Origin of the sequence: Leptospira licerasiae serovar Varillal str. VAR 010 (genome assembly GCF_000244755.1) — a bacterium.
GTDB classification, from domain to species: Bacteria; Spirochaetota; Leptospiria; order Leptospirales; family Leptospiraceae; genus Leptospira_B; species Leptospira_B licerasiae.
This window is the reverse complement of sequence record NZ_AHOO02000006.1, coordinates 1-57671: the sequence shown is the minus strand read 5'-3', so window position 1 is coordinate 57671 and position 57671 is coordinate 1. Positions and strand designations below refer to the sequence as shown.

At 41.6% G+C, this 57671-nt stretch carries 54 protein-coding genes and 1 tRNA gene (1 of these 55 running past the window's edge); 41 read left to right on the top strand and 14 right to left on the bottom strand.

Annotated elements, in window-relative coordinates; translation table 11 throughout:
- The 11 genes in view from gspD to gspN are tightly spaced (at most 23 nt apart) and all read left to right on the top strand, a layout consistent with a single transcriptional unit that may run on beyond the window.
- A protein-coding gene (gene gspD / locus LEP1GSC185_RS08530; protein WP_008591540.1) for a type II secretion system secretin GspD crosses the window boundary here: on the top strand, nucleotides 1-687 show its end. The gene continues 1104 nt to the left of window position 1, outside the view; the window shows 687 of its 1791 coding nt (coding positions 1105-1791); the start codon falls outside the window, past its left edge; its stop codon occupies nucleotides 685-687.
- Between the two features lie 4 nt (nucleotides 688-691).
- Nucleotides 692-2365, top strand: coding sequence for a type II secretion system ATPase GspE (gene gspE / locus LEP1GSC185_RS08525; protein WP_008591183.1), 1674 nt, complete (start codon nucleotides 692-694; stop codon nucleotides 2363-2365).
- A gap of 11 nt (nucleotides 2366-2376) precedes the next feature.
- Nucleotides 2377-3603 carry a type II secretion system F family protein gene (locus LEP1GSC185_RS08520; RefSeq protein WP_008589734.1) on the top strand — a complete coding sequence of 409 codons (1227 nt, stop codon included), beginning with the start codon at nucleotides 2377-2379 and terminating at the stop codon, nucleotides 3601-3603.
- 23 nt (nucleotides 3604-3626) lie between these two features.
- Nucleotides 3627-4109 carry a type II secretion system protein GspG gene (locus LEP1GSC185_RS08515; protein ID WP_008589536.1) on the top strand — a complete coding sequence of 161 codons (483 nt, stop codon included), beginning with the start codon at nucleotides 3627-3629 and terminating at the stop codon, nucleotides 4107-4109.
- Between the two features lie 4 nt (nucleotides 4110-4113).
- On the top strand, nucleotides 4114-4683 hold the full coding sequence (locus tag LEP1GSC185_RS08510) for a type II secretion system protein (RefSeq protein WP_008590661.1): 570 nt from the start codon (nucleotides 4114-4116) through the stop codon (nucleotides 4681-4683).
- Nucleotides 4664-5212: a cleavage protein gene (locus LEP1GSC185_RS08505; RefSeq protein ID WP_008591664.1), complete on the top strand. Its 549-nt coding sequence runs from the start codon at nucleotides 4664-4666 to the stop codon at nucleotides 5210-5212. The genes LEP1GSC185_RS08510 and LEP1GSC185_RS08505 overlap by 20 nt, the downstream gene beginning before the upstream one ends.
- Before the next feature lies 1 nt (nucleotide 5213).
- Nucleotides 5214-5909 carry a type II secretion system protein GspJ gene (locus LEP1GSC185_RS08500; protein ID WP_008590599.1) on the top strand — a complete coding sequence of 232 codons (696 nt, stop codon included), beginning with the start codon at nucleotides 5214-5216 and terminating at the stop codon, nucleotides 5907-5909.
- The gene (locus LEP1GSC185_RS08495; protein ID WP_008589426.1) at nucleotides 5906-7036 is read left to right on the top strand and encodes a type II secretion system minor pseudopilin; all 1131 of its coding nucleotides are present in this window, start codon (nucleotides 5906-5908) and stop codon (nucleotides 7034-7036) included. The genes LEP1GSC185_RS08500 and LEP1GSC185_RS08495 overlap by 4 nt, the downstream gene beginning before the upstream one ends.
- Nucleotides 7036-8652: a cell division FtsA domain-containing protein gene (locus LEP1GSC185_RS08490; protein ID WP_008589394.1), complete on the top strand. Its 1617-nt coding sequence runs from the start codon at nucleotides 7036-7038 to the stop codon at nucleotides 8650-8652. The genes LEP1GSC185_RS08495 and LEP1GSC185_RS08490 overlap by 1 nt, the downstream gene beginning before the upstream one ends.
- 12 nt (nucleotides 8653-8664) lie before the next feature.
- Nucleotides 8665-9195, top strand: coding sequence for a hypothetical protein (locus LEP1GSC185_RS08485; protein WP_008591094.1), 531 nt, complete (start codon nucleotides 8665-8667; stop codon nucleotides 9193-9195).
- Nucleotide 9196: 1 nt separating this feature from the next.
- Nucleotides 9197-10147, top strand: a complete 951-nt coding sequence (gene gspN, locus LEP1GSC185_RS08480; protein WP_008589925.1) for a type II secretion system protein GspN — start codon at nucleotides 9197-9199, stop codon at nucleotides 10145-10147.
- A gap of 96 nt (nucleotides 10148-10243) precedes the next feature.
- On the opposite strand, the gene LEP1GSC185_RS08475 is transcribed toward gspN, so the two are convergent.
- Nucleotides 10244-13837 (bottom strand): vitamin B12-dependent ribonucleotide reductase, encoded by a 3594-nt coding sequence (locus LEP1GSC185_RS08475; protein WP_008591404.1) that lies wholly within the window; start codon nucleotides 13835-13837, stop codon nucleotides 10244-10246.
- Nucleotides 13838-14053: 216 nt separating this feature from the next.
- Here LEP1GSC185_RS08475 and LEP1GSC185_RS08470 point away from each other — a divergent pair.
- A tRNA-Asn gene (locus LEP1GSC185_RS08470) sits at nucleotides 14054-14129 on the top strand.
- Between the two features lie 405 nt (nucleotides 14130-14534).
- On the opposite strand, the gene LEP1GSC185_RS20155 is transcribed toward LEP1GSC185_RS08470, so the two are convergent.
- Nucleotides 14535-14867: a hypothetical protein gene (locus LEP1GSC185_RS20155; RefSeq protein ID WP_232298401.1), complete on the bottom strand. Its 333-nt coding sequence runs from the start codon at nucleotides 14865-14867 to the stop codon at nucleotides 14535-14537.
- Nucleotides 14868-14946: 79 nt separating this feature from the next.
- Here LEP1GSC185_RS20155 and LEP1GSC185_RS20150 point away from each other — a divergent pair, with 79 nt between their 5' ends.
- Both LEP1GSC185_RS20150 and LEP1GSC185_RS08460 read left to right on the top strand, forming a co-directional pair.
- On the top strand, nucleotides 14947-15219 hold the full coding sequence (locus tag LEP1GSC185_RS20150) for a hypothetical protein (RefSeq protein ID WP_232298400.1): 273 nt from the start codon (nucleotides 14947-14949) through the stop codon (nucleotides 15217-15219).
- A 14-nt stretch (nucleotides 15220-15233) separates the two neighbouring features.
- The gene (locus LEP1GSC185_RS08460) at nucleotides 15234-17453 is read left to right on the top strand and encodes a membrane dipeptidase (protein WP_008589874.1); all 2220 of its coding nucleotides are present in this window, start codon (nucleotides 15234-15236) and stop codon (nucleotides 17451-17453) included.
- A 109-nt stretch (nucleotides 17454-17562) separates the two neighbouring features.
- Here LEP1GSC185_RS08460 and LEP1GSC185_RS08455 read toward each other — a convergent pair whose 3' ends face one another.
- A complete protein-coding gene (locus LEP1GSC185_RS08455) occupies nucleotides 17563-18270 on the bottom strand; it encodes a LytR/AlgR family response regulator transcription factor (RefSeq protein WP_008591001.1) in 708 nt (235 codons plus the stop codon).
- 33 nt (nucleotides 18271-18303) lie between these two features.
- On the bottom strand, nucleotides 18304-19689 hold the full coding sequence (locus tag LEP1GSC185_RS08450; protein ID WP_232298399.1) for a sensor histidine kinase: 1386 nt from the start codon (nucleotides 19687-19689) through the stop codon (nucleotides 18304-18306).
- A 331-nt stretch (nucleotides 19690-20020) separates the two neighbouring features.
- Between LEP1GSC185_RS08450 and LEP1GSC185_RS08445 the strand changes: the two genes are divergently transcribed.
- The 5 genes from LEP1GSC185_RS08445 (at nucleotide 20021) to LEP1GSC185_RS08425 (ending at nucleotide 24394) form a co-directional block, all read left to right on the top strand.
- Nucleotides 20021-20566: a hypothetical protein gene (locus tag LEP1GSC185_RS08445; RefSeq protein ID WP_008589891.1), complete on the top strand. Its 546-nt coding sequence runs from the start codon at nucleotides 20021-20023 to the stop codon at nucleotides 20564-20566.
- Nucleotides 20567-20582: 16 nt separating this feature from the next.
- Complete coding sequence (locus LEP1GSC185_RS08440) at nucleotides 20583-22802, top strand: membrane dipeptidase (RefSeq protein WP_008590054.1); 2220 nt, start codon at nucleotides 20583-20585, stop codon at nucleotides 22800-22802.
- A gap of 119 nt (nucleotides 22803-22921) precedes the next feature.
- On the top strand, nucleotides 22922-23401 hold the full coding sequence (locus LEP1GSC185_RS08435) for a hypothetical protein (RefSeq protein ID WP_008591508.1): 480 nt from the start codon (nucleotides 22922-22924) through the stop codon (nucleotides 23399-23401).
- Nucleotides 23402-23514: 113 nt separating this feature from the next.
- Nucleotides 23515-23883, top strand: coding sequence for a DUF5684 domain-containing protein (locus tag LEP1GSC185_RS08430; protein WP_008591470.1), 369 nt, complete (start codon nucleotides 23515-23517; stop codon nucleotides 23881-23883).
- Nucleotides 23855-24394 (top strand): DUF2752 domain-containing protein, encoded by a 540-nt coding sequence (locus LEP1GSC185_RS08425; RefSeq protein ID WP_008596629.1) that lies wholly within the window; start codon nucleotides 23855-23857, stop codon nucleotides 24392-24394. Before LEP1GSC185_RS08430 ends, LEP1GSC185_RS08425 begins: the two co-directional genes overlap by 29 nt.
- Here LEP1GSC185_RS08425 and LEP1GSC185_RS08420 read toward each other — a convergent pair.
- Genes LEP1GSC185_RS08420 through LEP1GSC185_RS08405 form a run of 4 tightly spaced genes read right to left on the bottom strand, consistent with a single transcriptional unit; the run spans nucleotide 24391 to nucleotide 27487 of the window.
- Complete coding sequence (locus tag LEP1GSC185_RS08420; protein WP_008589813.1) at nucleotides 24391-24678, bottom strand: exodeoxyribonuclease VII small subunit; 288 nt, start codon at nucleotides 24676-24678, stop codon at nucleotides 24391-24393. The two genes, LEP1GSC185_RS08425 and LEP1GSC185_RS08420, sit on opposite strands and share 4 nt — an antisense overlap.
- Nucleotides 24675-25952 (bottom strand): exodeoxyribonuclease VII large subunit, encoded by a 1278-nt coding sequence (gene xseA / locus LEP1GSC185_RS08415; RefSeq protein WP_008591293.1) that lies wholly within the window; start codon nucleotides 25950-25952, stop codon nucleotides 24675-24677. The genes LEP1GSC185_RS08420 and xseA overlap by 4 nt, the downstream gene beginning before the upstream one ends.
- 6 nt (nucleotides 25953-25958) lie before the next feature.
- A complete protein-coding gene (locus LEP1GSC185_RS08410) occupies nucleotides 25959-27071 on the bottom strand; it encodes an AI-2E family transporter (protein ID WP_008590383.1) in 1113 nt (370 codons plus the stop codon).
- Nucleotides 27071-27487 carry a hypothetical protein gene (locus tag LEP1GSC185_RS08405; RefSeq protein WP_244264630.1) on the bottom strand — a complete coding sequence of 139 codons (417 nt, stop codon included), beginning with the start codon at nucleotides 27485-27487 and terminating at the stop codon, nucleotides 27071-27073. The genes LEP1GSC185_RS08410 and LEP1GSC185_RS08405 overlap by 1 nt, the downstream gene beginning before the upstream one ends.
- Before the next feature lie 149 nt (nucleotides 27488-27636).
- Between LEP1GSC185_RS08405 and LEP1GSC185_RS08400 the strand changes: the two genes are divergently transcribed.
- Nucleotides 27637-28281, top strand: a complete 645-nt coding sequence (locus tag LEP1GSC185_RS08400) for a DedA family protein (RefSeq protein ID WP_008591453.1) — start codon at nucleotides 27637-27639, stop codon at nucleotides 28279-28281.
- Here LEP1GSC185_RS08400 and LEP1GSC185_RS08395 read toward each other — a convergent pair.
- Complete coding sequence (locus tag LEP1GSC185_RS08395; RefSeq protein ID WP_008590418.1) at nucleotides 28278-29819, bottom strand: phosphatase domain-containing protein; 1542 nt, start codon at nucleotides 29817-29819, stop codon at nucleotides 28278-28280. The two genes, LEP1GSC185_RS08400 and LEP1GSC185_RS08395, sit on opposite strands and share 4 nt — an antisense overlap.
- 125 nt (nucleotides 29820-29944) lie before the next feature.
- On the opposite strand from LEP1GSC185_RS08395, the gene LEP1GSC185_RS08390 reads away from it, so the two are divergent.
- From LEP1GSC185_RS08390 to hslU, 6 genes are read left to right on the top strand one after another with little or no spacing between them, the layout of a single operon-like run.
- Nucleotides 29945-30262: a Smr/MutS family protein gene (locus tag LEP1GSC185_RS08390; protein ID WP_010515563.1), complete on the top strand. Its 318-nt coding sequence runs from the start codon at nucleotides 29945-29947 to the stop codon at nucleotides 30260-30262.
- Nucleotides 30262-31812 carry a (R)-citramalate synthase CimA gene (gene cimA / locus LEP1GSC185_RS08385; RefSeq protein WP_008589636.1) on the top strand — a complete coding sequence of 517 codons (1551 nt, stop codon included), beginning with the start codon at nucleotides 30262-30264 and terminating at the stop codon, nucleotides 31810-31812. Before LEP1GSC185_RS08390 ends, cimA begins: the two co-directional genes overlap by 1 nt.
- Nucleotides 31800-32369 (top strand): aminoacyl-tRNA hydrolase, encoded by a 570-nt coding sequence (gene pth, locus LEP1GSC185_RS08380; protein ID WP_008590749.1) that lies wholly within the window; start codon nucleotides 31800-31802, stop codon nucleotides 32367-32369. The genes cimA and pth overlap by 13 nt, the downstream gene beginning before the upstream one ends.
- 50 nt (nucleotides 32370-32419) lie before the next feature.
- Nucleotides 32420-33373 (top strand): tyrosine recombinase XerC, encoded by a 954-nt coding sequence (locus LEP1GSC185_RS08375; RefSeq protein ID WP_008590675.1) that lies wholly within the window; start codon nucleotides 32420-32422, stop codon nucleotides 33371-33373.
- On the top strand, nucleotides 33348-33905 hold the full coding sequence (gene hslV, locus LEP1GSC185_RS08370; protein WP_008590152.1) for an ATP-dependent protease subunit HslV: 558 nt from the start codon (nucleotides 33348-33350) through the stop codon (nucleotides 33903-33905). Before LEP1GSC185_RS08375 ends, hslV begins: the two co-directional genes overlap by 26 nt.
- Nucleotides 33902-35338: an ATP-dependent protease ATPase subunit HslU gene (gene hslU, locus LEP1GSC185_RS08365; protein ID WP_008591039.1), complete on the top strand. Its 1437-nt coding sequence runs from the start codon at nucleotides 33902-33904 to the stop codon at nucleotides 35336-35338. Before hslV ends, hslU begins: the two co-directional genes overlap by 4 nt.
- Before the next feature lie 169 nt (nucleotides 35339-35507).
- On the opposite strand, the gene LEP1GSC185_RS08360 is transcribed toward hslU, so the two are convergent.
- Complete coding sequence (locus tag LEP1GSC185_RS08360) at nucleotides 35508-36341, bottom strand: hypothetical protein (RefSeq protein WP_008590606.1); 834 nt, start codon at nucleotides 36339-36341, stop codon at nucleotides 35508-35510.
- A 69-nt stretch (nucleotides 36342-36410) separates the two neighbouring features.
- Here LEP1GSC185_RS08360 and LEP1GSC185_RS08355 point away from each other — a divergent pair, with 69 nt between their 5' ends.
- Genes LEP1GSC185_RS08355 through LEP1GSC185_RS08340 form a run of 4 tightly spaced genes read left to right on the top strand, consistent with a single transcriptional unit; the run spans nucleotide 36411 to nucleotide 39336 of the window.
- Nucleotides 36411-36671 (top strand): lipoyl domain-containing protein, encoded by a 261-nt coding sequence (locus LEP1GSC185_RS08355; RefSeq protein WP_008591380.1) that lies wholly within the window; start codon nucleotides 36411-36413, stop codon nucleotides 36669-36671.
- A complete protein-coding gene (locus tag LEP1GSC185_RS08350; protein WP_008590735.1) occupies nucleotides 36668-37570 on the top strand; it encodes a metallophosphoesterase family protein in 903 nt (300 codons plus the stop codon). Before LEP1GSC185_RS08355 ends, LEP1GSC185_RS08350 begins: the two co-directional genes overlap by 4 nt.
- Nucleotides 37560-38606 carry an Mrp/NBP35 family ATP-binding protein gene (locus tag LEP1GSC185_RS08345; protein ID WP_008589639.1) on the top strand — a complete coding sequence of 349 codons (1047 nt, stop codon included), beginning with the start codon at nucleotides 37560-37562 and terminating at the stop codon, nucleotides 38604-38606. The genes LEP1GSC185_RS08350 and LEP1GSC185_RS08345 overlap by 11 nt, the downstream gene beginning before the upstream one ends.
- Nucleotides 38607-38646: 40 nt before the next feature.
- Entirely contained in the window at nucleotides 38647-39336 is a 690-nt protein-coding gene (locus LEP1GSC185_RS08340) for a hypothetical protein (RefSeq protein WP_008589784.1), read from the top strand.
- A gap of 54 nt (nucleotides 39337-39390) precedes the next feature.
- On the opposite strand, the gene LEP1GSC185_RS08335 is transcribed toward LEP1GSC185_RS08340, so the two are convergent.
- Both LEP1GSC185_RS08335 and LEP1GSC185_RS08330 read right to left on the bottom strand, forming a co-directional pair.
- Complete coding sequence (locus LEP1GSC185_RS08335) at nucleotides 39391-40014, bottom strand: UbiX family flavin prenyltransferase (RefSeq protein WP_008590223.1); 624 nt, start codon at nucleotides 40012-40014, stop codon at nucleotides 39391-39393.
- 2 nt (nucleotides 40015-40016) lie between these two features.
- Complete coding sequence (locus LEP1GSC185_RS08330; RefSeq protein ID WP_008589848.1) at nucleotides 40017-40925, bottom strand: UbiA-like polyprenyltransferase; 909 nt, start codon at nucleotides 40923-40925, stop codon at nucleotides 40017-40019.
- A 101-nt stretch (nucleotides 40926-41026) separates the two neighbouring features.
- Between LEP1GSC185_RS08330 and LEP1GSC185_RS08325 the strand changes: the two genes are divergently transcribed.
- The 3 genes from LEP1GSC185_RS08325 (at nucleotide 41027) to ychF (ending at nucleotide 43919) form a co-directional block, all read left to right on the top strand.
- A complete protein-coding gene (locus tag LEP1GSC185_RS08325) occupies nucleotides 41027-41695 on the top strand; it encodes a hypothetical protein (RefSeq protein ID WP_008590007.1) in 669 nt (222 codons plus the stop codon).
- Nucleotides 41692-42753, top strand: a complete 1062-nt coding sequence (locus tag LEP1GSC185_RS08320) for an LIC11612 family fibronectin-binding protein (RefSeq protein ID WP_008589615.1) — start codon at nucleotides 41692-41694, stop codon at nucleotides 42751-42753. Before LEP1GSC185_RS08325 ends, LEP1GSC185_RS08320 begins: the two co-directional genes overlap by 4 nt.
- Before the next feature lie 68 nt (nucleotides 42754-42821).
- Nucleotides 42822-43919 (top strand): redox-regulated ATPase YchF, encoded by a 1098-nt coding sequence (gene ychF / locus LEP1GSC185_RS08315; protein WP_008591240.1) that lies wholly within the window; start codon nucleotides 42822-42824, stop codon nucleotides 43917-43919.
- Here the strand turns inward: ychF and LEP1GSC185_RS08310 are convergent.
- Nucleotides 43916-45550: a helix-turn-helix domain-containing protein gene (locus tag LEP1GSC185_RS08310; RefSeq protein ID WP_008590329.1), complete on the bottom strand. Its 1635-nt coding sequence runs from the start codon at nucleotides 45548-45550 to the stop codon at nucleotides 43916-43918. The two genes, ychF and LEP1GSC185_RS08310, sit on opposite strands and share 4 nt — an antisense overlap.
- 525 nt (nucleotides 45551-46075) lie before the next feature.
- On the opposite strand from LEP1GSC185_RS08310, the gene LEP1GSC185_RS08305 reads away from it, so the two are divergent.
- The 8 genes from LEP1GSC185_RS08305 to LEP1GSC185_RS08270 all read left to right on the top strand — a co-directional run bounded on the left by LEP1GSC185_RS08305 (nucleotide 46076) and on the right by LEP1GSC185_RS08270 (nucleotide 55797).
- Nucleotides 46076-47047, top strand: coding sequence for a sodium-dependent bicarbonate transport family permease (locus tag LEP1GSC185_RS08305; RefSeq protein WP_008589958.1), 972 nt, complete (start codon nucleotides 46076-46078; stop codon nucleotides 47045-47047).
- Nucleotides 47048-47215: 168 nt separating this feature from the next.
- Complete coding sequence (locus tag LEP1GSC185_RS08300; protein ID WP_008590941.1) at nucleotides 47216-49147, top strand: alginate export family protein; 1932 nt, start codon at nucleotides 47216-47218, stop codon at nucleotides 49145-49147.
- 13 nt (nucleotides 49148-49160) lie between these two features.
- On the top strand, nucleotides 49161-50882 hold the full coding sequence (locus tag LEP1GSC185_RS08295; protein ID WP_008589598.1) for a proton-conducting transporter transmembrane domain-containing protein: 1722 nt from the start codon (nucleotides 49161-49163) through the stop codon (nucleotides 50880-50882).
- Complete coding sequence (locus tag LEP1GSC185_RS08290) at nucleotides 50849-51739, top strand: NADH-quinone oxidoreductase subunit H (protein WP_008590958.1); 891 nt, start codon at nucleotides 50849-50851, stop codon at nucleotides 51737-51739. The genes LEP1GSC185_RS08295 and LEP1GSC185_RS08290 overlap by 34 nt, the downstream gene beginning before the upstream one ends.
- Before the next feature lie 2 nt (nucleotides 51740-51741).
- Nucleotides 51742-52353, top strand: coding sequence for a hypothetical protein (locus LEP1GSC185_RS08285; protein ID WP_008591101.1), 612 nt, complete (start codon nucleotides 51742-51744; stop codon nucleotides 52351-52353).
- Nucleotides 52350-53573, top strand: coding sequence for a proton-conducting transporter transmembrane domain-containing protein (locus LEP1GSC185_RS08280; RefSeq protein ID WP_008589971.1), 1224 nt, complete (start codon nucleotides 52350-52352; stop codon nucleotides 53571-53573). The genes LEP1GSC185_RS08285 and LEP1GSC185_RS08280 overlap by 4 nt, the downstream gene beginning before the upstream one ends.
- Complete coding sequence (locus tag LEP1GSC185_RS08275) at nucleotides 53570-54988, top strand: hydrogenase large subunit (protein WP_008590731.1); 1419 nt, start codon at nucleotides 53570-53572, stop codon at nucleotides 54986-54988. The genes LEP1GSC185_RS08280 and LEP1GSC185_RS08275 overlap by 4 nt, the downstream gene beginning before the upstream one ends.
- The gene (locus LEP1GSC185_RS08270) at nucleotides 54985-55797 is read left to right on the top strand and encodes an NADH-quinone oxidoreductase subunit B family protein (RefSeq protein WP_008590259.1); all 813 of its coding nucleotides are present in this window, start codon (nucleotides 54985-54987) and stop codon (nucleotides 55795-55797) included. The genes LEP1GSC185_RS08275 and LEP1GSC185_RS08270 overlap by 4 nt, the downstream gene beginning before the upstream one ends.
- Before the next feature lie 20 nt (nucleotides 55798-55817).
- Here LEP1GSC185_RS08270 and LEP1GSC185_RS08265 read toward each other — a convergent pair whose 3' ends face one another.
- The gene (locus LEP1GSC185_RS08265) at nucleotides 55818-57230 is read right to left on the bottom strand and encodes a hypothetical protein (protein WP_008591675.1); all 1413 of its coding nucleotides are present in this window, start codon (nucleotides 57228-57230) and stop codon (nucleotides 55818-55820) included.
- Nucleotides 57231-57671 lie beyond the last annotated feature (441 nt).

Here is a 57671-nt window from a genome sequence, read left to right as displayed (position 1 = left end):
AACACTTTATCTGGCTTCTCCCTAGGCTTTGTGCAAGCTGGAGCTCAACAGATCTTAGGGATCTTAAGTGCTAACCAAGGAAATGAGAACTTTAACGTATTGTCTGCTCCTCAAGTTCTTACTCTGGATAACCAAGAAGCTGAGATCAACGTTGGACAGGACGTTCCGGTTAGGACCCAAAGCCGTAACGCGGGTCTTGGTGGAGCAAACGCAGTGACTGTGGACAACTACGAATACCGTCCAACAGGTATTAAGCTAAAATTCACCCCTCACGTGAATAAGAATAACCGTATCACTTTGGATCTTTTGCAAGAGATCAAAAACATCGCATCCATCGCACTTGCTGGAGGAAACCCAACCTTTAACAGAAGGGAAGTAAAGACTACCATCACTATCGATAATAGACAAACGATCGTGATCGGGGGGTTGATCTCCAACGATAAACAGAAACGTCTGATCAAGATACCTTTACTCGGGGACATTCCTTATCTGGGTTGGATCTTTCGTAGAACTACTGAGCAGTTAAAAAAGACAAATTTAATGGTCTTTATCACTCCACATATCTTGGATAATCGTGAACTTGCTGATAAGATGACTGTTAAGAAGAAGTTACAACAAGAAAGATACGAAATCGAAAGGGAAAGGGTTCTAAATAAGGAAGCCACCATTAAGGAACGCGGAGAATAATACAGTGAAAACTCTAGGTGATATTCTCGTAGAAGATGGGGTCATATCCGCCAAGGATCTAGAAGACTCTCTCAAACTACAAAAAAAGAATCATTTACCCCTAGGACATATTCTTCAGAAAAAAGGGATCGCAGGAGAAGTAGACGTTCTTAAAGCGATGGCCAGACTTTACAAAATGGAATTCCGGGAAAAACTGGAATTCAAAGGAATGGAAGAGGTTTACGACCGCATTCCTCTTAAGCTCATCCAAAAAAGTAAAATAGTTCCTTTCGAATTACATAAGAAGAACGTTAAAATCGCGGTGTCCGATCCTACGGATCTTCACCCGATGGACGATGTACGTTCTGCATTAAAAGAATTTAAAATAGAATTCATACTTGCTCCGGAGCCTGAAGTAATGAGGCTCATCCATTCCCAGTTCGACAATACTTCCGCCGCAGCGAAAGATATGTTGAATGAAATGGAGGGTAGTTTCTCAGAACTTGCAGAAGGTTTCGATAACGAAACAATCGATCTTTCGGACGACGCTCCTATCATCAAGATGGTGAACGTGATACTTTCTCAGGCGGTAAACGAGAGAGCTTCGGATATTCACGTAGAACCGTACGAAAAAAGCCTAGTCGTTCGTTACAGGATAGACGGCATTCTTCATAACGTATTAACCCCTCCCAAGTCTTATCATGCGGGAATCACTTCCCGTATTAAGATCATGTCCAACTTGAACATCGCAGAAAATAGATTACCTCAAGACGGTAGGATCAAACTCAGACTTGCGGGAAAGGATGTGGATATCCGGGTTTCCACCATACCTTGCCAATTCGGAGAACGTATCGTTATGCGTCTCTTGAACAAGACCGATCAAAAATATTCCTTGGAGACCATGGGATTTTATCCGGATCTTATCAAAACACTTCGCACTCTAATCTACCAACCCCACGGAATTGTCTTAGTAACCGGTCCGACTGGATCCGGAAAATCCACAACATTGTATTCCGCTTTGACCGAGCTGAATACCGAAGAAAGAAATATCATCACCTGCGAAGACCCAGTGGAATACCAAATAGACGGTGTTTCCCAGATGCAGATGCAGGAGAAGATCGGCCTCACATTTGCAACCGGCCTAAGAGCCATTTTACGTCAGGACCCGGATGTAATCATGGTGGGGGAGATCCGGGATGAGGAAACTGCAAGGATCGCGATCCAAGCTTCCTTAACAGGTCACTTAGTTTTCTCTACTTTACACACAAATGATGCAGCATCCGCAGCGACAAGGCTTGTGGATATGGGAATTGAACCTTATCTGATCACTTCCACGGTATTGGGATTTATGGCCCAGCGACTTGTAAGAACTATATGCAAAGAATGTAAAATTTCCTACAAACCAACTCCTCAGGAGTTGGAATCTATCGGAATTTCCAAAAAGGATCTGAAAGGCGGAGTTTTATACAAGGGAAAAGGTTGTTCTCATTGTATGAACACAGGGTTTAAGGGAAGAACTGGGGTTTACGAACTTCTGATCATCAATACTCCGATCAAAAACGCAATTCTCGCAGGATCGGACACCAATAAGATCAATGATATCGCTTTAGAAAACGGATTTGCAACCATGAGAGATTATGGGATCCGAAAAGTATTGGATGGAGTTACCACCCCGGATGAAGTTCTAAGAGTTACCTAAGTTTTCCTTCCATGGCACTTTATACTTATACTGCGTTTAACAAAAAAGGAAAGGAAGAGAAGGGGATTATAGACGCCCCGAATATCCAGTCCGCTAGAGCAAAACTTAAGGGAAAAGGTTTTTACGTTCGCCAGATTTCCGAAGATGCGGAAAGAAAGGACAGAGAACTTTTTCCGTTCTTAGCTAGACTCCTCTATAGAGTTCCTAAAAAGATCATTGGTCTTTTTTCAAGACAGCTCGGAACTCTTTTGGGCGCGGGTATTCCGTTAGACAAATCGCTTTCCAGTATCATAGAACAGACCGACCACGAAGTGTTCCGCAAAGTAGTGATCGCAATGCAAGCGGATATTACCGAAGGAAGTTCTTTATCCGATTCGATGAGAAAACATCCGGATGTTTTTCCAAATCAGTATCCTTCTCTTGTTTCCGTAGGAGAAAGAACGGGTGATTACGAAACCGCACTCATGCGTCTTGCAGAGATGGAAGAAAAAAACCTACAGTTAAAAGGTAAGGTCACCACCGCTCTTGTTTATCCGGGAATTATTTTCTGCCTATTACAGATCGTGATCATATTCCTTCTTACCACAGTCGTTCCTCAGATAGAACATCTATTCGTAGAGTTCAACGCAACACTTCCTGTAATTACCAGGATCGTGATCGGAAGCTCCAGACTTCTTACCGGCTATTGGTTTTTGATCTTTCCTATGATAGGTGCCGGAGTTGTGGGATTTTTCTTTTATAAATCCACTCCGGAAGGAAAGGAAAAATGGGAGAAGTTCGTTTTGAGAATTCCGATCATTCGAACACTCAATAAAAAGGTGCTTATATCCAATTTTGCGAGAAATTTAGGAATACTTCTTACAAATAGGGTACCACTCATTACTTCTCTCCAAATAGTGGAACAAATCGTTAATCATTCGGTTTTCGGACAAGAAATTCGAAATGCTTGCGAAAGAATTCGGGAAGGTGAGAAACTTTCTACGTCATTCACTGGGTCTGAGATATTACCACAACTAGTATTAGGAATGATGTCTGCCGGAGAAGTTTCGGACAGGGTCCCGGAGATGTTGAATAAGCTTGCGGAAATCTACGACCAAGAGGTGGATTCCGCATTAAAAAATGCAACCCAGGCGATCGAACCTTTGATGCTTGTTTTTATGGGTTTTGCGATCGGTATCATTATGGCGGCGATCATCGTTCCGATGTTCAGCTTGACCCAAAACTTGCAAGGTATATAACAATAGAAATAGGAGAACCGACTTTGAAAACGGGAAACAAACGGAGAAAAGGATTCACTCTTATCGAATTAGCGATCGTTGTCGCCATTTTAGGTGCTTTGATGACTATCATTCTTGTCAGTGTTGATTTCGGTGGAGTGAGCATCGAAACAGCAAAGATGAAGATCAAAAAAGATAAACAAGAACTTAGACTACACTTGGAAAGATACGCTTCTAAATTCGGAAGTTATCCTAGCGAAGAGCAAGGTTTGGATGCGTTAGTAGAAAGACCGACCACGGGAGAAATTCCTGAAAACTGGATCCCTATGGTAAGCAGCAAGGATTCTATCAATGACCCTTGGAAAAACCCGTACAAACTCAGATACGACGGAGCGGGAGAGATCCAAATCATCACTTTTGGCCAAGATAAAGTGGAAGGTGGAGAAGGTTTGAATTCGGACTTCGATATCACTAAAGAAGAACAATATCCGCCTCAATTCACTTCTGCATCAGGCGCTAAAAAATAAACTAGTGGGCCCAAGAGCGAAAGGCCGGATCCGTTCCGGCTTCACATTGATCGAATTGGGAGTCGCAGTATTCCTGATCGGAGTAATGTTCGCTCTTGTGCTTCCTTCCATAGTCAATTTACTCACACCAGGCGCCCAAGAAGAAGCGATGTTATTGCATGACGTTGTGAACTTCTGTTTTAGAAGGGCCAAAATAAATCAAAGAACAGTCTATCTAGAGTTAAATGTGGACACGGAAACGTATACCATCATCGACATCGAAAGAGATGAGACCGGTATGAAAGAAGTTCCAGTATTTAAGGATAGAGAACTTCCAAGTTCTTCCGCGATCGTAGATGTGATGGATGGAAGAGGTTATAGATACAATACAGGAAAGGTCCGAATTCCTTTCTCTCCGATGGCGGTTGCTGAAGATTTTTATATTCATTTAGGTCCGGACCCGGAAATCACGAGGACCCTCATTATCAAACGTTATGGCGGGAAATCGGAAATAGAGGACGGGGAAGTGACCGTTTCCAAGGAACAATTGGAAGAATACAAACGTAGCGAGCAATATGGCACGAGTAAGTTTTAAAAGAAAGAACCCTCTTAAGAAGAGACATGGTTTTACTATTTTAGAAATGACCTTGGCGTTTGCACTCGCTGCAGGTTGGCTTCTCTATGTATTGATGGTAGTTTCCGAGGGAATACGTTTAAAAAAAGTGGCCGCATTACAAATGGAGGCTACCCATTTAGCCAAGATCAAAATGGCCCAAATAGATTCCGCCACCATTCTTCAAGCAGACACTAGTTCCGGAGATATTCCCGGTTACCAAGATTGGAAATTCACTACAATCATCAAAGAAGAGAATTTAGACCTTCTGAAAATGGCGGGAAAGGATAGCGGTAAAAAACCGGAAGATCTGTTAGGAGGTGCGAACTCCAGCATGAACCAACTGATAGCAAAAAGAACAGGTAATAACCAAGGTTCTGCTACCGGCGGACTCATAGCAGTATTTCATATTTATGTAACGATAGAATATCCTACAGGCGGAAGAGATAACCAAGGAATTCCGGTAAAAGAACAATACACGATCGAGACCTATAAGGCGAGAATGAACTGATATGGGATCTTTTTCTCTACATTCAACTTCTCTTAAGTTGCTTCGAAAAAGAAGAAGATCCGGATTCACCCTGATCGAATTGACCATTGTTGCCGCATTATTAGGAGTTCTACTCGGAATGGTATTCGGGACTTACGCAACCATTCTAAAAGTCACTCGTCCCACTTCAGGCACGGAAGGTGTAGACAGGGAAAAGGCGATCTCCGTTATCGAAAATATCCGAAGCACATTGACCATGGCATTCTATTTCCAAACGGAAAAAAATCTGGTCTTTGTAAGTAGAAAAGGACGCAAATCGGAAGACGGCCCAAGACACCCGGGCGAAAGTACTAAGGATCATTTTATAGTATTCGCAGCGGTCCATCCCAACTCGGAAGAAGTTGCACTTCCCGAAGTAAGGGAAGTAGAATATTATCTGAAACAAAAAGACGGTACTGATTATTATACATTGATGAGAAGAGAAGACGAGATCGTGGACCGTTATCCGTTCGTAGGCGGACAAGAATACGAATTATTGGATAATGTAAAATCTCTCTCCTTTAAATTTTCCAAAACCGGAAAAGAATGGGAAGAAGAATGGGATTCCTTCCAAAGGAAAAGTATTCCCCGACTTATACGAATTGAGATCATCGCGAATATGGGAAACAAGGAGAGAAGATTCGAAACTCTTGCCTTCCCAGGGATGCTTATGAAATGAATCCAGGTCTTGGTTTAAAATGCACAAGATTCTCCAGAAGAAGGGGAGCGATCGTCATGCTCTTAGTCGGGGGCATAGGTGTAGCTGCATTAACCACTACCTTAGATTTTGCGGAAAGATCCATGGCGGAGTATAAAATTTCTCAAGGAGAAATGTCCGGATTTAAGGCTTCTCTTTTAGCGAAAGCCGGATTCCAAGGAGCATTGGCGGCACTCAGAAAGATCCCCGAGGAACAACTTTACCAATCAGGGATAGGCCTTAATCCTCCACCGGTCCCAATGGGAGGAGGATGGATCTATTATAAGATCCAAGGGGAAGATGGAAAAATTAATATAAATTCCATCTTCAATGCGGACACAAAGGAACTGAATTTAAGAAACCAAGAAATGGCAGGGCGTCTTCTAGAACGTTTGGGAATGAAGAAGGACCTTTTCAATCCGGTAGTGGATTGGTTGGATGATGATAGCCAGGGGAATTTTGAAATTTCCTATTATGAAAAACTGACCCCGCCTAGAAAGATCAAAAACGGGTACATGTATTCCCTTTCCGAGCTAACTTCCGTAAAAGGATTCGATCCTAAAATAGTGTATGGCTCTCAAAAACCCCCGGACTATGAGCAAAAATATTCCAAAGATTTTATGTCCGACGAGGAAAAAAGTCTGATCGGGGAGTCTGATTTCGTTCTGGCAAATAATTTGACCGCATTTGTTCCCTTCCAGAGAAACTACGACGATAGAATCAACTTGAACGCCGCGCCGTACTTCGTTTTAATGTCTCTATCCGATTTTATGAACCGCCAGTCCGTTCTTCAGATCATGAAAATGAAGATCAAAAAGGGCGGTTACCTAAAGGAAATTAAGGACCTGGAGACCATCCCAGAATTCCAGGTACCGTCCGTAGGCGGACTTTCTCTCTACAAAGAATTAGCAGGAGAAGGAACCGACGTTTCCGGTGGAAGGATCAAAACGAAAGGGGAAATATTCCGGATCACCGCTGTCGGGGAAGTAGAAAGAAACTATAATAGTAAAAAAAGTTCCGATGTTATGAAAGGACCTAAAATCGTCCGTAGGATCACCGGTATTTTTGACCTGACCAATAACCTGATGCTATATTATAGAGAAGATTAATGTTCTTATACGAAAAGTTTTTAACCGTGGATTACGGTACAAATTCGGTAAAGGGTGTACTATTCCAGAGGGTGGCAGGGAATCTGACTCTGCTTAGGGCGGAGTCTATGCCCATTTCCAGAATGGAAGAAAAGGAGTATGAAACAAATATACTTCGTTTCATAAACACCTATTTTGCGGAAGAACATGCAATCGTACTTTGTCTATCTTTAGATAAACTTTTCGTAAGAGAGATCTCCATTCCTTTAACCACCGAAAAAGCGGTACGAGAAGTGATCCCATTCGAAATAGAAAGTAGAGTACCGTTTCCTATGGAAACGGTAGAAGTATTGGGATCCATCTGGAGGATCGATCAAGAAAAATCGGACGTAATCACTTATACTTCTCATCATTCCGAATTCGATACTTTAGCGTCTCCCTTTTTAGATTCCAGCCTTGTATTCCGAGGGATCTTTGTGGATTCAGTATGTTTAGGCTCGATAATTTCTAAACATTTACATAAAGAGATCCAATTTGCAAACGTTGCTCAGTTGGATATTGGCGGTAAAAAATCTATCTTGAATGTCACAAAGGATGGAAAGATCGCTCATACTCGTTTTCTTTCCGTGGGTGGAGACACTCTCACTGAAGAAATTGCAAAAGGTCTAAAAATTCCTAGAGATAAGGCGGAAGCTTTAAAGACAAGCATCCAATACGAACCGTTTCATTCTCCCGAGGACGGTTTGAACTTATTCGCAAAAGAATACAAACTCAAAGTCGCGGATATCAAAAAGGCGTTTTCGATCGCTCATGAATTTTTCACCTCTTTAAGCGAAGAAGTTCGCAGAAGTTTCCTTTCCTTGGAGGAAACGGAAAGACCGGAAGCGATCTATCTTTCGGGAGAAGGTAGTAAGATCAAGGATCTGGAATCCTTTTTGGGAGAAGATCTTGGTATTCAAGCTAGAAGATACGATTTTTTAAGCGCTGATCCTGATAGATTCGCCACGTGTTACGGAATGGCTTATCATCTGATCCAATCCAAAAAGGCTAAAATAGATTTTTTGGAAACTCCCTACGTAAAAAGACTGAATAAGAACTTATTCGATATAAGCATATTTAAACCGCATATCATCTTGAGTTCGGTTTCATTCGTTCTTTTGATCGGGGTATTTTTTTTAGGGATCATTTCTGATAAAAGAAAGCTAGCCGCAGCAAATAAGATCCTAGCCGAAAAAGTAAAATCCAGCACAGGTTCCAGCGTTCCTTCCAATAGAGATCCTATAGAATTTGCAAAAAGCCTAAGGGACGGTGCGGAAAGAAAAACGGAGCTCTATCGAAAATATCTCTCCAAGCCGAGCGTATTGGACGTATTACATGAGATTTCTTTAAAGTTCCCTGATCCAGGAATGCAACCGTTCTTATTCCAAAGTATCACTTATGATAACGGTTCCGTGTCCATCCAAGGAGCAGTAAATGAGATCTCTGAAATCGGAAAAGTTCAGGATTCTTTGGCCCGTTCTCCCATGTTCAAAAACGTAAAATTAGATAGCAACCGTCCGAATTTCGGACTCAAAACGTTTAAAGTCTCTTTTGTGATCAAGATGGAGGTGACCTCTAAAATCGAAGAGAACGATTAAGAGGGATCGTCTATGTGGCAAAAATTACAACCTAGAGAAAAACTTTTATTGCTGATAGCAGCCGGACTGATCTTGGTCTTGTTGGTATTTTTAGTAGTCCGTAAAATTTATAGGCTCAGGACCGACCTTTCTGAAACGGTAAACAATACTCCCGGACTTGCTGCACAGTTGGACAAAACAATTTCCGACTATTTATTTTTCAGATCTTTGGAGAATTCGAACACAGGGGAGAATGACCAGAGCGCATTTGCCGCAAAGTTGGAAAGGATCTTTTCGGATAACGGCGTAAAGGATAGGATCTCGACGATGAGACCTATTCCAGCAAAACTAATCGATAAAAACAAATACCAGGTAATCGTTTTCGAAGTGAACTTAAGAGGTGTGCCTCTGGAAAACGTTATGTCAGTGTTGTATGACATAGATAAGGGTAATAAGGTAAATGCAAGGGTGGAATATTTCCAAACCAACAAACCTTACCAAGATAAAAATACCTACGACGTGAACATGAAAATCGCGGCATATAGTGTCGCACCCGGAAAATAAGATGGCTCGCGCAAAAAAGATAGAAATAGAAGAAGAGGACGAACTCATCTCCAACGAGGAAGAAGAATTCCTCACGATGGAATTGGAGGAACTGCCTCCGGAAGAAGAGGAAGAAACACCTAGATTCTCCCTCAAACAAAAACTCATCCTGATCGGAAGCGGGATCGTCTCTTTTCTTCTTTTTTTGATCTTATTATTTCCTTACGAAAACATCGTCCGCCAGCTCATGAATTCTTCCTCAGGACAGCCGAGTAGCGTATTTTTTAATGAGTTATCTGTTTCAGTTCTACTCGGAAAAGTTTCCGTAAAGTCCATGGAGATCATGGGTCAGACATTTAAGATCAGATCCAAGGACGCTCAGATCAAGGCGGGGCTTTTTTCCTTATTGAGAAAAAAGATAAACGGAGATTTCGAAGTACAAGAATTAGAGATCGATTATGACGGCCAAACGTTAGGAAATATAGGAGAATTACAGGGCCATTTAAAATTAGATTCTCTCTCTGTCCCAGCCAGCCGATTTGGTGGAGCATTCAGTCTTAAAATGCCGGAAGGAAAATTCGGTTCTTTTCCAAATCTTCCTGAAATTCCTTTTATTGGAAAAATAGAAAACTTTTTCATAAATAAGATACTGATCTCTTCCAGAATTGACCAAGGAATGGTAGAGTTCGAAGAATTTATCATAGATACTTCTGTTGCAAGATTGGACATTCACGGAAACTTGAGACTTTCCGATTCATTCTCCAATTCGCAATTGAACCTTAGAGCCTGCTTCGAATTGGAAAGGAATTTTGCCTCGGCAGCAGAAAACCAAATTATAGTGGGTGCATTAGATCTTTTGGAAAAAAGTGGAAGCGGAAAATGTATCCCAATTACTGGCACTTTCCAAAGACCTGAATTCAAGATCCCTGGTTTGAACGCTCCTGCGGGTCTACCAGGCAGCCCAGCTCCTTAATATTTCATTTTAGGCAGACCCCATGGCATAAAAAAACCTCGCATGGTTATTACCACACGAGGTTTTTCTTTTTGTCTCGCTTGGATAACTCTTAGATCAAGAGCATCCGGTGGTCGCGCCGCAGGACATACATTTCAAGCAGGAACCGTTTCTTACCATTTCGAAAGATCCACATTCTGTGCAGGAATCTCCGGTATATCCTTTGATCCTTGCCATTTTGATCTCTTCCATCAAAGCAACTCCTGAATTAGGTTTTTCCGTCCTCATCATTTGAGAGTAGGAAATTGTTTCCGGCTCAGAAGAAGGTGCGGTTTCTACTGCTGTAGAAGCGGCTGGTCGAACATCTGCCTTAGGCTGGATGGACTCGGAGGATTTTCTGGATCCGATCTCATCTCCTCTTAGATCTTCCGGTGCTACTTGGCCAAGATCATATCTTCCGAGGTAGGTGATCGCCAACTCTCTGAAGATGAAATCGATTACGGAAGTACTCATTTTGATATGTTTGTTTCCGGTCACGATACCATTCGGTTCGAATTTGAAGAATGTAAATGCATCCACAAACTCTTCTAATGGAACTCCATGTTGTAGACCTAAAGACACGGAAATTGCAAATGCATTCATCAAACTTCTGAACGCTGCACCTTCTTTGTGCATATCCACGAAGATCTCTCCGAGTTGTCCGTCTTCGTATTCACCAGTTCTTAAATAAACTTTGTGACCGCCAACGACTGCTTTTTGAGTATAACCGGCTCTTCTGTTAGGAAGTTTACGTCTATGAGAGATATACTTATAAACGATCTTTTCTGCAAACTGAGAAGGATCTTTAGCAACCGCAGCTTCTGCGATCTCTTCTTGTTCTTCCAACTCGATCCCGTTCAGAAGTTCGAGAACAGAGTTTAGAGGTTGAGAAAGTTTGGATCCGTCGCGATACAGAGCGTTCGCTTTTACCATCATCTTCCAAGAGATATAGTAAGCGTTTTTAATATCTTCGATCGTTGCATCTTCCGGAAGGTTGATCGTCTTAGAGATCGCACCGCTGATAAAAGGCTGAGCTGCAGCCATTGTGCGGATATGAGACTCATAGGAAAGATAACGTTTTCCGTATTTACCACATTTGTTCGCGCAATCGAATACAGGGTAATCCTTCTCTTTAAGATAAGGAGCGTTCTCGATTGTCATTGTTCCACAAACATAGTCGTTTGCTTTATTGATCTCATCTTTGGAGAAACCTAAATACTCAAGAAGATTGAATGTGAAAGAATCATACGTTTCTTTCGCAATACCTAAGTTCTTTTGTAAGAAATTCTCACCTAAGTTAAACTTGTTGAATGCAAAATTGATATCGAACGCGTAAGGAAGAGAAGATTCTACTTTTTCCAGGATCTCGTTCGTGAAACCTTTTTCTTTCAGGCTTTGTGTATTAATAACTGGAGCTCCGTTTAAGGTAGCATGCCCTTTACAATAGTTCACGATAGATTCGATCTCGGAAGGGGAGTATCCCAATTTACGAAGAGCCAAAGGAACGGATTGGTTGATAATTTTGAAATAACCACCGCCCGCTAATTTTTTGAATTTCACCAGAGCGAAATCAGGCTCGATCCCAGTGGTATCACAATCCATTACCAGACCGATCGTTCCGGTCGGCGCAATCACAGTAACTTGTGCATTTCTGTATCCGTGAGATTCTCCTAAAGAAACTGCATTATCGGAATCTTCCTGAGCAGCTTTCAAAAGGTAAGAAGGGCAGTATGCAGGATCAATTCCAACAGGAGTGATGGTCAGACCTTCGTAATCTTCGGAAGGAACATTATAAGCCGCTCTCTTGTGGTTTCTTAGAACTCTAAGCATATGCTTTTTATTCTTTTCATAACCAGGGAATGGTCCGAGTTCCTTTGCCATTTCCGCAGAAGTAGCATAAGCAGTCATATGCATGATAGAGGTGATGGCACCAGTGATCGCCATAGCTTCCTTAGAATCATAAGGAATTCCCATGATCATCAATGCAGAACCAAGGTTTGCATATCCAAGACCTAGAGTTCTGAACTTATAAGAAAGTTCTGCGATCTCTCTGGAAGGGAACTGAGCCATAGTCACAGAAATCTCAAGTATGATTGTCCAGAGACGGCAAAGATAACGGAAACTTTCTACATCAAAAACCAGAGTTTCCGGATCTACAAATTTCTGTAAGTTCGCGGAAGCCAGGTTACATGCGGTATTGTCCAAGAACATATACTCTGAACATGGATTGGAAGCATTGATATTCCCATCTTCCGGACAAGTATGCCATTCGTTGATGGTAGTATGATATTGGGTTCCAGGGTCCGCAGAAGACCAAGCTGCAAAAGAAATTCTATCCCAAAGATCTCTTGCTCTGATCGTTTTTGCAGGTTTAGCTGCTCTCTTTTCTTTGAGAGCTTTTTCCTTTTCCGTTCTATTATATAAATGCCAAGGAAGATCTTGTTCCACTGCATTCATAAACTCATTCGGAAGACGAACTGAGTTATTGCTATTCTGACCGGAAACAGTATTATACGCTTCTGATTGCCAGTCGGTGGTCAATTCTTCGAAAATGAGTTCTTTGTATCCTTGTCTCGCAAGGTCTATCACTCTTTTGATATAATTATCAGGGATCAAAACTCTCTTAGCTTCTACGATGGCTTTTTTAAGAGCGGAGTTCTTTTTAGGTTCGAAACGATCCTCTCCCTCCATCTCGTAACAAGCTTTCATGATCGCATTTAGATGTCTGTTATTCAGAATGGATCCGGTAACAAGAGAAGCTACTTTTTTCTCTTCTTCTACTTTCCAATCTACGAAACGATCGATATCCGGATGATCCACATCCAAACAAACCATCTTGGCAGCACGACGAGTGGTTCCACCGGATTTAATCGCACCTGCAGCACGGTCTCCGATCTTCAAGAAACTCATTAAACCGGAACTTTTTCCTCCGCCGGAAAGGGATTCATTTTCCGCTCTCAGGTTAGAGAAGTTGGTTCCAGTTCCGGAACCGTATTTGAATAGGCGAGCCTCACGGACCCAAAGATCCATGATACCACCTTCGTTCACTAAATCATCGTCTACACTTTGGATAAAACATGCATGAGGTTGTGGATGTTCGTATGCGGAAGAAGATTTTACCAATTTTCCGCTGGTAGGATCCACATAGAAATGTCCTTGGGATTTACCGTCGATCCCATACGCCCAATGTAATCCGGTATTGAACCATTGAGGGGAGTTAGGAGCCGCCATTTGAGAAGCCAGCATGAAAGAGACTTCTTCATAGAAAGTTTTAGCACTTTCTTCGTCTGAAAAATAACCGTATTTATATCCCCAATAGGTCCAACAGCCCGCTAAACGGTGGAAAACTTCCTGTGCAGAAGCCTCTCCACCGAAACGATCTTCTGCTTTTAAAGAAGAAAGTTTTTCAGTGTCTGGTTCAGAGCGCTGTAACCATTCTGGAATGCCTTTTTCATCTACTTTTTTTAAGTATTTTGGCACTCCTTTGCGTCTGAAATACTTCTGGGCAAGAATATCTACTGCAACTTGAGACCATTGGTCCGGAACAAGTATGTCCTTAGCTTCGAAAACAACGGATCCGTCAGGGTTAGAGATCTTAGAATTCCTCTTAACCCAGTTTAAGTCCTTGGAAAATCCCTTCTCAGGTGAAGTGAAATGTTTATTTAGCTTCATAGCATGCTCCTTATGAAACTCCGGCAAAATATAGTGCGTTTTTGGATTATGTCACGCTACTATAGCTTTCCAATTTTCAGGTAGTACTTTTTCCGAAAGCTGTTCAGTTTTTGCCGGAAAATTGTATTTAGATCCGACCAGAAAATACCTATGTCTCGAAGATTTTTCATTGCCAGCCTGCCTCATTTCTAAAAACTGGATTCTGCTACCAGACACTCCCCTTTAGCTCAGTCGGTAGAGCAAGTGACTGTTAATCACTGGGTCGCAGGTTCGAGCCCTGCAGGGGGAGCCAATCTTTTACTTTCCTTCCAATCTTACCAAATTTCGGTATATTTACGATCTTCTTTATAGACCCTGTAGATCCACATTTGTTTAGTCTTTTTGGTAGATTTTACGTTATTTTTAGAAAAATCTAAAGAAGGCTCGGGCGACTCCTCGCAAATAAATCCTAGTATTGCTATACTATCTTGTAATGCTCGGAACGTGCTGCTACGGGTTCGCGCATTCACGCTCATCCGAGCAGCGCTCGGACTAAAGCCCTTCGCATCACTGTCGCGAAGTGTAGAAGATACTACAAATTTACACGCAGAGGCGCAAAGTCGCGGAGTTTTGGATGCTTTCAAATAGAAAAACCTCTGCAGCTTCGCGCCTCTGCGTGCCAAAACCGCTAGTTTTTGAGAGAAAAGGACAGAGTTTTTTATATAACAACGGATAGAATATAAAGATCTCCCTTATATAAGGGTTTAATAAGAATTTTTCCGTTCATCCTATCCAGATACACTTTCATCCCAAACTCATTGCATAGGGCAAGGAAACCTAGTATTTTCCTTCCTATGTCATTTAAGAAAATAACCATCCTGGTTTCGTCACTTATTGTAGCAGGTGTTTTACTCTTATTACTAGTACCATCTTCTTCCAAGAATGCTGCCGTTTCTAATTCCGGAAAAAACATCTTTTCCGAAGGCCTTTCTTCGTTTTCAAATATTCTTAGCCTTGGCTCCTCCTCATCCAATGAAGAAGAAGGGCTCATACCTGCTTCTCTTTTGAGAAATGAAACTCCTGACAATCTATATTGGGTAGCGGTAGCAACTCCAAGAGATGCCGCAGAAATGAAAGCTCAGCATGAACTACGCGAAGATTGGGCAGCGCTTTACGGAAAAATTTACTCAAACAAAGCAACTCGCAAAGAGATTGATGAGTATTATACGGCACAAATCAAACTACAAGAAGATCAATTGGAGCTATTGAAGATCATGGAAGATCGTTATCCGGAACGTTTGAACGACGATTCGAGAAGGATGATCCTGGCCGGAAAAGAACTATATGCTAAAAAGTTAAAAAACGTAAAAGATGAATATGAAAAACACATAAACCAAAAATAGATTCGGAGAGAATTATGAATTATCGGTCAATACGAAGGTCCGTATTCGGCTTCGTAGTATGTACGATGTTTTTCGCAGGAAGCGCATCCGTGTTTGCGGATCCTTATTGGGGAACATTCAAGAAGGATGGATGTACTTCCATCTTCCCTGGCAAGCGTCAATACTCAGCGATCCTTTACGGGATACCATCAGGACAGAGTTGGGAAACTACCTGTGCAAATATGGGAGCAACTATTAACGGCCAAGTATTTACTAAGCCTAGTCGTTGTAAGAACACCGGTTTAAATATGTGGGGAGAATTCGATGTACTCGACGATTCCTGTGAAGCTAACTGGTCCGCAACTGATGACGGCGGAGGTTATAACTGGACTCATAAAAATGACGGTTGCCAAACTTCCGGAACTTATGCGGGCAAAAGAAAATATTCTTCCCGTATTTGGAACGTAGTAGGTGTCACTTGGGAAGAAGCATGTGCGAAATTGCCTCTTACAATCGCAGGTAAAACTTATACAACTCCAACTCGTTGTGTGAATACCGGAACCACAGGAATGTGGGGAGAATGGTATGTTGCAGATTCAAGTTGTGAGTCCGCACCAAAAGCGTATGCAAGAGGTGCTCAAGATTCTCTCAAAAGATCAGGAACTCTTTCAGGTTATGTGGATCTTCATACTCACCCGATGGCTCACCTAGGTTTCGGAGGAGTGATCTTCCATGGTGCTCCTTTTGGAGAACCAGCAACCGCACTCGCAGACTGCCCTAGTATGTCTAACGAAGGCCACTCTGCAGGACACTCCAGAGTAGAAGCGATCGTTCAAGACGATATTATAGGTGCGCTTCTTTCCACAGCAAAACATGATAATAGAGGATACGCAAGTTTCCCTTATTGGCCGGCAAACAATAGCTACACTCACCAAACAATGTATTATGAGTGGGTCAAACGTGCCTATGAAGGTGGCCTACGAACTATGGTGGTCCTTGCTGTGAACGGAGATTATATGTTCGGAGCGACAGACAATGGTCTTCCGGATATCATCAAAGGGATCGCTATCGCAACAGATCCAATCTATGATCTAAACGACATGAACACTTTACGTCGCCAGACCCAAGCAGTATATGATATGCAAACTTGGATCGATCAGAAAAGCGGGGGAGCAGGACTTGGATGGTTCCGTATCGTAAAAACTCCTGCAGAAGCGCAAAGTGTGATCGCTGCTGGTAAACTCGCAGTTGTCTTAGGCGCGGAAGTGGATTATCTGGTGGATTGTACGACTACAACTTGTACCGATGCAATGATCACCCAAGGTGTCCAAGAAATGTATGACGCAGGTTTACGTTATATATTCCCGATCCACTTGAAAACCAACGGATTCGGTGGAGCCGGTCTATACAATATCCTCGGAAGCGGGACCAAATACGATTGTAAACACTACGGACAGGATTGTAACGTCGCAGGTTTAACTTCTTACGGACCTAAGATCATGAAAGCTCTGATGAAAAAAGGGATGATCATAGATGTGGGCCATATGTCAGCAAGATCTTTGGATGGAGCCTTAACGTATGCAGAGCAACAATCTTATCCAGGTATTGTAACCGGTCACACCGGCGTGTATGATATGGCGAATAAAGGAAATCGTCATGAGGCGAATCCGACAGGAGCGGCTCTGAAACGTATCATAGCATTAGGTGGAATGATCGGGCTCATCCCAGGGCAAGGAAATTTAGATGAAGTAGGTGAATGGAGACAAAACTCCGACGGTACTTACATCTCTCACGCTTGTGGAGGGACTACTCAGACATTCGCTCAATCCTATCAGTATCTCAGAAATCTGATCGGAGACCAAGCGTATGACGGAAGGATCTCTGTCGGAACCGACTTTAACGGATTCGCTCATATGCCTGGGCCTCGTTACGGAACCCGCGCTTGTCCAGGTGGAGTATCTACGATCACTCAACCTGATTCCGCTAAAGTAGGATATCCTTTTGCTCCGGATGCTTCCATTAGAAAAGCTGCAACTCTTTCAGCTCTTCCTTCTCTCGGAAAATATACATTCGGGAACAGGACATTCGACTTCAATACGGAAGGTGCGGCTCATATCGGGCTTATGCCTGATTTCTTTGAAGATTTAAGACAGCAAGGACTCAAACGTTCCGATTTGGAACCTGTTTATCGTTCTGCTGACTTCTTCACTACTATGTGGCAGAATGCGGTCACAAGAGGTGCAAGCATCCAATAAAGAAATCTAACGAAATAGATTTTTCTTAAGCCCGCCAAACCCTGCGGGCTTTTTTTTTATTCTTTTAGTAGTTTGAGAATTTGCCGGTCTTATAATAAATTCGAGTTTTTTATCCCAGCATTTCTTTCAGAGCGCCGTAATTCGATCTAGATAAAGCAACTTCTGCGGAATCGCCTAAAAGTACTTTGAAATGATTTCCTTTTCCATGAAGTATCTTTTTTACTTCGGATAAATTGATAATAAAAGATCTATGAGAACGGAAAAAATCTGAATTGAGTTCGGAAAGAACGGATTCCATTGTTTTACGGATCAATTCTTTGCGACCAGACTTGAGATGGATCTCGGTAAAATTGCCGGAAGCTTCTAGATATAGAATATCCTGGAACCGAATAACTTCAATCATTCCATCCTTTTTTAAAGAGATACTATTTTTACGTAAAGAGTCCGCTTTAGAAGCGGAAGCAGATTTCATACGATCTATTGCAGCGATAAATCTTTCTCTAGTGAACGGTTTAGCTACAAAATCCAAAACTCCAAAATCAAATGCACTTACTGCATTCTGTTTATCCGAAGAGATCACGATCGTATAGAAAGAATCCTTTTCAGGTAGTTTAAGTATCTCATAACCTGATTGTCCTTTCAGATTAATATCTAAAAGAAGAAGGTCGATAGGATTCTCCCTTATACTATAGAGAGCAGGAGTCAATTCGTCAAAGGTCTTAAGGGAAATCAAACTTTTCCCAAAGGCCTCCCTGCAATAATGCTGGATGGTCCTTGCCATCAATTTGTCGTCTTCGACTAGAACAGCTCTCACCATGCTTAGCGTTTTCTATAAAAAAATACAAAATGGTCAATCTGAAATTTTCGTTCTAGCAAATAGAAGTGTGAATGTTGCTCCTTGTCCGGGTTTACTTTCCAAACTTATCTTTGCATTCAATAGCTCTATCAATCTATGAACTGCATAAAGCCCAACCCCGGTAGAAGGTTCATTGCCGGTAGGTTTTGCGGAGAGTCGAGTGAATCTGGAGAATAAAAGTTTTTTATCCTCGTCAGTGAATCCTTTTCCTTCATCTCGGATCTGGATTTCTATAAAGTCGCCGCCATCCTTTATCAATTTAGAATGGATGAATATAGAGCCACCAGGAGGAGAATATTTCACAGCATTCGAGACCAAATTATCCAGAATACTGGCAACCGCCTTTCTATCCGAACGGATCTTTAAATCCTCTTTATCAAATTTAGTATGGAATTGGATACGTTTCAGAGAAGCCTGGTAATCAAAGTTTTGTATAGTCGATCTAATATACGAATTTATATTAAAAATATCATAATCGATCTTTATATTCTCGAATCCCGACGCTGCGATCCCAACAAGATCGTCTATATGTCCTAAAATTTTGCGGGAAGAACTCTCAATGTCTGTAAGGATCTCCTTCTTCTCCTTATCCGAGAATGACTTTAGATTTTTACGAAGGATAGTGCTAATACTCATGATCCCCGAAAGCGGGCTTTTTAGATCGTGAACTGCAATACTGATCATATCACTTTTATTCGTATCTTCCTCTCTTAACCTTTCGTTCAAACGGATGATCCTTTGGGTTTTAAGATAAGTATTCGCCAAAGTTAAGAAGGATACACGATCAAAGATTAGGATCAAAAACAGAGTTACAAGAGGGTTTTGCAAAAGTACAGGTTCTCTATTCCCGCTATAATAAATAAAACCGTATAGGATTGCATAGTTGATCGCGTAGATAAAATACTTTGTATGGTCCGGAAATCTAAACATGATCGCCACACTGAACATTGCGGTAGAGAAGAGAGAAATTTCAGGAAGCCTAGGAAAGACCACAACCGTTATACATGTTCCAGTCAATGAAAGAAGAAGTACCCCGATCCTGCAAAATAACTTGATCCGATCCAGATCCGCTCTATGCAATCGACCCGAATTCAAAAGAACGTTCATTGTCAAAAAAACCGAATAGAAAACCAGATCGAATAGAATGAACGAATTGTCCTTAGCATCCGAAAATGCATCCACCAGATCGTAGAACGCAAAAGGTAGAATGATGACGGGCAGGATCAGATAAACATATCTGAGTACGATCAGAATTTCCAGGTATGCATTTCGAGTGAATACGGGGGCAAAATTTACGGAAGAAAGAATTTTTGCCTTTCTATACTGCCTAAGTGCAAAACGATAATTAAGCCCGAAAAGAAACCGAAGTAACGCCTGCATATTCCCAAATTTATCCCTTTCCCTTTTAAAAAACTCCCTTTTTTGCCCGATCATTCGATTTAGGAAAACTAGTGAAAAAACTTTGTCAAAAAGATGAACAAGAAAAGCCATAAATTCCAGAGAAAAGAATGAACTCTTCTCCAAGAATACAAGCAATTATCATAGTGCGATCCGTTCTAGTTTATAATTTTATGACTTAAGTACCGATTTTTACTCCGCTTTCGATTCTTAAAAATACTAGAGCGCGTTTCCGAATATTTATAACATTTTTCTAATAAATCATTACAAAGAATTTGCATAACGGAGCGTAATGTAATATACTGTTCGGCCGATGCTATCTAAGAAAAACGCATTACTGATCTCTTCTACTTTTATCGTAGTTGTTCTTATCTTTATTTTTACCAGAAGCCAGGCCGGAGCTTCACAATCTTCCTCCAAAAATATTTTTTCGGAAGGGCTCTCAATCTTCTCCGGCTTCATCAATTTAGGAACTTCTTCTTCTACTTATAATGAAGATAACGCCGTTGTATCTGCTTCTCTTTTAAAGAGCGAAACTCCGGATAATCTTTATTGGGTGGCAGTTGCTACTCCCCAAGATGCAGGAGAGAAAAAAGCACAGGAAGAATTATTAGAATCTTGGGCCACATTGTACGGAAAAATTTACTCCGGAAAAGCAACCCGTAAAGAGATAGATGAATATTATAAAGCACAGATAAAACTCCAGGAAGACCAAGTGGAACTGTTACGCTTGATGGAAGAAAGATATCCAGAGCGACTTGATGACGAAAAACGAAGAATGATACTAGCCGGCAAAGAACTTTACGGCAAAAAGCTGAAAAACGTAACCGAAGAATACAAAAAACATATAAACAACTAAGTAGGGAGAGATACGTATGAAAAGTCGGTCTTTGCGAGGGCCTGCGTTAGGCGTTGTATTCCTGGCTGTTTTTGCTACGAGTACTTCTATTTTTGGCGATCCATATTGGGGAACATTTAAGAAGGACGGTTGTACAGGGATTTTTCCCGGGAAACGTCAATATTCAGCGATTCTTTACGGGATACCATCCGGCCAGAGTTGGGAAACAACTTGTGCCAATATGGGAGCAACAATTAACGGGCAAGTATTTACTAAACCAAGTCGTTGCAAGAACACAGGTTTCAATGAGTGGGGAGAATTCGATCTGATCGACGATTCTTGCGAAGCAAACTGGGCAGCGCCTGACGAAGGTGGTATCTACAACTACACTCATAAGAACGACGGATGCCAATCCTCAGGTACTTATGCGGGTAAAAGAAAATATTCTTCACGTTTATGGAATATAGTAGGTCTGACCTGGGAAGAAGCCTGCGCCAAAATGCCGATGACCATTGCCGGTAAAACGTATACTACTCCTCATAGATGTGTGAATACAGGTGGAGCCACAGGAATGTGGGGAGAATGGTACGTAGCTGATTCCAGTTGCGAAACCGCTCCGCAAACTTACTCCAGAGGAGCGAATGATTCTCTCAAAAGAACTGGAACTCTTTCAGGTTATGTGGACCTTCATACTCACCCAATGGCAAATTTAGGTTTTGGTGGAGTGATCTTCCACGGTTCTCCATTTGGACCGGCAACAAGTGCATTAGCAGACTGTCCAAGCACTTCGGATGAAGGACATTCAGCAGGACACTCTAGGGTAGAAGCTATCGTGCAAGACGATATTATTGGGGCCTTATTAGGAACAGCTCGTCACGACAATAGAGGATATGCAAGTTTCCCCTATTGGCCTGCGAACAATAGCTACACTCACCAGACAATGTATTATGAATGGATCAAACGCGCTTATGAAGGCGGGATGAGAGCCATGGTAGTACTCGCAGTAAACGGCGATTATATGTTTGGAGCAACAGATAACGGACTTCCTGATATCATCAAAGGAATAGCGATCGCTACCGATCCGGTTTACGATCTGAACGATATGAATACTTTACGCAGGCAAACCCAAGCAGTGTATGATATGCAAGCTTGGATCGATGCACAAAGTGGCGGCCCAGGACAGGGCTGGTTTCGTATCGTAAAAACTCCAGCAGAAGCGCAAAGCGTGATCTCCGGCGGTAAACTCGCTGTGGTCTTAGGCGCAGAGGTGGACTATTTAGTCGATTGTACAGGAAGCAACTGTAACGATTCTATGATCACCCAAGGTGTGCAAGAGTTGTACGATCTGGGGCTACGTTATGTTTTCCCGATCCACTTAAAAACCAACGGATTCGGTGGAGCCGGTCTCTATAATATCCTGGGAAGCGGGACCAAATACGATTGTAAACACTACGGTCAAGATTGTAACACTGCCGGCCTAACCACTTATGGACAAAAGGTCCTGAGAGAGTTGATGAAAAAAGGAATGATCATCGACGTAGGCCATATGTCCGCAAAATCTTTAGACGGAGCGATCACTTTCGCAGAACAACAATCCTATCCGGGGATCGTAACCGGTCACACCGGAGTGTACGATATGGCGAATAAGGGAAACCGTCATGAAGCAAATCCGACGGGAGCTGCGCTTAAACGGATCAGCACTTTAGGTGGAATGATCGGACTTATCACAGGACAAGGAAATCTAGAAGAGATAGGAGAGTGGAGACAGAATAGCGACGGTTCTTATATCGCACATGCTTGCGGTGGAACTAGCCAAACATTCGCTCAGTCCTACCAATATCTCAAAAATCTAATAGGTGATCCAGCTTATGACGGAAGGATCGCCATCGGAACGGATTTTAACGGATTTGCTCATATGCCTGGACCTCGTTATGGAACTCGTGCTTGTCCCGGAGGAACATCGGTAATTGCACAACCTGAGGCATCTAAAGTAGGATATCCATTCTCGCCAGATTCTTCCATTAGATTGGCGGCAACTCTTGCCGCATCTCCTTCTCTTGGAAAATACTCCTTCGGGAATAGGACATTCGACTTCAATACGGAAGGTGCATCCCATATTGGGCTCATGCCTGACTTCTTTGAAGATTTGAGACAGCAGGGACTCAAACGTTCCGATCTGGAACCTGTCTATAGATCCGCAGACTTCTTCACTACGATGTGGCAGAATGCGGTCAATAGAAGCGGAAGTATCCAATAATCCGACAAAGGCCCGCTACTAGGCGGGCCTTTGTGTTTCCACAACTTTCAAAAGAAAAAGTTTGGTCTTTGGAACGAACAGAGAAGAATAGGTTCTAAGATAAAAAGAGCTTATTTTCCATGAGGCTTTTATTGAATCCTAAGACTCTGATTCCTTCCTTATTCCTTTTATTTACGGTAGCTTGTTCCAACGGAGATACTGATTCCACGGACGACACTGCAGCGAGCTTATTATACTCTGCCTATGGAGCTAGCTTTACTCCGGTCCCGAGTGGAGGATGCGCGGATTCCGCAGTTCCGACTATAGTTACCGGAGGATCCAATACGTTTTCCGGAGCTAGTTATTACTATTATTTCTATTCTTTTACAGGAAACGGCGCAACAAATACCTTCAATGTTAGTTTTACAAGTGGGGAAGCCGACTTGTGGATCGGAACAGAAAACTCTGTGTTGATCCCAACGGATTTTAGTCAGGTAGAAGTTAGAAGTGAGAATATAGGAACAGAGTCGTATTCGGGAGTAACCACTACAAACGGTTCCACCCGTTGTTTAGTAATTCCTGTCACGGATGCCGGAACGATTACTTTGTCGGTCCAGTGATCCAGATTAAGCTGTTCGCTCTATTTAGGAAATTAAAAATTTCGTAAATTTTCTTCTTGCTTTCCTGAAATTAAAAATATACTTCCTCAGATTCTATTTTTGGAGCAAAACGAATGGAAGAAAGTTCAGGTTCAGGAATCGGTTTAGTCATAACCGCGATTGTTTATATAGCGATCCTCGGAGTATTCCTATTTTCCTTCTGGAAAATTTTCGAAAAAGCAGGCAGACCTGGTTGGGCAGGGATCATTCCTATCTATAACCTTTATGTATTAATGGAAATCGTCGGTAGACCAGGCTGGTGGCTTATCCTATTTTTCATTCCTTGCGTTGGTATCATCATCAGCATTCTTGTCGCTATCGATTTGGCAAAATCATTCGGTAAAACTGCGGGTTATGCGGTACTTTTCATCTTTGGAATTGGATATCCAATATTAGCATTCTCTGATGCAAAATATGTGGGACCGGCTGCGAAATCAGCATAATAGTCTGTTCCAGGCTATTGAGGCCCGAGACCCAAAACTTAGCGATAACCTAGGTTTTGGGAAGGACTATAAAAAATTCCTAATATTAGAAGCCGGGCCTATTTCAGGTCCGGTTCCTAATTTTTCACTTCGCTTTTTTTTAACGATTTTATTCTCTTTAATCGTTTTTTTAACTCTTACAATTTCGATTTCCTTTCTGCTTCCGTTGGATACTGAATCGGAGCATTGGTTTACCATCTGTTGGTGGAAACATCTAACAGGCTGGGATTGTCCAGGTTGTGGACTGTCTAGATCCGTGATCTGCTTTTTTAGAGGGGATTTTTCCAGGTCCTGGGATTATCATCCATTCGGAATACCCGTCTCAATTTTAGGAATTTCCGGTTTTATCATCCGCTGGAATCTAGGAAAACAAGTCTGGAGAAAAATTTTAGAAAATCGTAATACTGAAATTTTTGCGTATTTGGGAGTTATTTCACTTTTTGTTTGGTATTTCTTCAAACATTTCGATTAAAATAACTCGTCATCATCCGACGGCGGGGTCGCAGCTCTGGAAGAAGTCTCCGACTTAGGGCTCGCAGTTTTCTTCTGGGTCTCTCCGCTTCCCGATTTAGAAAGGTATTCTATTTTCCCTTCCGCTTCCGCTAAGATAGATTGGCAAAGAGTCCTAAGCTCCATTCCTCTTTCATAAGATTTGATGGATTCTTCTAAGGTTAATTGTCCTCTTTCCAAATTTTCGGCGATCTGCTCCAATTCGGTTAAGGCCTGTTCAAAACTAATTTCTGTCTTTTTACTCATTGTATTTCACCTTGGTACGAAACCCGAATCCTGCCTTCTGCTAATATAACCTCTAGTTCTTCCTCTTTCTCCAATTGGGTTGGAGATGTAACGACTTTTTTTCCTTTCTTACGGACCACAGAATATCCTCTTTTTAAGGTCCCCAATGGAGAAAAGCCCTCTAATTTTCCGGAAAGAAGTTGGAACTCCTTCTTCTTTCTTTCCAGCTGGGATTTAAAAGTAGTGATGAGCCCATTCGACACAGGACTAAATTTGTTCTGAGCGCTCATCAGATAATTTTTACCCAATAAATGTATCCTGGAATTGATCTCATCCAGCTGTAAGATCCTATCATTCAACATCGATCTTGGATCTAAGAATGCTTTTTTATTCGTAAGTATCCTAAGCTTTTCTTTCAGATTGCCGGCCTGATTTTTTAAAGCTGTTTTGAGTCTTACTTCGAACTCCGCAAGCCCGGACTCCACAAGTTCCATTTCCGGAACGGCCATCTCAGCGGCAGCAGTGGGGGTAGGCGCGAAACAATCTGCCGCTAGATCAGAGAGAACGGAATCTATCTGGTGGCCCACTGCGGAAATGATCGGAACTCGACTTTGTGCAAATGCAAGAACCACTTTTTCGTCGTTAAACGCCATTAGATCTTCAGTGCTCCCACCACCTCTACCGGCAATGATCAGATCCACATCCCATTTTGGATCATTCAGTTGTTTGATTGCGGAAATAATGGATTCAGGCGCTCCGTCCCCTTGGACCAAACAAGGAGAGATCAAAATATCTATATTAGGAAATCTTTGTTTAGAAATACGGATAATATCTTCGATTGCCGCGCCGGTAGGGGAAGTAGCTACTCCGATCCTCCAAGGAAAAGCGGGAAGTTTACGTTTTCTCTCCGGGTCGAAAACACCCTGAGCGGCGAGCTTTCTTTTTAATTCTTCTATTTGGGCAAGAAGGTCTCCTTGTCCCAACTCTTCTACTTTAGAAATATTTAAATTATATTGGCCCCTAGGTTCGTAAACGGAAACGGCTCCGAACGCCTTGATCTCCATCCCATTTTCCAACGGTTTTCCCTTATATCTTCCGTTGCTATAGGAGAAAAAAGTGCAGGCGATCAAGGATTTGGGATCCTTTAGATTAAAATAAATATGGCCTTGGTGTGATTTGGAATAATTGGAAATCTCTCCTTGGATCCAGATATTTCGTAGAATGTCCGGACCGGTCAGAAGTTGTTTTACTATGGAATTGATCTCCGAAACGGAATATGTTTTTGTTTCTTCCATCCGAAATTAGCTGGCAAAAAAATCTTTTCTGTACAATTTCCAGAAGTCCCAAAGGATCACTACCATCGTGACCGCAACAGGTCCTAACACTAAACCCATAATCCCGAACTCTTGGATACCTCCGATCAACGACAAAAAGATCAACAAAGGATGGATCCTAAGTTTTTTGTCCAACATCTTAGGTTTTACCACGTTCTCCAGAACGATATACAAGGTCAGACCCATTACCATGAATAAGCTCGCACCGATTATATTGTTCTCAATGAACATCAAATAAAGTCCGATCGGTAACCAAACTACGGAAGTTCCGATTACCGGAATCAATGAAAAGAATGCGGCAAGGCTTGCGTATAAGAACGGATTGGAAATTTTCGCAAATAAAAGAAGAATATAAACTCCGGCCCCCTGCATGATCGAAACAATTAGATTTCCTTTAAATACCGTCTGCACGGCAGAGGCAATCTTTCTTCCCACTTGTTCTTCCACTTCGGTTGAGAAAGGCAAGTTGTCCAAAATGAATCTTTCTATTTTCTTTCCATCTTGGTAGAAGAAGAATAAAAGCAGAAGAGAGAAGAACAGATTCATGATGATCCCGGCAGGAAGATCAATGGAACCCAAAATAAAAGAAGAAGCATTACTTAAAACGGCGTACAAGCTGTCCAAGTTCAGAATATCGATGTAGTTCTTAGCAAAGTCCCCGTAAATTTCCGGAAGTTTGACCCAAAAAAATGGATTATCAGTGAATAGATCCGTGAGTATATTCAAACTCATAATCGTATCAATAATCTTGTCTTCCGAAAGGGAGATCCTAATCTTAAATAGAATGGAAAGAGATTCGTCGATCAGAGTGCGGATCATAAAATAAGAAGGCAAAATTACGATCATACAAACGGAACCGATCATGATCCAAGGAGCCAAGGGTTCGAACTTAGGACCAATAAGTCTTCTTAATTGTTTATACTGCTTCCGAGTGGCTAAGTATAAGATCAAAGCTACAAGCGCTGAATAAAAATAAGGCCTTAAAACTACGAAGAGTAGAAGTCCCGTCCCAATACAGAATATACCTAGGATCAGATTAAAAAGTTTCCGGTTGGTTTCCTGTCCTTCTTTGGGGGACATCAAAATCCTCCATTCGTAGTTTTCTGGAATAATTTTACGATACTTCCTTTTTCTTCGGAATGGATGGTGATCGCGAGTATCTTATGCCTAAGTACATCCACCAAATACAGACTTTGCTCCTCGGATTTTTGGCTCTGTAGAATTTTATGACCAAAACTGGAGATCAAATATTCGTAATATCTCTCCATCGTGATTTTTGGAAGAGATGTTTTAAAAACGACGACCGCTTCCTTATTATCCAAAAGGCGATCCGCTTTTAGCTCGGTAAAAAACAATACTTCCGAGTCGTCCGGAACAAAATTGCTCGGAATGGAAGAAGGCGCCTTGTACGGTTTTTCCACTATAGTGAGTTGGTTATGCCTAAAAATTTTAGGTCTGTCCTTGACCTTTTTAGTTTTTACAGGGTCAGGGCTCATCAAATCAGGCAATTTAGTGCCTTGTGAAAAAATAGAAAGATTCCCGATCAGTAAACATACTAGAACCGAACCGAGGACTTGCGAGAAACTACGGCCTTCCACGAAATTTAGTTGAATCTAACGCTTCCCCCTTGACAATCCTTTTCTAGATGCAATTCGCGGGATTCGATTTTTATATCCAAACTCTATTGGATTGGGTATCCAGCCTGCCGAGCGCCTTAGTCTGGTTTTTTTTCGCATTTTCCAATTTTACAGAAAATGTTTTTCCTCCTTGGCCTGGAGATACTGTCACTGCGTTCGGAGGTTTTTTACTCGCAAGGGGCGCCTTAAGTTTTTGGGAACTAGTATCAAGCACCATAGTCGGAAATCTTGCAGGCGCTTGGGTCATGTATGCATTCGGTCATAAACTATTAGAATGGCTTAAGAATAAAAACTTCCCATTCAAATCGGAGCTGTACAACGAGGAATCCATTCAAAAAACCTTAGATTGGTTTTCCAGGAACGGAGTAGTTGTAGTGATCTTTTCCAGATTCTCGGCTGGAATACGATTTTTCGTTTCTATCGTAGCAGGAATGGTAGATATGAGACCGGTCCTGTTTTTCTCCGCATTCACATTAGCGGTCACTATCTGGTGCGGGATACTGATCTATGGCGGATTTTATCTAGGATCTCATTGGGAAAAGGTACTGGAATTTTTAGCTTTGTACAATAAAATTTTTACAGGCTTCTTCGTAACCGCAGTTTTAGGATTTATCATTTACAAAAAGTTTTTCGAAAAAAGAAGGGAAGCTTAACCTTCCAAAACTTCTTTTAAAGTTTTTACGAACTTTTTATGAATAGATTCCGTTTCTTTGGGAAGTTCCAATTTTTTTGCAAGTTCCAATAGAACATTCGGTTCTATCACTTTTCCTTCGAACCATTGTCCCGCCATATCGCCAGAAATTTTTAGAACGGAAGAAAGATCTAAAATTTCTCTTTCTGCCATCACAAGTGCAAATCCCAAAGCGCCATCTGTAGGAATATAAGGTTCAATTCCATCTGCCTTCCAAGGATCTAAACCGGTAGGAAGTGCACTTCTTACATTCCATTTCATTTCATCGGAAGGAGGACCAAGTTCTGTTTTATTAATCAAAACCAATTGGACAGGATTGATATCTCCATGGATCCTGCGATTTTCTTCCGCAAGTTCTCGGATCAATTTCGCATTATCTCTAGTGATCGCATCTCTTCCCAAAAAGTTCAGCTTGTATAGATAGTCTTCTAACTCTTTGCCTTGTAAGGCTCCGGTCAGAATAAATTGGTACAAGATAAAGATCAGATAATCACTTTCCGTATTATCTCCAAGTAAGATCTCCTTGGAATTAGTAGGAAGATAGATCCTATCTCTAAGAAGGATCGTAAGTTTATACGCCAATTGATCGAATAAACTTTGGAAAGAAGATCCAGCAAATTTACGAACCCTTTCTACCGCTCCCCAAAGGCCTTCCGTCAAAAATCGAGTAGGATGAGAAAGAGTGTCCCAAAACTTATCCACCATTCCTTTTAAGGTCCCTTCCAAATACTTCAAATGAAGAGATTCAGTTTTAACACCTTGGGTCCTAAATGTAGAAAGTAATGTCCTTCTGAAAAAATGAGGACTCGCAGAGATAAAACAAAGTGGAGAATCGTCGGTTGCTTCTCTCAATTCCTTGAATAAGGCCGGCATACCGGGCAAAGGTAGTTTTTGCTCAGGTGTTTCGAATAATGTGGAAATTTTTCCCTTATTAGAATGTATATCAGTCGCTAGATATGTCTGGTCGATATCGGAAGTAGTTACGATACCAGTGTATTCTTCGGATAAAATACGTAAGGCGCCCATTCCGATCAAACTTTGAGAAACTAACTCGTGTTTACCGGGAGTATTTAAGTAGGCCAGGTCTTTACCAAACTGTCTGTAAGAATCCGGCTTTAGAAAATGGATGTGAAATGTATAGTTTCCGGGAGCCAAAGGAAAGGTAAACTCATGAAAGAAAAATCCACTTTCGTCTCCTCGAATCTCGGGAGAATGGTGTAACACTTTTCCGGAATGGTCCACAATTTCCGCTACAAGGATGGGTTTACGCACTGACTCTAACCCATAGTCCAAAAAGGGAGTGATCTCTTTTTCTTGTCCTTGGAATAAGCCGGTAAGAAGGTCCCATTTTTTAGGATCCGTCATTTCTTCGCTGACGGAGATATCCACAACCTGGCCTCGGATATAATAACGATTCTCTCTTCCGAGAGTACCTCCGCAAATCGCGGCCCTACGTTTTTCCGTATTCTTGGAAATTTTGCGTTCTGTTTCTTCCGTCACAAGCTTGCAGGATTCCTTTTTAACATTTCGGGAAAGGAGAACTCTACCATGGGGGTTCTAAAGGGAAAGCAAAAATCCAATTTCTTTGTTTTCGAGAGAAAAGGTTCGCCTAGGATGGTCTTAGAATGGCGAGAGGGAAACATTCGGATCAGAACCGGAAAGGTCCCAAGTCGATTTATATCCGTAAAATGAGATATGAAGAGGCATATCGGCTCTTGGACCGGGAAATCCAAGCTGCATTCATGAAAGGGGAAACCCTGGTAGAAGTCGTGCACGGGATAGGCGAGGGAGTTTTGAAAAAAATGACCGACGATTATATCCGAGAACATTCCTTTCTTAGAATTTTAGAAGATGGGGGACTTCACCTGGCAAATAACCCCGGCTCCACACTTGTGGAGATCATGGGACCATCCTCGGAAGATCTAAAAAAGTATTTAAAATAATGGGAAACACAAGGCCTAAAGTCCAAATCCTGGATGTGACTCTCCGAGACGGAGAGCAGACCAGAGGTGTAAGTTTCTCCGCTTCCGAAAAACTAAATATCGCAAAATTTCTATTACAAAATCTGAAAGTAGATAGAGTGGAGATCGCTTCCGCTCGGGTCTCTCAGGGAGAATTAGAAAGTGTCCGAGGTATCATGTCCTGGGCCACTTCCGAGGGACTGGAAAAACGGATAGAGATCCTGGGATTCGTAGATTCTCATAAAAGTGTGGATTGGATCCTTGCATCCGGAGCCAAAACCTTAAATCTACTCACAAAAGGTTCTCTCAAACATCTCCAAGGACAGCTCAAAAAAACTCCCAAAGAACATTTTGAAGAAGTATCAGAAACCATTCAATATGCAAAAAAGAACGGTCTAGAAGTGAATATCTATTTGGAAGATTGGTCCAATGGATATTTAAATAGCAAAGAATATGTCCTAGATTTCGTTTCTCATCTTTCTAAAGAACCATTAGGCAAAATTTTCTTACCGGATACATTGGGAGTTCTTTCTCCAGACGAAACATTCTCAGGGATTTCCCTTCTCACACAAAAATATCCTGAACTACATTTCGAATTCCACGGACATAACGATTACGATCTTTCCGTAGCAAACTGTTTATTCGCAGTCAAAGCGGGCGCAAAGGGTTTACACGTTAGCGTAAATGGATTGGGAGAAAGAGCAGGAAATTCACCGCTCGAAGCTGTAATCACAGCTCTTCATGATAAGGCAGGCGTTCTTACCGACGTAGATGAAAAATCAATCTCGGAAGCAAGCAGACTTGTCGAAGTTTTCAGCGGAAAAAGAATCTCCGCAAACCGTCCGGTGGTGGGAGAAGATGTATTCACACAAACCGCTGGAGTTCATGCAGACGGAGACAAAAAAGGCAATTTGTATGCAAATCCTATCCTACCGGAACGTTTCGGTAGAAAAAGAAGTTACGCTTTAGGCAAACTTGCAGGAAAGGCAAGCATCTCCGAAAACCTAAAACAACTTGGTCTTGTACTTTCTCCGGAAATCGAAAAAAAGGTTTTGGAAAAGGTAATAGAGCTTGGGGACCAAAACAAAAACATCACTCCGGAAGATCTTCCATTTATCATTGCTGATGTTTCCGGAAATTCGAGCATCCAAGCGATCAAGATCACAGGATGTAAGATCAACTCCGGCATCGGAATTCGACCTAAGGCACTCGTAGAATTAGAACTTCACGGTAAAAAATATTCTGAGGAAGGAGAAGGAGACGGAGGCTATGATGCATTTATGTCCGCTCTGACTAGCATCTCTTCCAAAGCAGGTCTTTCTATTCCAAGACTCGTAGACTATGAGGTACGTATTCCGCCGGGCGGGAAAACGGATGCGCTCGTGGAAACAATGATTACCTGGAACAAAACACAGGAAAATCATGAAGAAGAAAATTTCAAAACCATGGGGATCCATTGCGACCAAACCGTGGCTGCAGTTTTAGCTACTGAAAAAATGCTGAACTTAATTCTTTCTACATGGCAAACTTAAAACTGATGATCGTTGGTTTGGGAAATCCAGGCCAAAAATACGAAAGAAACCGTCATAATATCGGATTTCTGGTCTTGGACAATTTGGTCCAAGACTGGGGAGTGGATATGAACCATTCTTCCAAAGAGGCAAAAGGAAAATTAGATAAGGACGGAGTTTCCTACTATTTTCTAAAACCTTTGGAATATATGAACCTTTCCGGAAAAGCAGTCTCCGAACTTTCCCGCAAAAACGGGATCCCTCCCGAAAATATCCTAGTCATTCATGACGAAGTGGATTTTCCATTCTCCAAACTTAAATTCAAACAGAGCGGTGGGAATGGAGGTCATAACGGGATCAAAGACATTTCCGAAAAATTAGGTTCTCCGGATTTTTTCAGGTTAAGATTCGGAGTGGGAAAACCGGGAGACAGCGCACTCACTGCGGGACATGTTCTATCCAATTTCAACCAGGAAGAAATGAGCAAATTACCGGAATTATTCGACCAGGCAAAACAAAAAATCAAGGATTGGGTCCGGGAAAGACAGATCATTTTTTCAAAAGCCTCCGATAAATAAACTATCCCGGACAGTTTGGACTCTCCGGGGATTTTACTCCGGAGAGACATGTGAGCGAATACGCGGTCAAACTTCCCCAATTTCCTTCTGAAATCCTGAATTCTGCCGCTTCCCGTTTTTATGAATATCTAAGGGTGGAAAAAAATTATTCCCAAAATACCCTAAACGCTTACTTACTGGACCTGAAATCATTTTTCGAATTTTGCCTACAAGAACAGATAGAAATCTACCAATTGGAATCGGTCGATGTTCGTTCTTATTTTGCATTTCTTTCCAAAAACCAAGGTTTGGACAGAAGGACCCAGAGCCGAAAACTTTCCAGCCTTAGAACATTCTACAAAGTATTATTAAAAGATAATTTAGTGTCTGGAAATCCGATCCTTTCGGTTAGTTTTCCTAAAACAAGAAAACAGGTCCCTAAAAATTTCAGGATAGAAGAGACTGAAAGTATTTTAGATTACGAATACGAAAATGAGAACGCATCCGAAATCCTGAACATCAGAGATAAAGCGATCTTAGAAGTATTATATTCTTCCGGACTCAGGGTGTTTGAGTTAGTCGACGCGACTCTAGTTCAATTATCCGCAGATCATACTATCTTAAAGGTCCTTGGTAAAAGAAGAAAGGAAAGATACGTATATTTAGGAAAAGAAGCCATCAAAAGTCTAAATGAATACTTAGATGTGCGTCCTAGATTTCGTCCCAGATCCGATGAAATTTTTCTGAATCAAAAGGGAAATAAACTGACGACCAGAGGGGTTCGTTATATTTTGAACGAGAGAAGGAAAAGAATGGGATGGGACAAACCCATTACCCCCCATAAATTCCGTCACACGTTCGCAACGGACTTACTCGATGCCGGCGCAGATATTCGCGCAGTCCAAGAGCTTTTGGGGCATTCCTCTCTATCCACCACCCAGGTTTACCTGAGCGTGAGTAAGGAAAAGATCAAAGAGGTCTACCGAAAGGCTCACCCACATGCAAGACTCGATAAATCCAAGTAAAATACATGCAACCACGATACTTTGCGTTCGCAAAGGCGGAAAAGTAGCGATCGCAGGCGACGGACAAGTTTCCTTCGGGAACACCGTCATGAAAAACACGGCAAGAAAAGTTCGTAAACTTTACTCTGATAAAATTGTATCCGGTTTTGCGGGTTCGGCAGCGGACGCGTTCACCTTATTCGAACTATTCGAAAAAAAAATACATGAATTCGGAGGAAGTCTTTCCAGATCCGCGGTCGAACTTGCCAGAGAATGGAGATCCGACAGAGCGCTTCGAAGACTAGAGGCAATGCTTATCGTAGCGGATAAGGACGAATCCTTTTTAGTTTCCGGAACTGGAGACGTGATCTCGCCGGATGACGGGATTTTAGCGATCGGTTCCGGAGGGAATTACGCGCTCTCCGCAGCTAGAGCACTGTACAATCATACGAATTTGGAACCTTCCCAAATAGTAAAAGAAGCCATGAATATAGCCGCAGATATTTGTATATATACAAATCATAATATAATTGTAGAGGAAATCGTACAATGAGCGAATCCTTTTCTCAAACGAACGAGACCAAAGTGGGGGATGACGAACTCACTCCCAGACAGATCGTTTCCAAACTAGACGAACATATCATCGGACAAAAGAACGCTAAAAAAGCGGTGGCAATCGCTCTCAGAAACAGAACTAGACGCAGAAAACTAGATCCGGAATTAAGAGAAGAAATTTATCCAAAAAATATTATCATGATCGGCCCCACAGGCGTGGGAAAAACGGAAATCGCAAGAAGACTTTCCAAACTCTGCGGCGCACCTTTTTTAAAAGTAGAAAGTACTAAATTTACGGAAGTAGGTTATGTAGGTCGAGATGTGGAAAGTATCATCCGAGATCTGGCCATGGTTTCCTTAAATCTAGTTAAACAAGAATTCAGAAAAGAAGTGGAAGCAAAAGCGAAGGAAAGAGCGGAAGAAGCTCTGTTGGATATCCTACTTCCATTCCCTGCCAAAACTTCCATCGCAGATCCTCATCCTCCTTCCATTGGATTTTCCACAAACGAAGCGGATGAAGAGAGAGAAAAAAGATTTTTAGAGACCAGAGAGACTATGAGAAAGAAGCTCAAGTCTGGGAAACTAAACGAACAGATCATTGAGATAGATATTCCGCAAGCTGGTCCACAAGGACTTCCTATGCTGCAAGTATTCGGTGCGGGAAACATGGAAGATCTGGACAATCATATCCAAAATGTTTTGGGCGATCTAATGCCTAAAAAACAGAAAAAAAGAAAACTACCGATCACTGAAGCTCTCAAAGTTTTAGAAGAAGCCGAAGCGGAGAAACTTTTAGATCCCGACAAGGTGCAAAGAGAAGCTCAAAAACGAGTGGAAGAAATGGGCATCGTATTTCTAGACGAAATAGACAAGATCGCTAGTAAAGAAGGAAGAGCAGGCGCAGATGTTTCGAGGGAAGGAGTACAGAGAGACTTACTTCCTATCGTAGAAGGCGCGACCGTAAATACCAAGATCGGTCCGATCGTAACGGATCATATTCTGTTCATCGCTGCAGGCGCATTCCATATGTCCAAACCTTCCGATCTTATCCCTGAATTGCAGGGGCGTTTTCCTATCCGAGTGGAACTCGAAAAATTATCCATGGACGACTTCGAAAAGATCTTAACTGCTCCTAGATCTTCTCTAGTGAGACAATACCAAGCGCTACTCGAAACGGACGGGATCAAGATAGAATTTGCACCGGACGGGATCAAAGAGATCGCAAAGATCGCTTATGACATGAACGAAAAGCATGAGAATATAGGCGCTCGTAGATTAAACACCATCATGGAAAGACTCTTAGAAGACCTAAGCTTCGAAGGCCCAGACCTGCCGGAAGATCAGCGGAGCCTAACCATCGATAAATCGGCAGTAGAATCCAAACTCAAAGGAATCGTAGAAGATAAGGATTTAAGCCGCTATATTCTTTAATTCAGAGGCACAAAGCCACGGAGAATTAAGTTTCATACTAAGGCCAAAGCTTTTCAAAACTTCCCTTCGTGACTCTGTGTGAAAAAATCTCTGTGTTCTTAGTTATCTCAACTCTGCGACTTAGCGTCTCTGCGTGCCAAAACCTTTGCGTCTCTTCTAACTCTGCGTCTTAAAACGCCATTTCACGAAGTGCAGTTAAAGGATATCTCATATACACGGTTGTAGTGCGGCTACCTGATGTGATGGTCAGAAGATCCAAAGGATTCAGACCCATAGTATAATAACCTTCGTCGATCATCGCGATACCAAAACCCGCACTTTCTTTTTCATCCAAAAACTCGGGACGGAAGAAATCAGCGGAATTCCCTTGGTCGAACAATTCCTTATGACGAATACGGGATTCTTCAATACGACCAAAATCCATGTTATGGATCGGAGAATCGTTACGGATCCTGAAATTCAGTTCGTCTTTGGTGATCTTGATCTTAACAGAAATTCGCATTCTGTTTTTCTTAAGTTTATAACGTATATCAGTGAGAAATTCTTTCTCTTCGTCTTTTAAGATCTGTTTTTTGGCACGGATCCGATCTTCTAATTGAAGAATACTTTGTACCTGTCTTTTGATCTTGTCCGGGACCACATATCTATGCATCGCATCGCGGAGAGGAGAAGTATCCATGATGATCTCAAGCAGTTCTTCCGCTTCTTCTTGGGTCTCACCAAGCCTTTCTATTTTTTTCAGTAGTTCGTCTCTGAAAATAATATGGCGGATATTTCCTTTGATCGCGTTTAATAATGCCTCCATGAGCCCGCTGAAAAGATGGAATGCAGCGAGAGGGTTGGCGCCGATCTCTTCTAAAAGACCGTTAACGAGTTCGGAAAGAATATCTCTGGTAGGTTTAGTTAGACCTTTCAGTTCTAAATGGAAGAATCTTCTCTGTTTGAGTTCTTCTATATTTTGGAGGATTTGAGCCCCTTTGAGGACAGATTTCTGGTTTGCCATAGGAGGGAACTTAGAAAATTTAGTACAGGTTGGCTTGTGGACTCTATACGGCAAGCTGGTTTTAGAGAGATGGCATCAAAAACCGAAGATTTCGAACTGATCACTCCCGATTTGGGAGACACTGACAAAATCGAACTAGTTCGATGGAATTTTCAGTTGGGAGACCAAATCAATGAAGGAGCAGAAGTCTGCGAACTAGTCACAGATAAGGCTTCTTTTCCGATGGAATCTCCGATTAACGGAATACTTGCGAGAATCGACAGAGAGAAAGGTTCCATCATCAAAAAAGGAGAAATCTTAGGAATGATCCGGAGGAAAGTTTCCGAGTGAAATTGGTCCATTTATCGGACCTGCATTTTCCCGTAGTGCTTCCTTTCATGACTTTGAAAGGTAAGATGATCCCGGGATATATGAATTATACCTTTCGGCGTATGAGAAAGTATCCTCTCTCTCTCTGGGATGCAATCGTTCGAAAAGTACAATCCTTAGATCCGGATGCGATCATTATTTCCGGAGACATCACAAACGTTTCTCATCTGAGAGAATACGAGGAATCTAAAAAGATCCTTGGGCCCTTACTTGGTGAGAAAACATTCATGATCCCTGGAAATCATGATCGATATACTAGCATTGCCGCAGGGAAAAAAGGATCCGAACAACCTTATTACGAAAAATTTTTCTCCACTTGGATGGGGGAAAGTATCCCTCTGCAGAAGGGATACCTGCGGATCAAAAAAATAGGAAAACTAGCACTCGTAGGCTGGGACTCTAATATGCCACTCTCCGTACTAAATGCGTACGGATATGTGGGAGAAGAGATAGTACATTCCACATTGGAATATTTGGAAAAGGAAAAACTGGATCATTATATCCTGATCTGTCATCATCCGATCTGGAATCCTCCGGAACGCCAGGAAACCTCCGGTCATAAAATGAAAAACAGGGAAGAAATCGCGGAACTTCTAAAAAAAAGGCCACCTTTAGCCTATTTGCACGGTCATGTACATTCGAACTGGGTAAAATATCCGGATCCTGAAAAACCGTATTATGTGATCAATTCCGCATCCAGTACCAGAATTTCGGACCGAAGACACCAAAGCGGTTTCCATCTGATGGAATGGAACGAACCACAAATTAATATCAAAAGATTCTCTTTTTCTAATGAAGAAGGAGAATTCACAGAAACACAAACGATCTCATACCAAGAAAAGGAAACAAATGGCCGGTAAACTCCAACCAATCGATATCCAAAGAGAACTAACAAAGATCAAACATCCCGAGCTAAAAAAAGACATAGTGTCTCTCGGAATGATCGGTTCTCTTGAAATCGGAGAAGAAGAAACAAATATCTTAGTCAAAACTCCTAGCCAAGACAGAAGGATACAGATCGGATTAGAAGCGCAGATCCGTCAGACACTTTCTAAAAAAGAAGGAGTCGGAAAAGTTAAAATCAAGTTCGAAGTGGATCCTAAGATGACTTTGGACGATTCCAATAAGATCCTTGGAGTCAAAAAGGTAATCGCGATCGGTTCCGGAAAAGGTGGAGTAGGAAAATCCACAGTCACAGTAAACCTTGCATCTGCAGCAGCTGCAATGGGATACAAAGTGGGAGTGATGGATGCAGATATCTACGGACCTTCTATCGGAAAAATGTTCGGAGTCAACGGTAAGGTCGCGCTCAAAGCAGAAGAAGATAAAATTTATCCGTTAGAAAAAGACGGACTCAAGATCATCTCTTTCTCTTTTTTAATAGAAGAGAAACAACCCGTAGTTTGGCGGGGTCCAATGTTAGGAAAGGCGGTAGAACAGTTTCTGTACGATATCGTCTGGGGAGAACTAGACTTCTTATTTATAGATCTTCCACCGGGAACAGGAGATGTACAATTATCTCTTGCTCAGCTTATAGATTTAGACGGAGCAATTTTGGTTACCACACCACAAACAGTAGCACTTTTAGATGCAAATAGAGCCGCATCTATGTTCCAACAAGTCAAAGTACCGATACTAGGTGTAGTGGAAAATATGAGTGAATTTGTGTGTCCAAATTGTGGACACGCTTCCGCGATTTTTTCCAAGGGCGGAGGTCAAAAATTAGCGGATTCTGCCGATACAAAATTCCTGGGAGGGGTCCCTCTTACTATGGATGTAATGAATGCAGGAGAAGCAGGAAAACCGCTGGTTTTTCAAGAACCTGAAGGAATTATCGCAAAATCTTACAAAAACATACTCCAAAACCTGGCCGAAGAGATAAAAAAGTGGGAATAATACTCTGGGGCCAGTCAGTTAGTACAGAGGGAGGCAAACCGTGAAGTTCGAAAAAGGCACAGAGAAGAATCCATCCGGAAACCTCATAGTATATTGCAACGTTGTTGGAGAGAATCCGCTATTTCCGGGCGGTAAAATTATCGCTTCCAACGTAGTGGTTAGTTTCCTCCGAATCGGAGAGAACTTTCCTGTTGTAACATTTCCTCCCGTCTCGCTGGATAGTTACGAAGATCTAAAAAGGATCATCACAGATCATTACGACAAGTATGATGTGGTAAAGATCAAAGACTTCGAAATGCCTGCAGGCCAAGAAGATTCCAATTCTTATATCAAAGAAAGAATGGATCATTTTGAAAACGTAGTCATTCGATATGTAGAACTATGTAAGAATAGAGAAGGTGGATCTTTCCCTGTTCAGGAAAAAGAACCGGAAGGTGTTAGAGATTATCTGGATGCCTTAGCTAATCTTTCTTTAAAAGTAAGACGCTCCAGCGGGATCGCAAGAGAAGCTTCTCTTCTTCATATGGAAAGATTGGTAGAAACATTCTCCGGAAAACATCCTGAGTTCGATCTTCATAATTTCCGCAAAGCTTTGGAAGTTCCAGGCCAAACCGGAGAAGAGTTAGTCGGGCTGTATCTGCAAAAATTCAACGCGATCTCTTATGAAAGATACGAAGATGCTTCCGATCTGAATAAAAAGATCCAAGCAATCGAATCAGTTAGTCCTTAAAAAATTCGGGACCTTTAGAGTCCCGGACTTTCCTCTTTTTTCCGCAGCTTCAATTCAGTTCTTTTCCGGGTTCCAACGAGGATAAAGATCTATCTCTCTTCCTAAAAGTCTAAAAATCCGAGTCGCCATAAAATCGCCTAAATCCTCTAAACTTTTAGGCATTTGGTAAAAACCCGGAGAAGCGGGGGCGATGATTGCACCCGCATCATGAAGGGCCAGCATATTCTCCAAATGAATTCGATTATAAGGAGTTTCTCTAGGAACTAAGATCAACTTTCTTCTTTCCTTCAAAGTAACGTCAGCCGCTCTTTCGATCAAATTTTCAGTGATCCCAGTACGAATTGCGGCTACAGTTTTCATAGAACAGGGAAGCACCACCATTCCTTCCCAAATATTAGAACCGGAAGCTATATCTGCCCCGATATCTTCGAATTTTCTAAGATGAAATTTATGGATTTGTTTAGGATCCCATTTCTTACGCACAAATTCCAGGACATCTTCTCCTGTTTGCACATTGGTTTCATATTCTTCTTTAAAAACTCGGATAGAAGCAGGGCTCGGAACAAACCATGTCTCTCCCGGAATTTCCATAAGCGCTCTTAAAAACCTGGCCGCATAGATGGAGCCACTTGCTCCAGCCATTGCGAGTACCAATCTTAATGGTTTTTCTTCGCTCATCTCTAAAACCTGGAAAAGAGAGAAATTAAGTTTGGACCTGTTTCGGCGAGAATTCCTAAAAAGATCACAAGAGAGATCCAAGAATGGATCTGATAAAAGTTAGGTGGGAAGTTTCCGTCCTTATTCTCTGAAGCAATCTTTTGCTCTCTAAACAATAGATATGCTACAAATACCAAAAACGCCCAAAAAACATCTTGGAAACCGGCGTACCATGCGGCCAAGGCAAGAAAAGAAACGGAAAGAACATGAGAAATTCTTGATATGATAAATGAATTCTTTTCTCCGAAACGTACCGGAACGGAATGTAGTCCTTCTTTCTTATCAAATTCCCTATCTTGCAAAGCGTATAGAATATCAAAACCGGCCAGATTGAATGCTAAGCCTAAGGTCCAGAATCCTGCGATCCAGGAAAATTCTTCTCTGATTGCGATCCATGTTGCGAGAGGAGCAAGACCGATCGTCAATCCAAGATAAAAATGGCATAAAAAAGTAAAACGTTTCGTATAAGAATAAGTTAATAGAAGAAAAAGAGTAGGGAAGGAAAGATAAAAGGAAAGAGGATTTAAGAACCAACTTCCTATAAAGAATACAAGCGCTGAAACAATGACAAAAGTTATCGCCATAAAATCAGAGATCTGTCCGCTCGGGATTTCTCTATTTGCCGTTCTAGGGTTCTTAGCATCGATATGGCGATCCGCCCATCGATTAAATCCCATTGCGGCACTCCTTGCTCCCACCATACAGACCAAGATCCAAAACAATTTTTGGCCCATTACTATAAGAGAAAGACTTGGCTCTTGTAAGATCGCGAGAACGAATGCGATCCCTGCAAACGGAAGAGCGAATAAGGTATGGGAGAATTTTATAAAACGACCGTATTTACCTAAAGAGGCAAGAGTATTGGAAGCCATCAGAGGAAGTCTCGTAGAATACTGTTAGTTAGAAAACAGATTTTTTAGAACCAAAACGAAAATGGATGATTTTTTGACCTCCAGAAGAAATCCTCGTATCTATGATCCAAAACACGGATACCAGGCCGAATCCAAACGTTTCTTCCGAAGAGATCGATTCTTTGTTAACTGAGATCGTATCTTCTAACGAACTTCATTTTAAATGGTTAAACACTCTTTCTCTTTTGGAACATATCGGTTCTCGCAAAATTCATACGAGTCAATCCGGTGCCGCACTCTCCGAAATGGTCTTAAGACATGCTTCGGAGGAAGCAAGACATGCCGCTTATTTTAAAAAATTAGCGTTAAAAATAAAACCTTCGAGCACTCAAAATTTCGAAAAGGATTCCTTACTCTGCGGATACTCTGCAGTTTCCTATTTCCAAAAATTAGATCTTTCCGTAGAAAGATCTTTTAAAGCGGAAAATTTTCCAAAACATACAAAATCCTTCCTTTGCTATCTATATGTCACAAAATTAATAGAAGAAAGAGCGGGGTTAATCTACGAAACTTATGACCAAATTTTGGACCAAAAGAATATCGGGATTTCCGTAAAAGGTATCATCAAGGAAGAAGAATCCCATCTTTCCGAAATGGATTCCCAACTTTCCAAAATGGATACTAAATTCGAATATAGAACATCTGAATTTAGGGAAAAAGAACAAAAACTTTTCCAAAAGTACTTTCAAAATTTAAGAAAAGAAGTTTTTCAATACTCTAACTCCAAATGAATTTTATCCCGAAATTCGAGATCAAAAAATTAGGCGCGCTAATTGTTTTAGCGGTCCTAATTGTTTTAGGACCTTCTCTCCGGACTCAGTCATCTTCCTCGGAAAGAAAAGATTCTCCTATAGGATTAGTGGTTTATTGCCCGTTACAATCCGAAAAAGAAACTCCATTTGATTTCGAAAGAACTTTAGGTATTTGGTATAAAAGATACAAACAGCAAAAGATCCAAGAAGGAGGAGGGGCAATCCTACTTGTCTCTGCCCCTTATTTACCTAAAACTTCAAACGAAGTCGAAAGACTAAAAAAAAGTTTAGGTGCAGAGATCATCTTTACGGGCCATCATTCTGTACTTCCACAAAAGGAAATTGCCAAAACTTCTAATAAAAAGCCAAAAAAGAAGAAGATAGTAAAACGAAAAAATAAAGAGACCGATAGCACGGCAACTAAAGCAAATCCGGAGCAACCAGAGAAATTGGCTCCTACAACCCAGGAAGATCCAAAACCGAAAATACAAACTCCGGAAACCAAAACAAAAGTTTCTAAGAAGAAAAAATCCAAGAAGAAGGCGCCTAAACTTGCCGCTAAAAAGCAACCTGTGATCCCTCCCGGAATTTTAACCGTACAGGAAGAAGGTGGACTGAACTTCGTATTCTATTCTCCTTCTTTGGAATCACTACAAGAAGATGAAAAAAAACCGTCTTATTGGACCTCCGATTTTAAGACCCAATTCTCTAAAACCTCCGAATCGCAAATATTCCATTTCTTACTCGCCCAAGATCCGAGCGAAAAACCAAAAGAAGATCCGAACCAGATCGCAGAAGGATTAGCCAATTTTAAAAAGGAACTTTCGGACACCTTGCCTTCTATCGTTCTTTTATCTTCTCCACGAGCTTTGCGTTTTTTTAATGGAGAGTATAGCTTTGGATGCGGGGCCACTCCCGATTCTTTAAAGATCAGTGTTTTAGAGTTATTTTTTAGGAACGGAAGACTGATCCGGATAAATGAAGAAGTCCAGACCTTAAATTCCAAAGAATCGAATAAGTCCTGGATCTTAGAATAAGGACTTCATATTTCAATCTGTAAATCTAAACGAATTTACAGATTCTCTTTCTTTCAAAAATTGACTGTATGAGCTTGAATTGCGGGATCGTAGGACTTCCAAACGTAGGAAAATCAACCATATTTAACGCATTGACCAAGGCAGGTGCCGAAATGCAAAACTATCCGTTTTGTACGATCGAACCGAACAAAGGTATTGTAGAAGTTCCGGACGCAAGACTGGACAGGCTCGTAGAAATTTACAAACCCCAAAAGAAAGTTCCTGCAATCATGGAATTCGTGGATATCGCAGGACTTGTAAAAGGAGCGAGCCAAGGGGAAGGTCTTGGAAATAAATTTCTCTCTCATGTCCGTGAAGTGGATGCGATCTGTCATGTGGTCCGCGCATTCGAAGACGAAAATATCACTCACGTCCACGGCAAAATCGATCCGGTGGAAGACGCACAAGTAGTCACCATGGAACTCATTTTTGCGGATCTAGAATCCGTCGAGAAGCAGTACCAAAAAATTTCCAGAAACGCAAAAGCAGGAAATAAAGAAGCGCAAGAAGCTTCCGCACTTTTAGATAAGATCATGGCTGTTTTGAAAGAAGGAAAACCTGCAAGACTCGCTGATATCAAACCGGAAGAACAAAAATTAGTAAAAACATTCAACCTGATCACTTCTAAGCCGGTTCTTTACGTGGCAAATATTACGGATAAAGCCGCCATCGCTAAAGAAAATCCGATCGTGGAATCGGTAAAAAAAATGGCCCAAGCAGAAGGTGCGGAAGTCGTTACTCTCTGCGGAAAATTTGAAGAAGAAATTTCAGGTCTGAGTAAAGAAGAACAATTAGAATTCTTAAGCGAGATCGGAGAAACAAGCAGTGGATTAGACAGAATGATCCAAGCTGCTTATAAACTTCTGGGACTTGTGACATTTTTCACGGCTGGAGAAGTAGAAGCGAGAGCCTGGACCACAGGGGTGGGAAGCACTGGTCCGATCGCAGCATCCGTAATCCACTCAGATTTCGAAAAAGGGTTTGTTCGCGCAGAAGTAATGAAGTTCGAAGACCTTGATAGAACAGGAAGCCCGAACAAAGTAAAAGAAGAAGGCAAACTCAGGATAGAGGGAAAAGAATATATCGTTCAAGATGGAGACGTTATATTCTTTAGAGTAAACGCTTAGGTACGTTTACCGCTACTTTCTTTACGATAAGAATTCGGATTAGTTCCGGTTAACTTTTTGAATTCCAGATAGAAAGCCGACCTGGAACTAAATCCAGCCTTTGCACCTATCTCGGTTGTGTTCTCGTCCGGGAACTGGTTCAATAGAACCTTAGCTTCTTCTACCCTATATTGATTGATCAAAGATGGGAAATTGGTCTTAAATTCTGTATTAATCAACTCGGAAAGCTGATGGATATTGATCCCAAGTTCTTTGGCCATATGTTCTTCTTTCAGAGACTTGGTCAGATAGATTTTTTCTTTTTCCAACAAAGATTCTATTTTTGTCACAAAATCTTTCACATCCAAGGAAGACAGATGCGTTTTACGGTTGGAACCTTCTTCTTCTTTTTTTCTCAATATCTCTCTGGATAATAAGGATACGAACACGGTCAAAGGGGGAAGATAATACAATACCCCATATACTGCCATTCTGTTATAAGGATAGAAATCGAAATGGAAAATCGTTTTGTATAGGTCCAGAAGGAGGAAAATCCCCCAAACTGAGATAAAGAACATTTCGTAGATAGTGTTGTTGCGTATGGAAGAAATATGTGTCTTTCCGAAATAGAACAGCATACATCCGTAATTCAGTACTAAGACTAAGATCCTATGATCGTACCAGAATTGGTAAAGCGGGATAAGAGGATACAAGATCCCTGCAAAACAAACCAACCAGAAAAACGGAGATCTATAGACTACACCTGAATTTTCCTTATTCCAAGCTGCCAAATAGAAGAAGAAAGCTATATGAGTGATCCCTAAAAACAGGAAATAATTATGACGGAATAGGTTGTTCTCATTTCCTACAATGGAGGCAAACTCCTTTCCATGTAAAAAATATAGCGTGGCGCCCACTGAGATCAGATGCAAAGGCAAGGCCAAAAATAATGCCTTTCTACTTTTGAAATACAGATATAAATTATAAACAAACGCCAATAAAAGTACGAATCCTACGCTTAAAAACAAAACCGATCGCAATCTTACGATTACCATATAATCATCTTCCGATAATAATCGAACCGGATAGTTGATATCCTCGTTGGATAGTACATAAAGGTAGAAGGTTCTTTCTTCCTTAGGCTCCAAACGTATATTGAAGTGAGGAAGTGGAGAAATAAAATCGTTCCAGATGGGATCCAGATCGTAACCAGCAAAACCCGCCTCGAAATTTCCTTTGGAATCCACAGAACAAAGTTCCGCATCCGGAACATTCAACCAAAATAAGACCAGAGTCCGATGAAGTTGCTCCTTTCCATCATTGGAAAGCTTGAATCTAAGCCAATTTCCGGATTGGCTTCTTTTTAAACGTAAAACATTACCGGCATTATGATGCCATTCTAACTGGTACAAAGAGGAAATTGTTTCCGGCTTACAATGGCGGAACTGGTATCCCCTGTACCTATATTCCATTTTTGAGCTGATGTTCTCTACAGGGGAAGAAGGGGTTAAACGAATGATATCCGCAGAGGGAAGAGTGGGGGCTGCGCTTAAAAAATTTACTCCAATGGCACCTAAACAGAATAGAATCAGAAATCGAAAATATACATTAGAGTAGAAAGGATTTCGGACCCTGTAACTGGATTTTTTCATTTAAGCCTAATACCAGAGAATCCCTTTCCAGGTAGGATACCAGGTATTTTTCCCCAGTCATCTTATTTTTTGCCAAAAACAATACGCAGGTCGAATTTCGTTCAAAATTATAAGAAATTCCAAAAACCTAAATTCATCTATCTAACTTTATAATCTTGGAATTTTTTAAGCCGAACGGTCGGACGAATTTTCAGAGGTATTAATGTGCTTGGAATAGAGGGGCATTGATTAGTTTTTTCTATGAATCTCATAGAAAAAACTAATTCAAATTTCATTTCTAAATTAAACCTAAAGTATGATGCCAGGCTGTCATTAACTCCACAATTTCCAATTCTTCTGCTGATAAATTAAGCACAAAAAGTCCAAAGGTATAATTCCTAGAAAATTTTTACTAAATCAGAATTTTTTAGTGTCCAATTTTATAAGTTTGGAAGGTCTTGTATTATATAAGTTCGTCTCCTACTTAGGAAGGGAACTAAAAAAGTCGGGAAACCTGGACAACAAAACCCGAGGAGAAAAAACCAAATGGCAGATTCGGCGATTATACAGAACATACTTAACCCACCAGTACTGTTCTTCTTTTTAGGAATGGGAGTCATCATCTTCAAATCGGATTTGGTGATCCCTGAGGCTCTTTCGAAATTCTTTTCGATGTATTTACTTTTCGCGATCGGATTCAAGGGAGGCCACGAGCTTTACAAGACACCTTTTAGTTCCGAACATGCATTGACTCTATTGGCATGTAGCGTAATGGCCACTTTGGTGCCGATCTACGCGTATTATATTCTTAAGATCAAATTAGAGAAGCATAACGCCGCCGCCTTGGCTGGATCTTTTGGATCGATCAGTGCGGTAACCTTCGTAACTGCAGGCGCTTATCTTCATAATTTAAACATCGAATACGGTGGTTTTATCGTAGCCGGTATGGCTCTTATGGAGTCTCCAGCGATCGTAATCGCGGTTATCCTGGACAGACTTTCCAAAAATAAAGCAAACGGCGGCGGATCTATCAACTGGAAAGCACTTCTTCACGAAGCGCTATTTGGATCTTCCATCTATCTTTTAGTAGGCGCTTTGATCGTAGGTTACCTGACTGGAGACAGCGGCTGGAACGCAGAGAAACCGTTTACCGAGGATTTATTCAAAGGAATCCTAACATTCTTCCTTTTAGATATGGGAATTTCTGCGGCAAAAAGATTCAAAGAACTTACCCACGTAGGATTCTTCCTGATCGCTGCTGCGATCATATTAATGGTGATCAATGCAAGCGTTGGCTTACTTCTTACTAAATTAATCCATATGCCGGAAGGTGATGCGCTGATGTTCGTAGTTCTTTGTGCTTCCGCTTCTTACATCGCTGTTCCTGCAGCAATGAAGGACATGATCCCGGAAGCAAATCCGAGTATTTATCTTACGGTGGCATTATCCATTGTATTCCCGATCAATATCATCCTCGGAATCCCATTGTATCACTACTTAGTTAAAGCTATCATGTAGGGTATTTTATTTCCCTCCGGGAGTTTTTCTCGGAGGGTTTATTTTTGCTTAATTAAAAAAAACGTAAAATTCTTTGGACAATCCCCAAAACTTGGGGATTTTGTATCCGGTTTTAAATTTTAGAATGAATTTCTAATATTTGGGACAAATAAAACGCGGAGAACCCATATGAAACCACTTCAATTTATAAAGATAATCTACCAAATTCGATCGATTCGCAAAATAAGCTTTATTTTGTTGTTTTTGGCGGTCGGATCTCAAAGCGTATTCTCTCAAGGAGCCAATAAAGGCACCGTAACTGCGGAACCTGCTCCAACTCCAACAACTGCAACCCCTCAAAAAACTATGGCGGAGGAGGAAGACAGTTATGTTTCTACAATGAAATCCAGCGGTTTAACTCCTGATTTTACAAGAAGTACTTTTTTCGAGCCTGAGCTAGGCAAAAAAGTAGCAAACCGTAAAAAAGCATGGTTGAACGACTGGATCAGAATAGGCGCCTATATTCGCCCTAGATACGAGGACCGCTATAACCTAGCATTCGATAAATCGAATAAAGGTTATACCTCCAGAGCGATGCAGACCTCTCAGGTATTTTTCATCATCGATCCAAGTCCTTATTTCTCGGCAAAAGTTACATTCCAAGACGCGAGAGTTTGGGGAGGAGAAACCCCGGCAAGCGTAGGCGACGTTCGTGCGAACGTTTTTGATGGAGCGGGAGCAACTACAACTAGTAATCCTGCTGCGGGATCCGGGACCACTATTCCAAGCCAAACTACCCTCCGAGAAGCTTTTATTATTTTGAAAAAACTTCCTTTGGATGCTAAGGTTCAAGTAGGTAGACAAATTTTAGCCTATGGCGATCAGAGATTACTTGGTGGTGCCAACTGGACGATGAACGGTTTGTCTTACGATGGAGCGCGTATTATGTTCGATCAGGACAATTACAAAATCCATTTCTTCGGGACTAAGATTGCGGCCAACCAGAACGGAGTGAACGGAGTGCTTTCGGCAAGTGCACCTATTACTATCACTGATCCGGTTACTAAAAAATCAACTGTAGTGAATCCTGGGCAGCCTGATCAGTACATTGTAGGAACTTATAATTCCGTAACCGCAAAAGATTGGTTCACTTTGGACGTTTACTCCATCGGCCTTTTGACAAAAAAGACAGCGATTGCTGGGGCTAAATCGGATCTAGATCTTTATAATAACTCTTGGGCAAAACAGCAAAGTGACCTGATCACTACGGGATTCAGGATCACAAACAGGACTGCAAATAACAACCTTCCAAAAGACGGATTCTGGGGAGCTTGGGATTGGGCATTCGAAAGCGCTTGGCAGAGTGGCGCCACCGGACAAAGAAACGTAAAAGATCCTCTTTTAGATTCTTACGTTCAGCAGAATATTGCGGGATTGTCAGGACAAAGTTACGGCACCCAAGCCCAAAAATATTCAGGATCCATGCACATCTTGCAAACCGGTTATACTTTCTTTGAAAAGTTAAGAGCAGGTTTCCAATATACTTACGCATCCGGCGATAATAACCGTACGGATGGAAGTAACGGAACCTTCCAAACTCTTACGAACCCAAGATTCGGAGTGTTTCCTTATTGGAATAACGTCTCAGGTCTATCAGAAAATATTGATACTAAAAACTTAAGTTCTTATAACTTCAATTTTTCATATAAGACCGACCATTACGGAACATTCTATGCCGCTTATATCATCAATAACAAGGTCCAAACTCAGGATGCATGGTATGCGATCAATGGAACTGCAAACACTGGAGCTTCCACAGAAAGTAACGGTGTAGGACAAACCACCATCTCCGTAGGCGGAACTGGAAAGAATATTTACAACGAGTTCGACTTAACTTGGATGTACGTCGTAAATGATTACGTTTCTATCTGGATCGGAGGCGGTATCTTAACAGCAGGGAATGCTGTTAAAAATCAGAGAAACGCTCTCTATCACTACAATCTTCAACCTGTTGGAACTGAATCCGCAGGTCTTCATCTAAACACAGGAGTTGCAACAGGAGCGAACGGAACAGCCTCTCAGGCTCATATGTTCTTCTTCCAAGTAAACGCAGGCTTCTAAAAAAGGAACACGTATGACAGTATTGGCTTATCTATCCGTCATAACTTCTCTGCTTGCACCTTTCCTAATAGGGAATGTGCTCGGAGTCGATTTTTTCGGGAAAGATAGTTCGATCGGTCTTGGGTTATCTCTCCAAGCGATATTAGGCAGCTTCATAGCCGTATATGTATACGGTTATGAAAAAGAAAGAAAGGCGTTAGTCATTTTTGGCTACGCCATTTTTTTCCTGAGCACAGGGATTTGTTACCTGGTAGGAAAAAGTCTATGGCTCATTCTCTTCTGGGAATTATCTACAATAAGCGCCTTTCTTCTTTATATTGGAGGCAAATGGAATGATGCCTCCATTCGAAGTTTTGTTGCGTTAGTCGCTGCGGGAGGGATCGGCGCCTTCTGTTTTACGTTCTGGATCTTTTCGAATGATCCAAGATCGGGGCTATTCTTCCTGATCTTGGGACTTCTGATCAAGTCCGCATTTTTTGGGGTCCATTTCTGGTTGCCGGAAGCTCACGCAGGAGCGCCTGCTCATGCTTCCGCAGCTTACTCAGGATTATTAGTCAATCTTCCTCTGGTATTATTTTCCAAATTCGCTCTTCCACTTTTACCTGGAACCTATTACGCAGCCGTGCTAATACCGTTAGCCGGAATCGGAGTACTCTGGGCTGGGATCACTGCATTATTCAGCAGAGAAGTTAAAAAATCCATCGCATATAGTACTGTGGAAAATATGAACTTTTTGTGGTTGAGCTTACTTCTCTCTGCTTATTGGCAAGCCAGTGAGCAGGAAAGTTTAAGAATGCTTAGCAAGGCATTTGCGGTCCTTTTCCTGATCTCTTTGGTTCACCACAGCATCAGCAAAACATTCCAATTCTTATTTTTCGGATACCTCACTAAATTATCCGGCAGATCCGGAGCGGATGAAAACACGGGGATAGGAAGGATCAGTGGAATTCCTACATTCCTAGCTGCAATCGGAACTATGAGTTTTCTTGCCATTCCCGGGACTACTGGTTTCTTATCAGAATCCACATTTATCAAATTATTATCCGCGGTTTTAGAAGTTGCGGATACTAGTGCGGCACTTGTTCTTCCTCTCCTAATTTTAGTCTGCACCGGTTTAGCAGTGGGGGCAGCCGCTCACTTAAAACTTTTCTTAGGACTTGTTCTTTCAAGACCGCGCACAAATTTTGAAGACCATGGAAAGAATACGACGATCAGCGTTTCCTTATTCTTAACCGGCGCCCTGGTATTGATCTCACCTTTGATCATTCTTAGCCTCACAAACTATTATGCGGTGAGAGTAGAATGGTTGGATTTTTCCTGGTTCAGAGGGATCGGGATCTTGAACGTAATCGGCCTAGTTATACTGTTAAGCGTAGGGTTGTTAGGACTCAGGCATAAGATCAAAGAGAGAAAACTGTGGGATTGTGGCGGCTTATTCGGCGGATCGGAAGTGGCGATCACGAGTTCGGCTCTTTCCGATCCGCTAGCCGCTCCGTTAGGTAGATATTTCGCCGACAAAGCGGGCAATTCCAGATTGGACAAAGGATTCATTAAAATTTTATTAAGAATACTCTCTTCTTTGAAAGCTAAGATCAGAGGTGCAGATGATGAATCCATCTCGGTGGACTTAACTTATTCTTCTTTCACTGTCTTATCAATTTTGATCGTAATCATCATCGTTCGTCTTGCGGAGGGAGACATATGGTCACAGCTACTTTCTTATTTGGCATTCTGATCCAGATTTTAGCCTTTATATCTCTTCCGTTCTTATGCGGTGGTATTCTCCAAAAGATCAGAGCGTACGCTCAAGGTAGAAAAGGTGCGCCGGTTCTACAGGTGTTTTACGATACCGTTAGAATGATCAAAAAAAGTCCGATAGACGGTCCTTTCTCTGGATTTTTCTCGGAAAGTTCCGCGATATTCGCTTTTGCTTTCGGATTGGTTTTATGGTCTTTGGTCTCGTTCGAATGGGCTTCTTTATTATTGATTCCGTTTTTGATCGGAATGATCCGATTTGCAACCGTGGCGTATGCTGTGGAAAACGGGACTTCTTTCGGTGGAATGGGAGCGGCAAGAGAAACTCTTCTTTTCATTTTCGGCGAACCGATCCTGATCTTAGTGCTCGTAGTATTAGAATCCAACGTAGTATTCCATGAAAACTTCGCACATATTTCTTTTGCGATCCTATTTTTCCTGGGAGCCACATTGATCGTCCTTTCCGAACTCGCCAAACCTCCATTTGACGATCCAAGAACTCACTTAGAGCTTACGATGGTACATGAAGCGATGTTATTAGAAGCTTCCGGAAGAACTAGAGCATTTTTCGAACTGGCTCACCAATTTAAAACGGCTTCTTTGTTCTTACTTCTGACCAAACTAGGATTGGAACATGTTGAAGTTTTTTTAGGTGTGTCTTCCGTTCCCATCTGGAAAGAAATAGCCTCCTTCGGTGGGGCAATTCTTCTTTCGGCCTTAATCGGTTATTGGGAAGCAAATAGTACCAGAAGAAAATGGATCTGGATCCCGGAATTACTAGGATTAAATTTTATCTTCATGCTAATCTTGGGAATTCTTCTGAAGCTAGGTAAATAAATATGAGCGCAGACGTTAGTTATCTTATCATTTTACTGACCGGTGTGGTCATACTTTTAGAAAACAGGCTCAAGAGGGTAGTTATCCTTTTGGGAGTTCAGGGTTTTCTTTTACTTCTACCTCTTTATCAAGAAGAGAGCGGTGACGGATTCCATTCTATTTTTTTGGCAGGTATGGTAATCGTATTCAAAGGGATCTTAACCCCCATCATTCTATTTTGGACTGCAAGAAGAATACATTCTCCTGAATCAACTTTTCCTAAAGTAGGGTATCTTCCGACACTCGCTCTCTTGTTTGCGGGGGCGGCTGCATGTTATTTCTTCATGGACATAGTTTCAGCATTCTTCGGAAAATCCCATCAATACGGTTTATTATATGTCCTTCTCCTGATCTATATCGGAGTGATCGGTTTTATTGTCAGAAGGAACTGGATCGGAGTAATCGCATGTTTCAGTATTTTTGAGAACGGAACATTCTTACTGACACTACTTCTAAAATCGGGAGTACCAATAGGAAGCGAATTCGGATCCTTCTTGGATGCAGTTTTGATCCTCGGAGCCGGTGCGGCTCTTAGGATCAACAGCGAACAATATAAGGGGGAAACTTCCAGATGAACTTCGATATTCTTTTAGGGATCGGAGCAGGAGTCTTCGTCCTAATTTTTCTGACCTACGTTTTAGCTCCTACAAAGAACCAGACCAATTTACTTTTCTGGTCCATACTGCTTATTATCTGTGCCGCGATCAATTTTGCGGTCTGGATCATACGGGATTGGAACGAAGAAGTTACTACATTACAATGGGTCTTGATAGAAGCGACCACCTTCGTAGGTGCGTTACTCATCTCTTCCAGTAGAACAGTAAAATCGTTTCCGATCGCCTGGAAGTTTTTATTGATCAACTCTTTCGGATTAGGTATCGCATTCTTAGGGATCATACTCATCCGTTCTTCTTTGCATGTGATCAATCAGCCTATTGAATTTTTAGCGGCAAATTCTTCCTCACATCCTGAAATCATTTGGGTGGAGATCGGCCTTTGGCTCGCCATCTTCGGATACACCGCTAAACTCGGGCTTTTCCCAAATCATGTTTGGATAGAGGATACGTATGGAGAAAGTCCTACTCAGGTCTCTTCCTTACTTTCCTCGTTCATTCCGGTCTCCGTTTGTTTTGCACTTAGACCTTTCGTTCACCTAGATCATCAACTTTTCCCGCATACTTTCAGTGGCGCGGACGGTTTACTGGTTTTAGGGATATTAACTATTTTCTTAAGTATTTTCGCAGTATATGATCGAGACGATATCAGAAGAATTTCCGCAAAAGTAGCTCTTTTTCATACCGGAGCCTTAGCGGTCTTTCTTTGGATGGACTTAAGCGATACCGCATTCCTTTTCATGATGGCGACTAACTTGGTAGTTAAATCACTTTTATTCATCAGTATGGGGATCGTAAGAATGGATGCAGGAAAAAGAGAGCTTCACAAGATCATACAGGCGGATTCAATCAATAAACCTGCTTTGTCCCTATTCATTCTTGCGCTCTTCTTAGCTTTTGTAATGCCAGGATCGCCGATATTCGTGACGGATATAATTTTGATCAAAGCAGGACAGATAGGCGGGAAAGCGTTCGTGATATTAGTTCCGATCTTAGGGATCGTATTCTTCGGAGTTATGTTATACAAACTTGCACCACTGTTGAATATCAAAGGAAGACCTTTTTCAAAAGATCATTCCACAATTCTTAGGATCAGAATGACCAACGGATTTTTCCTACTTCTACTTCTTCTCAGCACTGGATGCTGGGGATTTTACCTTCTATTACAAGGTGTATTATGAAAAACGTTACCGGAATTTTTCACACTTCGGAAACGAAACAAACTCATCGTTTCTGGCTAACTCGGGAAGGAATACAGAAGGAAACTCTTTCTAAAACCGCGGAAAAAAGTTTGTATGAGGATCATTCCAACCCGATTTGGGTCCTCAGACATAGCTTCGGAACAAATCAAGGACCTGAAGATTATTCTTCTATGGATTACGAAAGATATCTGTCTCAGGATAGAAAACATCTTCTCGAAAAATTCCTGACTAAGTCTGGGATCAAAGACTTGGTCTATAGAGGGATCAACGTTCCTGTTCCGAATTCATACTATTCACATGCAGTGGGACCTATCCATGCAGGTGTGATCGAACCCGGACATTTTCGTTTTATAGTAGAAGGAGAAGAAATCCAAAATTTGGATATTCGTCTTGGTTTTCAAAAAAGAGGCCTTCTCGAAAAGATGAAAGGCCTAAACAAGGATTCTATTTCTCCTTACGCAGAGGCAATTTCTGGTGATTCTACGATCGCATATGCAATCGCATTCAGCAAAGCATTCGAAGAAGCCCACGGTATCCAAGTTCCGGAAGAAGTAAATTTCGCAAGAACAGTCTTATTGGAAATAGAAAGGATAGCGATACATATCGGAGATATGGGAGCAATAGCGGGTGACGTAGGTTATTATCCGCTACAGGGCGTATGCGCGATGCAGAGAGGAGTTCCACTCGGAGTAATGGAAGCCCTTACAGGTTCTCGTTTCGGAAGGGGAGCATTAAGCCCCGGAAAAGTAAGACTGAAAAAAGAACTTACCGAATCCGTCTTAACTGATTTGGCAAAAAGGATCCAAGACGTTACTTCCGATGTGGCAGGTCATTTCGAGAGAGCTGCAGACAAATCCACTAATAGGGAAAGACTGCAGATCTGCGGAGTACTCACTCATAAACAACTCAAAGATCTAGGCTTCGTCGGTATGGTGGAAAAATGTACAGGCCATTCCAGAGATCTTCGCCATCATGATCCTAGCTATTCCCTCGCAGGAGAATCCATTAGTTTGGATCTAGATGCAGGCCAAATGACCGGAGATGCCTGGGCTAGATTCTATCTTCGTTACGAAGAATTGAAGAATAGTGGACGTTGGCTGACTAAAGCAATCCCAGTATTAAGAAATTTTCATAAAGCATACGAAAGTTTCGAAAAAACGAAAGTTTCCAAAGCGAAACCGGGAATATATTTCGGTTCGGTGGAAGGTTGGAGAGGCCCGGTCTTAGTTTCCTTCTCTCTAAATTCTTCCGGAGACATTTCAGAAGCCTATGTGAGAGATCCTTCCGTTCTGAACTGGCATGCCTTGGAACTTGCAGTCAGAGGGGAGAATATCGGGGACTTTCCTCTGAATAATAAATCTTTCAACCTCAGTTATGTGGGAGTGGATCTATGAAACAAATCCAAGAAATCATAAACATATTTCGTCCGGCTAAAAATCTAAATTACGAAAAAATGGGGCCTACAAATCCGAATGCGAGAGGTATCCCTGTACCATCTTCTAAGAAAGGTTTCCATCTGGATAAATCGATAGAGAAGGTTTGTCCGACAGGGGGATTAAAAGTATTATCTTCCAAGGAAGTTACTTTCGATTACGGTGCATGTTTGCAGTGCGGTCATTGTGTGGAGGCTTCTTCAGGACAATTGGAAAATTCCGGTTTTGTTCACGTATATTCCGTAAACAGAGAAGCATTAAAAGTACGTTATGTAGATGGAGTTCCGGCTGCATACGAGGAAGAAGTTTCCGAAAACGTAAAACAATTCCGAAAGATCACCAAAAATACTGGCTTCCAATACAGAGAAGTGGCGGCAAGCGGGAATAACGCAACTGAAGCCGAGATAAACGCAAGTTTTAACGCTGTTTTTGACAGCGAAGCAAGTATGGTAAGAGTGGTTGCTTCACCCAAACATTCGGATGCAGTCGTATTTGCAGGTCCAGTCGGGCAAAATATGGAAATTCCTCTGCAAGTCGCCTGGGACACAACTCCAGGACCAAAGGCGCTGATCGCCTGCGGAACCGAAGCTGTTTCAGGCGGATTATTCCAAAGAGGAAAATTGCCTAAAGAACCGGACCTATTCATTGGAGGAGATCCTCCTAGGCCGGATGTAATCGTAAGCGCATTCCGATATTTAATGGGCAAGAAGAAGTTCTCCTTTAGAGAAGAACTTTCTAAATTCATTTCGGAACGACGCTCTAAATCTTAAATCTCTTTTGGAAGATCGTTTTACGTAGAAGTGATCATTTCTCCTGCGTAAAACGCTTCCTTCGTTTTTAAACCAATTCCAGAAAACTTATCTTCTCCGTTTATATCGGAGATCACATCTGTAGGATAAGAGATCCTTGGATCCAATTTTGTATGGATCGGATAAAATCTTTTTTGATCCAGATAAGAATATGTGGTCAAGATCACCACTTCTTGGTTTTGAAAAACCGTCTCCAAATTACGCACCATCGTATTTACTCTTGAAGAAACGTTCTCGTTAAAATCTTCCCAACTCCTCAATTCTCCGGATATTTCCACATTCAAATGGATAATAGCGGGGTAGGGTTTGGGATCATTCTGCCTGTTCCTTTCCAAAACTTTTTTGGCAACGAGTAGTGCATCCGTATCATCCCCTCTCCCCGTTTTGACCAGAACAGCTTTGTTTCTCTGTAATAGTTCGAAACCTTCTCCGTAACAGATCAACTCTTCCGCATGGTCCAAATGTTTCCAACGTTCTTCCGCAGCTAATTTGGAAAGCTTACGCTTTTGGTTCAATGTGTAAGCGACATTCCAGATAATTTGATATAACAGACTAGGCAGAAGCGTAGGAGGGAGATCTTGAATCCCAGAAAGTTTTTGATAGACAGCGAGAAATAGATCAGGCTGTATCAATTTTTGAATTTCAATCTCTCCCGAAGAAATGATCGCGGAAATTTCACGTATCAAGAACGACTTGAGAGATAGAGACGTCTGGAAATCGGCATAAAAATCAGGAACCTTTCCTGAAAACAATTCTTCCGGAGTCTTAAACCCTACATTTTTGGAAATTGCAGGATCTTTAATTTGGTATTTTAAAAAAGCAGAATGAAATATTTCAGAAGGTTCGTTAAAACCGAAATTTGTAACGATTTCCTGGGAATCCACGATCGTCCCATTTTCAAATATCAAAGTTTCAGACATCAGATCCGTGTTTGTGATCCCTTCGATCACATAAAGTTGTTCTTTCGGAAAAACTTTCCTGACTGCTTCCGCCTGTTCTTTGATAGCGGCGCGGGCAGCTTCTTCATTCCCTCCGTGTGCGGCACAACCTAAGCCGGGAATATCGGATCTATGCATATATGCAATGAACAACGCTGGTACCCCTGGTGTGTTGCATAACGCGTCATTTACAACCCTATCAATACGGTTCCAAAACCAAAAATTATTCAAGTTAGTGGAAACAATGTTCCCGTCCGTTCTACCGAACCGTATCGTAGTGACAGGATACCCTTTTAACTTGCTTCCGTGAACTCGTCCGTCTATACATTTGGTGACCAGCACCTTAGGAGCTCTTAAACTAAATTCACGGATCACATGTTTCATTCTGTGGATCGTTTCAGATTGCAGAACATTTTCTTTTAAATATTGATCTATGTATTCTTTTGCCGGTCCCAATTGAATTCTCCTATCTTTAAGTCCGTAGAATACTTTCCCAATCCAGCAAACTTCTCTTTATAATTCTAAAATAATATAATACACGTCCCTTGGAAATCTATTTATGAGACAGAAGAATGGTCATAAGTTGAATAAAAATAGATGCATTCATTTTAACTTTTTCAGCTTATATTCAGTATATTTACATCCGAAGTCGCTGCTCCAAAAATCCAAAAAAAAAGATAAAAACCGAAGTAAATGAATACAAAAGTTATTTGACCGGTTGAGTGACGTAATTAATATGGTCTTTACGCCTGAAGGAGAACGACTCGGGAGAGAGAGTTTCTTTGGGGATCTTAAAAGATCTTTGAAAACATATAGAGTAGCGTGACCCGCGAGATTTTTTACCTAAAGATCTCGCATTAAGATGGTTTTAACCGAATCATCTTAACCCGAAAAAAT

Coding starts and splice junctions, on each gene's coding strand:
- LEP1GSC185_RS20150 (WP_232298400.1), top strand. CDS start 14,947: ATGAAAGCTCAGCATGAACTACGCGAAGATTGGGCAGCGCTTTACGGA.
- LEP1GSC185_RS08320 (WP_008589615.1), top strand. CDS start 41,692: ATGAATTTTATCCCGAAATTCGAGATCAAAAAATTAGGCGCGCTAATT.
- pth (WP_008590749.1), top strand. CDS start 31,800: ATGGCAAACTTAAAACTGATGATCGTTGGTTTGGGAAATCCAGGCCAA.
- LEP1GSC185_RS08485 (WP_008591094.1), top strand. CDS start 8,665: ATGTGGCAAAAATTACAACCTAGAGAAAAACTTTTATTGCTGATAGCA.
- LEP1GSC185_RS08475 (WP_008591404.1), bottom strand. CDS start 13,837: ATGAAGCTAAATAAACATTTCACTTCACCTGAGAAGGGATTTTCCAAG.
- cimA (WP_008589636.1), top strand. CDS start 30,262: ATGGGAAACACAAGGCCTAAAGTCCAAATCCTGGATGTGACTCTCCGA.
- LEP1GSC185_RS08300 (WP_008590941.1), top strand. CDS start 47,216: ATGAAACCACTTCAATTTATAAAGATAATCTACCAAATTCGATCGATT.
- LEP1GSC185_RS08285 (WP_008591101.1), top strand. CDS start 51,742: ATGAGCGCAGACGTTAGTTATCTTATCATTTTACTGACCGGTGTGGTC.
- LEP1GSC185_RS08400 (WP_008591453.1), top strand. CDS start 27,637: ATGCAATTCGCGGGATTCGATTTTTATATCCAAACTCTATTGGATTGG.
- ychF (WP_008591240.1), top strand. CDS start 42,822: ATGAGCTTGAATTGCGGGATCGTAGGACTTCCAAACGTAGGAAAATCA.
- LEP1GSC185_RS08520 (WP_008589734.1), top strand. CDS start 2,377: ATGGCACTTTATACTTATACTGCGTTTAACAAAAAAGGAAAGGAAGAG.
- LEP1GSC185_RS08500 (WP_008590599.1), top strand. CDS start 5,214: ATGGGATCTTTTTCTCTACATTCAACTTCTCTTAAGTTGCTTCGAAAA.
- gspN (WP_008589925.1), top strand. CDS start 9,197: ATGGCTCGCGCAAAAAAGATAGAAATAGAAGAAGAGGACGAACTCATC.
- LEP1GSC185_RS08360 (WP_008590606.1), bottom strand. CDS start 36,341: ATGGCAAACCAGAAATCTGTCCTCAAAGGGGCTCAAATCCTCCAAAAT.
- LEP1GSC185_RS08330 (WP_008589848.1), bottom strand. CDS start 40,925: ATGGCTTCCAATACTCTTGCCTCTTTAGGTAAATACGGTCGTTTTATA.
- xseA (WP_008591293.1), bottom strand. CDS start 25,952: ATGGAAGAAACAAAAACATATTCCGTTTCGGAGATCAATTCCATAGTA.
- LEP1GSC185_RS08505 (WP_008591664.1), top strand. CDS start 4,664: ATGGCACGAGTAAGTTTTAAAAGAAAGAACCCTCTTAAGAAGAGACAT.
- LEP1GSC185_RS08495 (WP_008589426.1), top strand. CDS start 5,906: ATGAATCCAGGTCTTGGTTTAAAATGCACAAGATTCTCCAGAAGAAGG.
- hslU (WP_008591039.1), top strand. CDS start 33,902: ATGAGCGAATCCTTTTCTCAAACGAACGAGACCAAAGTGGGGGATGAC.
- LEP1GSC185_RS08450 (WP_232298399.1), bottom strand. CDS start 19,689: ATGCAGGCGTTACTTCGGTTTCTTTTCGGGCTTAATTATCGTTTTGCA.
- LEP1GSC185_RS08420 (WP_008589813.1), bottom strand. CDS start 24,678: ATGAGTAAAAAGACAGAAATTAGTTTTGAACAGGCCTTAACCGAATTG.
- LEP1GSC185_RS08435 (WP_008591508.1), top strand. CDS start 22,922: ATGAGGCTTTTATTGAATCCTAAGACTCTGATTCCTTCCTTATTCCTT.
- LEP1GSC185_RS08290 (WP_008590958.1), top strand. CDS start 50,849: ATGGTCACAGCTACTTTCTTATTTGGCATTCTGATCCAGATTTTAGCC.
- LEP1GSC185_RS20155 (WP_232298401.1), bottom strand. CDS start 14,867: ATGAGCCCTTCTTCTTCATTGGATGAGGAGGAGCCAAGGCTAAGAATA.
- LEP1GSC185_RS08410 (WP_008590383.1), bottom strand. CDS start 27,071: ATGTCCCCCAAAGAAGGACAGGAAACCAACCGGAAACTTTTTAATCTG.
- LEP1GSC185_RS08345 (WP_008589639.1), top strand. CDS start 37,560: ATGGCCGGTAAACTCCAACCAATCGATATCCAAAGAGAACTAACAAAG.
- LEP1GSC185_RS08445 (WP_008589891.1), top strand. CDS start 20,021: ATGCTATCTAAGAAAAACGCATTACTGATCTCTTCTACTTTTATCGTA.
- LEP1GSC185_RS08275 (WP_008590731.1), top strand. CDS start 53,570: ATGAAAAACGTTACCGGAATTTTTCACACTTCGGAAACGAAACAAACT.
- LEP1GSC185_RS08310 (WP_008590329.1), bottom strand. CDS start 45,550: ATGAAAAAATCCAGTTACAGGGTCCGAAATCCTTTCTACTCTAATGTA.
- LEP1GSC185_RS08455 (WP_008591001.1), bottom strand. CDS start 18,270: ATGGTGAGAGCTGTTCTAGTCGAAGACGACAAATTGATGGCAAGGACC.
- LEP1GSC185_RS08425 (WP_008596629.1), top strand. CDS start 23,855: ATGTGGGACCGGCTGCGAAATCAGCATAATAGTCTGTTCCAGGCTATT.
- LEP1GSC185_RS08325 (WP_008590007.1), top strand. CDS start 41,027: ATGATCCAAAACACGGATACCAGGCCGAATCCAAACGTTTCTTCCGAA.
- LEP1GSC185_RS08335 (WP_008590223.1), bottom strand. CDS start 40,014: ATGAGCGAAGAAAAACCATTAAGATTGGTACTCGCAATGGCTGGAGCA.
- LEP1GSC185_RS08390 (WP_010515563.1), top strand. CDS start 29,945: ATGGCGAGAGGGAAACATTCGGATCAGAACCGGAAAGGTCCCAAGTCG.
- LEP1GSC185_RS08440 (WP_008590054.1), top strand. CDS start 20,583: ATGAAAAGTCGGTCTTTGCGAGGGCCTGCGTTAGGCGTTGTATTCCTG.
- LEP1GSC185_RS08270 (WP_008590259.1), top strand. CDS start 54,985: ATGAAACAAATCCAAGAAATCATAAACATATTTCGTCCGGCTAAAAAT.
- LEP1GSC185_RS08305 (WP_008589958.1), top strand. CDS start 46,076: ATGGCAGATTCGGCGATTATACAGAACATACTTAACCCACCAGTACTG.
- LEP1GSC185_RS08490 (WP_008589394.1), top strand. CDS start 7,036: ATGTTCTTATACGAAAAGTTTTTAACCGTGGATTACGGTACAAATTCG.
- LEP1GSC185_RS08460 (WP_008589874.1), top strand. CDS start 15,234: ATGAATTATCGGTCAATACGAAGGTCCGTATTCGGCTTCGTAGTATGT.
- hslV (WP_008590152.1), top strand. CDS start 33,348: ATGCAAGACTCGATAAATCCAAGTAAAATACATGCAACCACGATACTT.
- LEP1GSC185_RS08405 (WP_244264630.1), bottom strand. CDS start 27,487: ATGAGCCCTGACCCTGTAAAAACTAAAAAGGTCAAGGACAGACCTAAA.
- LEP1GSC185_RS08355 (WP_008591380.1), top strand. CDS start 36,411: ATGGCATCAAAAACCGAAGATTTCGAACTGATCACTCCCGATTTGGGA.
- LEP1GSC185_RS08430 (WP_008591470.1), top strand. CDS start 23,515: ATGGAAGAAAGTTCAGGTTCAGGAATCGGTTTAGTCATAACCGCGATT.
- LEP1GSC185_RS08295 (WP_008589598.1), top strand. CDS start 49,161: ATGACAGTATTGGCTTATCTATCCGTCATAACTTCTCTGCTTGCACCT.
- LEP1GSC185_RS08280 (WP_008589971.1), top strand. CDS start 52,350: ATGAACTTCGATATTCTTTTAGGGATCGGAGCAGGAGTCTTCGTCCTA.